Below are 57,671 nucleotides of genomic sequence, written 5' to 3'. Positions count from 1 at the left end.
TATGTGACTTAGTACCGCGTTTTAAAATATAACTTGTGTCAAAGCCTTCAGGTAATTTCACTTGCCGACCCCAAGTTAGATTGTCATTCCAGCCAACACTTTTAAGATAATTTGCTATTGATGCAAATGCGTCTTCTTGGGTTGTCCAGATGTCTTTTCGACCATCTTGATTGTAATCTACAGCATAAGAGGTAAAAGAGGTTGGCATGAATTGAGTTTGACCCATCGCACCTGCCCAAGAACCTTTGAAGTTGTTTAGATCAATATGGCCATCTCTTAAAATATCTAATGCAGCCCATAATTGACGTTTGTATAAGGCTTCTCTTCGACCGTCAAAAGCAAGCGTCACAAGTGCGCTAATTACAGGGTAGCCACCTTGAATACGACCAAAGTTACTTTCTAGACCCCAAAGCGCGACAATAAAACGAGCTTGTACACCATATTCTTTTGCAACTTTTTCTAGCGTGCTCTGGTGTTCTTTATATAGCTTACGCGCTCGTTGGATTTTCCATTCTGGAACACGTTTAGGTAAATATGTCTCGAGTGTTTCAACAATTTCTGGCTGTGTTTTGTCTGCCTTTATCACTTTCTCTTTGAAAGTAGCGGTAGCAAAAGCGTCATCAACTAATTGTTGAGAATAGCCTTTATCAATCGCCTCTTGCTTTAAATTATTGAGATATTCATCAAACTTAGCCTGAGTATTGGCAAAGACTGAGGTAGACAGGCAAACTGAGGCTACTAATAAGGAAATTTTTTTTATCACGTGTCTGTTACTCCATTTTGCTTTCTAAATTCATCTAACAAACTTTCAGTGTGTGGTGGAAGCTGCAAGTAAAACCCATCATCTGTTAACTTTTGCTTAACTGTGTCTAGATCCGCAATTCCTAGTTTTTCTCTTCTAGCAAGATCCACAATCATGACATAGATTGGTGTACCGAAAGTTTCCATTAAAGGTGCAGGTACGCTGGAAAAATCATCTCTTTTAGAAACAAACAGGTAGGTATCCGCTTTTTTTGGACTTTTGTATATGGCAGTGAGCATTATAAGCCTATAAATTCTTGCTAATCATTGGCGGTCACTATACCATGCTATTAGTAAGTTGTGGAAAGTTTTACTACCCGCTAAAGTCAAGCAAATAAGGCGCTAGCGGCGGTTGTAACAGAAATTTGAGTGCATATGTCAAAACAAACATTCGAACTAAAAGGAAATCTATTTACACTCTCTGTGCTACAGTTGTTTTCTTTAGATTTAACAAAATTACGACAAGAGCTAGATAGCAAAATATCGCAGGCACCAAAGTTCTTTTTGGGTGCTCCAATTGTGGTTAATTTAGCTGAAGTTCAGGAACAAAATGTAGAATTCAAAGAGTTAAAGCAGACACTAATTGATTTACAGCTCAATCCGGTAGGTGTATGTAACGGTACTCAAAGTCAACACGACTTAGCTAAAGAGGCGGGGTTTTCTGTACTAAACTATTCAAGGGATGTGCAACCGAGTACCCCTTCACAATCTCAAGCGGCTGAAGTAGTAGAAAAACAAGTGTATCTGCCAGCGCAAATTGTGAACGGAACGGTACGCAGTGGTCAGCAGATTTATGCAAAAGACCGTGACTTGATCGTACTAGGTGCGGTAAGCCATGGAGCGGAAGTTATCGCAGATGGTAACGTACATATATACGGTACTTTGCGTGGTCGAGCAATCGCTGGTGCACAGGGCCAACCAGACACCAGTATATTTTGTCAGCGCTTAGAAGCTGAGCTAGTGTCGATTAATGGGAGTTATTGGATCAGTGATTCGTTACAAGGCGAACACTGGGGTCAAGCTGCTCAAATAACACAACAAGACGAATCATTAAAAATTACAGCTTTGGTCAAAGGATAAATCAGATGGCAAAAATTATTGTCGTAACTTCGGGTAAAGGCGGTGTTGGTAAGACAACGTCGAGTGCAGCAATTGGTACAGGCTTAGCGCTAAAGGGTTATAAAACAGCCATAGTCGATTTTGATATTGGTCTAAGAAACCTTGACTTAATTATGGGTTGTGAACGCCGTGTAGTCTATGACTTTGTTAATGTCATTAATGGTGAAGCAAACCTCAACCAAGCACTCATCAAAGATAAACGGGTTGAAAAACTATATATTCTTCCGGCCTCTCAAACCCGTGATAAAGATGCGTTGACACGTGAAGGTGTTGAGCGAGTTTTAAATGAAATGAAAGAAGACTTTGATTTCATTATTTGTGACTCACCTGCAGGTATTGAAGCAGGGGCAATGATGGCACTTTACTTTGCAGATGAAGCTGTTGTCACGACGAACCCGGAAGTATCTTCTGTACGAGATTCCGACAGAATTTTAGGTATCTTACAAAGTAAATCTCGCCGAGCTGAGCTAGGTTTAGAGCCAGTAAAAGAACATTTGCTACTAACTCGATATAATCCAGAGCGTGTTGATAGCGGTGAAATGCTCTCAGTTGATGATGTAAAAGAAATCTTAGCGATTGATTTGCTTGGCGTTATCCCTGAGTCAAAGTCTGTATTGAATGCTTCAAACTCAGGGCAACCTGTGATCCTTGACCAAGAATCAGACGCAGGCCAAGCTTATAGCGATGCAATCAGCCGTTTGTTAGGTGAAATCGTCGATTTTCGTTTTTTACAGGTCGAGAAGAAAGGTATCTTCAAACGGATCTTTGGAGGGTAATGTGTCTTTACTAGATTATTTTCGTTCAGAAAAGAAAAACAGTGCGTCGTTGGCAAAAGAGCGACTGCAAATAATTGTCGCACATGAGCGTTCCAAACGAGGAACGCCTGACTACCTGCCGCAGCTAAAGCAGGATATTTTGGATGTTATCCGAAAATACGTGAAGGTAGACTCAGATGCGGTAAATGTTCAGTTTGAGCAAAATGAAGACGATTTAGCTGTGCTTGAATTAAATGTCACACTACCTGACGATGAAAAGTAATACCAATTAGCTTAATTAAGTGCTCTATTTTGAGGCGAGAAAATATAGTCGATAACCAGGCAAAAATTTTGTTATTTAGTTGTTCTAAATGAGAAATTTTAAACGCCGTTAGCGTCATATTTGCTTCGCCAAATTAAACAGGTACTAAGTGAAATTGGTATAAATATAAAAAAGGGCTTTTATAGCCCTTTTTTATTACCACCAGTTCTTTAGTCTGTCTTCAAGTAGCTCAGCACGCCAGCCTAGTGCTAGATCAGGTTTCATAAGTAGCTTTTTTTCTTCCTCAGATTTTTTCCACGACCAGCTAATCACTTGATTGATTTGCTTTTTAGAGGCGAAAACATCGGCTGGGATCTGGTTTTCTTTTGCGACCTCAGTGATGATAAGCTTTATTTCTTTACATGCAGCTTTATAACCTTTGAAATCAATGAGCCGCTTTACGCGTTGTGGACAATCTTGCTCGACAATTTGCTTGCCCTTTTCAATGCAAGCAAGAATTTCCTTACCCGATCGATTTACTTCCATAGGCTCAACCCCAGGCACATTACGCAAACTACCGAGTGTACTTGGACGGCGTTTGGCTATCTCAACCATATTATGTTCTTTTAGTACAAAATTAAGCGCCAAGTTTTTTTTCTCAGCTTTTGCACGTCGCCAAGCTGCCAGCTCCTTTAAAATTGCGAGATCTCTTGGCTTTAATTGCCATACATTTTTAATATCTAAATAAAGTAGTGGATCGGGTTGGCGGAAGCTACGTTTTTGTGCAAGCAGCTCACTTTCTTTCAATACTATGTTAAATAGCTGTTTTTCTTCGATTTGGCTAAGGATTTGCTGAAAGCATGGTAGTAAATGAAAAACATCTGATGCAGCGTAATCTAATTGCTTTTGCGTTAATGGACGGCGCAGCCAATCTGTCCTTGATTCACTCTTATCAATATCAACATTACTTAACTGCTTCACCATATTGGCAAAGCCGATACAGCTGCCCTCTCCTAGTAACTGTAGCGCAAACTGAGTATCAAAAATTGGTGATGGTATAAAACCTGCGAATTTCAAAAATACCTCAATATCCTCTGAAGGAGAGTGAAGCACTTTTAAGATATCTGTATTGGCAAATAAAGCCCAAAGCGATTGAAAGTCCATTTCAACTAATGGATCTATCAGAGCAAGATGATTTCCATCGAATATTTGTAGTAACGCGATTTCGGGATATAAAGTGCGACGACGCATAAACTCGGTATCAACAGCAAGTATTTTGGCGGTTGAAATTTTAGCTACAAACTCATCTAGCGCTTGCTGGCTTTCAATGACTTGATACTGCACTTTTACTCCCATGCAATTATGTGGCTAACTGGTGCAAATCGTTAGCGATAAAAAAGCCGGCTGGTGCCGGCTATCTTTGTTATTCTTTTAACGCTCTACGCAGTATTTTACCTACATTGGTTTTCGGTAGTTCATCTCTAAACTCCACCAACTTTGGTACCTTGTAGTTCGTTAGATTATCTCGGCAATGCGCAATTATATCTTTTTCTGTTAAAGAAGGGTCTTTTTTAACGATAAAAACTTTTACTTGCTCGCCACTTACTTCATGTGGCACGCCGACAGCTGCAACTTCAAGCACACCTTCGTGCATCGCAACAACTTCTTCAATTTCATTAGGAAATACGTTAAAGCCAGATACTAAAATCATATCTTTTTTACGATCTACAATATAGAAGAAACCATCGTCATCGTAGGTCGCAATATCGCCAGTTGCAAACCAGCCATCTTTTAAACACTCAGCTGTCGCATCTGGTCGGTTATAGTAACCAGCCATTACTTGTGGCCCTTTTACGCACAACTCACCCGGTTCACCTTTAGGGGTTTCATTACCATTTTCGTCGATTATCTTAATGTCAGTACTTGGCGCTGGTAAACCTATTGAGCCGTTATACGCATCTAAATCGTGCGGACATATAGTAACTAATGGTGCACATTCGGTTAATCCGTAGCCTTCCATCAGTTTCGATTTGGTTACTTTCTGCCAACGCTCTGCTACAGGTCGTTGTACGGCCATGCCACCACCCAAGGACATTTTCAAGGTCGAAAAGTCGAGCTCAGCAAATCCTGGTGTGTTCAATAAACCATTAAATAGCGTATTTACGCCGGTAATTGCTGTAAATGGATATTTTGCAAGTTCTTTAACAAAAGCAGGCATATCACGAGGGTTGGTGATCAAAATATTATGACCACCGTACTTCATAAACGTCAAGCAGTTCGCCGTTAACGCAAAAATATGATAAAGCGGTAAAGCCGTGATAACGACCTCTTTGCCTTTGTCTAACACTTTATCCAGACAGCCGGAGACTTGTTCTAGGTTAGCAACCATGTTGCCATGCGTTAACATCGCTCCTTTTGAAACTCCAGTTGTTCCACCTGTGTATTGTAAAAAAGCAAGGTCGCTAAGCGAAATATCTGGTTTGTTGTATTTTGCAGGATCTGCTGCAATTACATGCTTGAAAGGGATTGTGTTCGCCAAGCTAAAATCTGGAACCATTTTTTTGAAGTGCTTCACAACAAAGTTTACTAGGTGCTTTTTCAATCCGCCCAGCATATCGCCAATTTCAGTTAGCACAACATGTTTAACCTGCGTTTTAGGCAAGGCTTGCTCTAGAGTGTGAGCAAAGTTGGCAAGAATAAAAATGGCTTTTGATTCAGAGTCATTCAGTTGATGCTCAAGCTCTCGGACTGTGTATAGCGGGTTGACGTTAACAACTGTACAACCAGCACGCAGCACACCCAAAATAGTAATAGGGGTTTGCAGTAAATTCGGCATCATTACAGCAACTTTGTCGCCGCGACCAAGTTTTAATTCATTTTGTATATAACTAGCAACTGCTTTTGTTTTTTCATCAACTTGCTGATAAGTCAGTGTTTTACCCATATTCGAATAGGCTGGGTACTGTGCATAATCGGCAAAACTTTTTTCAAATAATTCAAGCAATGAGTTGTAATGCTCTGGGTCGATAGTTTCAGGCATACCCTCTGGGTAGCGCTTAAGCCAGATTTTTTCCACTCTTAGCTCCTGTGTTCTCGTTATTTTTATATTCACCCTAAACCATAAACGATGTAAGGCACTTTAACAATTGAGCAAATACTCTAAAACCGCCATATTCCCACAATATTTGAGGATTTACAATCAAGATGCTGTTGAAACGTGGCCTTTAACGCTCATAATGGTATTTCTTTCCTTCATTAGTTTATTCTTTGAACTCCCTTTTGTTATCAATAGCCAAGTATTGTGCTGCCGGTATCTACCGCTTTAAGAAACTGACACTGACCTTTGATGTTGTGCAATTAGCTTACAGCATATTTCGGGGTTTTCCATATGGCAATGATGACCCCCTGCAACTTTTTCTATTGTTAGCGAATCAAAACATGATTTAAATAGTTGGTACTGTTTATCAATCATTGCAAAACCCTGCTCAGCCAAAATTAGTAAAGTAGGTACAATAGTCCCCTCAAGCGCTGACTTTGCTTGCGCCACTGAAAAGCGAAAACCGGAGTGTTGCTTCAGTCTAGGATCAAGAGTGAGTTGGACGCCCTGATTATGTTGTTTGGTGTTTCTATTCATGAGTAAAGTCGCAGTGTCTATGGATACATCGCTGACCTTACATCGTAGCTGTGCCAAAGTATTTATATCAGGATACACTCTGGGTGTAGATTGTTTTAACTTATCTCGGGAATTAAAAGCGTTGATGAGTTGTTTCTTCGTTTCAGGTTCAGGCGTATTCACTATGCCAATACCTTCAATAAGGGCAAGTGACAGGCACCGCTCTGGATAACAAGCGGCAAATAGATTCGCTATCATCGCTCCCATTGAGTGTCCGACGAAATGACACTGGGCTAGCTGTGTAAGATCTAAAAAATTTTTTAGATCATAAACGTAGTCTATAAAGTAATAGAAAGCGTCCTCGCTTTTCCAGTCTGAGCGGCCATGCCCCGGCAAGTCAAGCGCAATGTGAGTATACAACTCTTCAGAAAACGGTTGAAATGGTAAAAAGCTGTTACTGTTATCCTGCCATCCATGGAGGTAAATGATAGTTTGCTTGCCACTGCCCCATGTTTGGTAGGCAAATGGCCCGATTTTTTGTTCTTTTATCGCATATAAAGACATCAAAGAATTCTTTTTGTGTTCATCGTTGCATCATTGATTTATTATCTTACCGTGACATATTTGAACTTACTACTTTGATTTGTAGAAAATTTTGCTCAATACAATTGGTTATTAATTTAGTAATAGTAAAGTTTAGATAAAACATTTTCTTTATGAATGTACACGGGAATAACAATGAATTTTAAGACTCGCCTTTTAGCATCAGTGATAGGCATGCTTGTTGCTGCTCCAACTGTTGCTGCTCCAAAAAACATCATTTACATGATAGGTGATGGTATGGGACCAACATACACAACCGCATATCGATATTTTAAAGATGATGCTGCAACAAAAGTTGTTGAACCAACCGTTTTTGACTCCATTTTAGTCGGCATGGCGCATACCTACCCTGATGACGACACGATTGTAACTGACAGCGCCGCTGGTGCAACGGCATTGAGCACAGGAACAAAAAGCTACAACGGCGCTATTGCGGTAGATACTCACAAAGCGCATTTAGAAACCATGCTGGAAGTTGCTAAGAAGAAAGGTAAAACAACCGCACTAGTTGCAACATCGCAAATTAATCATGCAACCCCAGCAAGCTTTGCTTCTCATAACGAATCTCGTCGCAACTACGACGAGATCGCCAATGACTATGTAGATAACAAGATAGCAGGTAAATTACCTGTCGATCTTATGCTCGGTGGTGGTACCAAATACTTTATTCGCGAAGACAGAAATTTGGTTAACGAGTTCAAAGAAGCGGGTTATCAATACGTAGACGATTTATCCAAACTTGACACGTTAAATAAAGTCCCAGCAATTGGTTTATTTGCCGAGGTCGGTTTACCGTTTGCTATTGATGAAGAGCCACAGCGCTTAACGAAAATGACCCAAACGGCACTATCGTTATTGGAAAACCAAAATGACAAAGGATTTTTCTTAATGATAGAAGGCAGTCAGATTGACTGGTGTGGGCATGCAAATGACATCGCTTGTGCGATGCGTGAAATGGATGATTTTGCAGAGTCAATCAAACTTGCAAAAGCGTTTGTTGACAGCAACCCTGATACTATTCTTGTCGTGACAGCTGATCACTCCACAGGCGGCTTAACTCTTGGTGCAAATGGTCAATATCGCTGGGAGCGTGATGTGATAGCCAACGTAAAGGGCTCTGCTGGTGAGATAGCCAAAGCACTTGTGGATGCAAAAGATGTAAAGGCTACATGGACAGCTCTGACGGGGCTTGAGTATGATAGTGCGACTGAACTGAAAGTAAAAGAAGCATTGTTACAAGGGCCAAAAGCGTTGAGTACGGTCGTTAAAGAATCAATTAGCGATGCGTCGTTCACTGGTTGGACAACGAGCGGTCATACTGCAATCGATGTGCCTGTTTTTGCTCACGGTATGGGCAAAGAAAGGTTTATTGGTTCGCAAAATAACACTGCGATCGCCGATAAATTAATTGAGTTTATTAAAAAGTAACGAAATCTCTGTCGGTTGCGGAGTGACGGACAAGGTTTTCTCGCCTCAAAATAGACCACTTAATTAAAATAATTGGTATAAGCTTAAAAACAAATAAGGTCAGCATATGCTGACCTTATTTACTTCAAACGCTTTAGAGGTATTACGCGTAAACCGACACCCCAATCATATTTTTAATCTCATCTCGCCTTGCTTCCGTGGCGATTGCTTTGTATTCACTAATGGCTTGCCCAGTGCGAAAATTCGGACGATCATAAATAGTAGAGCGTTGCTGCGCTTGAAATTGCTCAACGAGTGCGATGCCCTTTTCGCTGGTTTTGATTTGGGCGGTGTTGAGCTTGGCAGTATTTCCCTCTTCAATAGCAGGACTCACCGCCTTTTTAGGCTGTGGTTTTACTTGGTAAGTACCAGCTTGTTGTACTATTGAATTTAATTTCACGGCTTAACTCTTAAATACACTGTGCTTGTTTAAAAATACGCCTTTATTCTCGGCCTGGCAACTTTTTCCATGTCACCGTGTCTCGAACATATTGTGGTTGTGCCTCGGCAGCATCAACTGATAATCCTTTAGTGAAGGCATCATCTGCTATAAATAGCATGTAATAGGCGTCTGGTAGTGTAATGCTATCGAGCTCCTCACAGGCAAGCTGCGAAGCAAGCTCAGGAAATGCTTGCCATCCTGTTCCAACACCTACCGCACCGCTTACACTAAAGTCTATGTTTTCGGGTTTTATTACAGTTTCTTCTGATGTCGCTTGGATAACTCTACCGTTTAGGCCATTGTACTGGCAAAGGTAAATCTCCCCCATACGCGCATCTATTGCTGAGACTACGCTATCTTTACCGGTTTCCATCCATACCTGTTGTGCCATGGCGTGTAAGGTAGAAACACCAACTAATTTTAACCCTGATGAGTATGCCAGTCCTTGTGCCACTGCGGTACTTATTCTCACTCCGGTAAAACTTCCAGGGCCGCGGCCAAACACAATACCATTAAGCTCGTTAAGGGTTATGTCGGCTTCGCGTAAAATCCTCTCCACCAGCGGCAATATTTTTTGGCTGTGCTGCTGTGGGCAAACCTCAAAATGGCGAATAAACTTGCCTTCGTAATGCAGGGCGATACTGAGTGCTTCAGTGGAGGCGTCTATGGCCAATAGGTTATTTTTCATTTTTGTCTATATTCTCTAAAAATCGAATTGCCTTGCTCAAGTCTCTAGTTCGAGACATGTTAGGCAAACTACTTAAAAACGTCTGGCCGTATTTTCTCGTAACTAAGCGATTATCGCAAATAATCAGTACACCTTTATCGTTGGCATCTCTAATTAAACGCCCAACTCCCTGTTTTAAAGCGATAACAGCTTGAGGTAATTGTATTGCATCAAAAGGCTCTAAGCCACGCATCTCAGCGTCTCTCATTCGAGCTTGCAATAATGGATCATCTGGTGATGCGAAAGGTAATTTGTCAATCATAACGCAACTTAGGGTATCACCACGTACATCAACGCCCTCCCAAAAGGAAGCTGTGCCCAGCAGTACCGCATTACCATGGCGAATAAACTGTTCTAATATGATGCGCTTGGAAGCTTGTCCTTGCATAAATATCGGGTATTGCAATGCGGTATTTAGCCCTTCATAGACTAAGTGCATAGCTCGATAACTAGTAAAGAGTAGAAATGTGCGCCCTTTTGCTGCGTTGATCACTTGCTTGGCAAGCTTTACCAGGGCATGTGGCATTAAATCATCACGGGTTTCTGGGAGATAGCGCGGCAGACAAAGTAATGCTTGGTGCTTGTAGTTAAAAGGACTTTCCACAATAAACTGTGAAGTCGGACTTAGCCCTAAGCTACGACTAAAATGCTCTAATGAATTATCAACAGATAAAGTTGCTGAAGTGAAGACAAAACTTGCCTCTGTAGTCTTTATAATGTCGGCAAATTTGCTTGAGACATCAAGAGGTGTCACGTGGATAGATAAAAACCGCCTTGTGGTTTCAAACCAATAACTAAACCCGGTTTGGCTAGTGTCAAATGCACGTTCAAACTGATTTTTAAAGGTCATCACCTTTTCAAAGGGTTGTTCTATCTTGTCACTTCTATCAAGGCATAGCTTTAGCACTTTATAGAGAAAGTCTAAATTACCAATCACTCGGTGCATTGCATCGCAAATTGGTTTGTTTGCCAGCGCCTCGCGCCAGTCACCTCGAGCAGCATCGGAGCCAAAAACCAAGCGTAAATCTGCGACACTGGTTTCGAGTTTATTGAGTGTTTTACCAAGTTGTAACATATCGGGAATGTCTGAGCGGTAAATAACTCTGATATCATTGATTAGTGCCTGCAGTGCTTTGGTGCTGATGGTTTCACCAAAATAGTCACTGGCGATCTCTGGTAATTGGTGAGCTTCATCGAAAATATAACAATCAGCGGTTGGCATCAGCTCGGCAAAGCCGGAGTCTTTGACAGCCATATCAGCAAAAAATAGATGGTGGTTAATGACCACAACATCAGCATCGGCGGCTTTTAGTCTGGCTTTTCGGATATAGCAATCTTCGTAGTCAGGGCACTCTTTACCTAAGCAATTGTCTGACGTTGAAGTGACGTAAGGTAAAACTTTTGCGTCTTCTTCGATACCGACACAATCTGCCAAGTCGCCGCTTTGTGTTTCAGAAGCAAATTTTGCCACCATAGCAAGCTGGTGCATGACATCTGGATCATCGGTTGGTACATGGCTTACATGCTGTGCTAAGCGATATGGACAGAGATAGTTACTTCTACCTTTCAACAAAGTCACATTTTTACCACTGGTGAGTACCTTTTTTAGTGTGGGTACATCACGATGAAATAATTGCTCTTGCAACGCTTTGGAACCGGTAGAGACGATGACTTTACCTTTGCTCTCAAAAGCCGGTATCAAATATGCGAATGTTTTACCAGTGCCGGTACCAGCTTCCGCGACGCATTGGCCGCCACTTTGTAAGGTTTCTTCCACTGCTACGGCCATATCAATTTGTGGCTGCCTTGGTTGATAGCCTGGAAAATGTTGAGCTAGTGGGCCCGCAGAAGAAAAAATAGATGATACAGCCAAAGTAATGCAAATATACAAACAGACAGGTCGCGAAATTGTATGTGGCTATGCACCAAATCGCAACCGCTGTTTAGCAATAATCGAAGCTCGAACTCAGGTTAATGAACCGGCTGCGTTTTAATTTTAATAATACCTATCACTGTTATGAGGACATAAATAAGGTATAAGCCTATTTTACTAGACCATGTAGATTCTGGTGAAGGTATGACAACACGTAAATAATCGTTTAAAAACAGCATGCCGACCCCAACAATGATGGCAGTAAATTTAAAGTGGCGGTAGCTGGCTGAAGAAATGGTAAATAAAGACACAAGCAAAAGTGTTAGGCTTATATAAAACGCCAAAACAGCCATACTACCTGGCACAATACTGGGAGCTAGCGTCAGTACAGATAAGGTAACAACGCCCCAACCTGCAAAGGTTTTTACTGATTTATGCGCCATGTGGTTTCTCCTTAAAAAAATGGCGGTTTGCTTCGGTACATCTACTATAACTTAATAGAATTATCAGTGTTCTGTATTTCGTAAAATAAGCGGATTAAGCTATACGGCTGACTCATTGAAGGTTTGCTTAATTTTTATCTGCGACTAAAAAGGTTACGCCCAAGTATCTAAATTTTCGCCTTTGTGCTCCTCGTGCGATTTTTCTTCTTCGTCTTTCTCATCATCGTCTTCTTTAATTTTTTCATGTTCAGCCGCTTGATGCCTAAGCTCGACATCGGCATTTTGATCTTTTTTAACTTTTTCAATTTTATAGTGCTGTACACCAGCAACATGAAATGCTGATTTATGTGCGACATCGAGTCTCACAATTGGACCTAAAAAAGGTTTAAAAGCGTCCATACATCCCTCCTCTAACCTACTGGTGAACTTACTTATTATCGGCCGTTATATGCTATTCTTTAATTTGCATTAAAAAATGGTTGCCAAAGAGAACATTATTATGTTTATCTATAAATGAACTTTTTAAACAGCAGATTTATTACAAAGGTAACATCATGCTAAACATACTGACAGCACTTCATCACCATCATCATCACACGGGATAACCTGTCAGTTATTTCGCTGGTGGGTTATTCCTTAAAGGAACCTCCGGCGAGACATAAAGTATAGTCAAAGTTTATTTCGCCCCGAGGTTCCGCCTCGGGGTTTTTCGTTTATAGAATTAGGAAATAAATAATGAGCAACAGTAACCGTTTAAGAATTGCAATCCAAAAATCAGGCCGCCTTTCAAAAGATTGCCAAGCTTTACTCAAGCAACTTGGCGTAAAGCTAAACCTGCGTGAACAGCGCTTAATTGCACACTCGACTAACATGCCTATTGACGTACTGAGAGTACGTGATGACGATATTCCTGGTTTAGTGATGGACGGGGTTTGTGACCTCGGTATTGTAGGTGAAAATGTTCTAGAAGAAGCGCAAGCTGAGCGCCTTCGTAACGAGCAGTGTGCTGAGGTAAACAAGCTGGCTAAGTTAGACTTTGGGTTTTGTCGTTTAGCGTTAGCTTGGCCGCAAGAACTTGGGCAACAAGATAAAGATTGGTTTAACGGTAAGCGTATTGCAACCACCTACCCTGAAATATTAAAACAATACCTTAAACGTGAAAATATCGACGCGAGTGTCGTTATGTTAACAGGCTCTGTAGAGGTGGCACCGCGCGCAGGACTTGCTGACGCTATCTGCGATTTAGTATCAACCGGTGCAACCCTTGAAGCCAATGGACTGATGCAAGGCGATACCATCTTAGAATCTAACGCCTGTCTTATCCAAAATGCTGCGCTTACTGATCAAAGCAAACTTGCACTTATCGATAAACTCATGCCGCGCCTAAAGGGGGTAAAACAGGCAAAAGAAAGCAAATACATCATGATGCATGCACCAAAGAATAAGCTAGATGAAGTTTGCGCACTGTTACCTGGTACGGGTCAACCTACTTTGCTTGCACTAGCCGGAAGCGACGAATATGTTGCACTTCACATGGTTAGCTCTGAGACGCTATTTTGGGAGACCATGGAAGAGTTAAAGGCGCTTGGTGCAAACTCTATTCTAGTTATGCCAATAGAAAAGATGATGGAGTAATAGCATGTTTGATTGGCAGTCAGCTACGAGTGTTCAGCGAGCCGAATGCTTGAGTCGCCCAGCGGTGAAAGTAGGTGATAAAGTAAAGGCGGCGGTTGAGAGTATCATCGATAATGTTGCGAAAAATGGTGATAAAGCACTGCTTGGCTACGCAGAGCAGTTTGATGCTCGTATCAGCCCAAGAATAAGAGTATCAGATTCAGAAATCATACAAAGTGAGTTTGCTTTAGAACCTGATCTGAAAAACGCCATTGATCAGGCATACAGCAACATCAAAAGGTTTCACCAGTTGCAAACTCCTCAAAGTAAGCAGATTGAGACTCAACCGGGTGTTATTTGTGAACTTAGATTTCAAGCGATCGAAGCGGTTGGGTTATATGTGCCAGGTGGAAGCGCGCCGCTGCCTTCTTCCGTATTAATGCAAGGTGTTTGTGCGCAGCTAAGCGGCGCGAAAACAATTGTATTAGCAACCCCAGTCAAAGGTGATAGTCAGATAAACCCTGCGATTTTATACGCGGCTAAACTCTGTGGCGTTACTGATATTATTGAATGTGGTGGTGCAGGTGCAATTGCCGCGATGGCCTTAGGCACAGATAGTGTGCCCAAAGTGAACAAGATATTTGGCCCAGGTAATAGTTTTGTCACCATGGCAAAACAGCTGCTTTGTCAATCAGTACCTGGATTGGCAATTGATATGCCTGCGGGTCCGTCCGAGGTGTTAGTGATTGCTGATAAGGGCGCGAACCCTGAATTTATTGCCGCAGATCTGCTTTCTCAAGCAGAACATGGTGAAGACTCTCAAGTTATTTTGTTAGCGACCGAGGCTCAGTTAATTAAGGACACCGAAGTTGCGATCGAACGCCAATTAAGAGTCCTTAGTCGCGCTGATATCGCCAGAGCCGCACTTAACAATAGCACGCTGATTTTAGTCGAGAGTGTTGAGCAAGCGTTTGAAATATCGGCAGAGTATGGGCCTGAACACCTTATCTTACAGATTAGGGAGGCTGAGCGCTTCTTACCACTTGTGAAAAATGCAGGTTCAGTGTTTGTTGGAGACTATACGCCAGAATCTGCGGGTGATTATGCGTCTGGTACCAATCACGTATTGCCAACCTACGGTTATTCAAAAACCTACTCAAGTTTAAATTTGATGGATTTTTACAAGGCTTACACTGTACAAACCATCACTAAGGAAGGTCTGCGTGGTTTGAGTTCCGCCATTCTACCTTTAGCTCAAGCTGAAGGGTTAGACGCACACGCAAATGCCGTTAAAGTAAGGCTGGAGAATAATAATGACTAATATTGCACTACCCGAAAATATAGAAAAGTTGAAAGCCTACAGCTCTGCAAAAAGTGAAAAACTGACAGGGAACACATGGCTAAACGCCAACGAAAGTCCTTACACTCGTTTACTTGAAATGCGTTTTGATAACTTAAATCGTTACCCTGATCCACAACCAGAAGCTGTGATCGAGGGTTATGCACGCTACGCACAAGTTGAACAAAGTAATGTATTGATGACTCGTGGTGCCGATGAAGGGATCGAGCTTTTGGTAAGAACTTACTGTGAGCCAAGTAAAGACAGTATTGCGATTTTTACGCCAACATACGGTATGTACAAAGTCACGGCGAATACACATAACATCGCCATTAACGAATTAAGTCAAGAGCAGCTTGCCAATGAGGACACGGACGCACTACTCCCCGCAATTGGTGAAGCTAAACTCGTATTTGTGTGTAATCCAAATAACCCTACAGGAGCATTACAACCAATACGCAAAGTCGCGGCTCTTGCTGATAAGCTTAAAGGCCGTGCGATTGTCGTCGTTGATGAAGCGTATATTGAGTTTTGTGAAGACAAGAGTTGCGTAGAGCTTATCAAAACATTTCCTAATGTCGTTGTACTACGCACGTTATCTAAGGCGTTCGCACTAGCAGGGCTTCGTGTGGGTTTTATGTTAGCAAGTGAATCGCTATTAGCGCCGATCAGAAAAGTTATCGCACCCTACCCTGTTTCAACGGTAGTAGCGCAAATTGCAGCAACTGCACTAACGTCTGATGCGCTAACACAGATGCGCCGTCAAGTCTCTATTTTGAACCTAGCAAAAAAGAAGCTTATACAATGGCTACAAAACAGCGAGTTCGTAAACGCAATACTATGCGGCGAAGGCAACTTTGTTACTTTGCAGCTAACCGACAAGCAATTTGTACAACAAGCGATGCGCCAAGGCTTAATAATGCGCCCATTTGTGCTATTTGGCGAGGACAATTGGTTGCGGATCTCCATCGGCAACGAACAAGAACTAAAACAAGTAGAAACCTGGCTGAAACAATGCCAAGTCACTGAGGAAGTATCATGAGCGCCCCATATTTATTCATAGACCGTGACGGCACCATTATTGAAGAGCCAATGATTGACAAACAAGTCGACAGCCTTGAAAAGCTGGCATTGTTGCCGAATGTGATCCCAGCGCTGCTATCGCTGCAAGCTTTTGGCTACAAACTGGTGATGGTGTCGAATCAAGACGGCCTTGGGACTGAGAGCTTCCCCACAGCAGATTTTGATGCGCCTCAAGATAAAATGATGCAAATTCTAACTAGTCAAGGGATCCGTTTTGAAGAGGTGTTAATATGCCCTCACTTTGATGAGGATAACTGCCAATGTCGTAAACCTAAAACTGGGTTACTCACGGAGTTAATGCGCTCTGGTAAAGTGGATTTGAGCAAGTCATTTGTTATTGGTGATAGACAAACCGATATTCAGCTAGCTGAAAATCTGTGTATCGAAGGTATTCTCTATGAAAATAACTGGCCTGCGATTGTAACGCAATTAACCACATTAAATCGCAGTGCACAAATTGTCAGAAATACCAAAGAAACTCAGATCTCGGTAGCGATAAATTTAGATCAACAAGCCAATGGCGAGATTTCAACGGGTCTTGGATTCTTTGATCATATGTTAGATCAAATAAGAACTCACGCTAATCTGGGCCTATATATTCAAGCCAAAGGGGATTTGCACATAGATGAGCACCACTTAGTCGAAGATATAGGTATTGCCCTTGGTCAAGCATTCAGAACTGCGCTTGGCACCAAGTCACAAATCGCTCGCTATGGCTTTGCATTGCCTATGGATGAGTGTAAGGCAGAGTGCCAACTGGATTTGTCTGGACGCGCTTCTTTTGTACTGAATGCCAACTTCACCAGAGATAAAGTCGGTGATTTGGATGTTCAAATGGTTGAACACTTTTTCAAGTCTTTTGCAGATAATGCGGCGGTAAGCTTAATCTTGAGTGTAAGTGAAGGCAACGCACACCATCAGGTTGAGGGCTTATTTAAGGCATTCTCACGGGCTATACGTATGGCAATTGCAACGGATGCGTCGCAGCAAACGGCAAGTTCGAAGGGGTGTTTATGATTGCAATTATTAATACCGGTTGTGCCAACATTAACTCAGTGCGCTTTGCATTTGAGCGCCTTGGTGTCACACCAGAAGTGATCACCACACCGGAGAAATTATCTGGGTTTGAACGCGCTATTCTACCCGGTGTAGGCCACGCCAATGTGGCAATGAAGCGGTTAAATGAACAAGGCTGGACGGAGGCAATAGCTGACTATCAGAGGCCTTTGATGGGTATTTGCTTAGGGATGCAGCTGCTTTGTGAATCGACTGAAGAAGGCAACGTAGCTTGCCTAGGTCGCATTCCGGGTAAGGTTGAGTTATTGGAGACCAATGATTTAACAGCGCCGCATATGGGTTGGAATAATCTTCGTGTGGTGAAGTCTCACGCGCTCACTGCAGGACTCAGCGAACAAGACCAAGTGTACTTTGTGCACAGTTTTGCGCATACCATCAATCAATCGACATTGGTTTCGGGTGAGTACGGTCAAGCGTTTTCTGCGATTGTTGCAAACGACAATTATGCCGGCATGCAGTTTCACCCAGAGCGCAGCGGCAGAGTCGGTGCACAGCTTTTACAAAACTTTATTAATTGGCAAATTTAAAAGGACGAACAATGATTATTCCCGCTTTAGATGTATTAGAGAACAATATTGTTCGTTTGTATCAAGGCAAATATGAAACCGCGCAGTTTTACCCATTTGATTTAGCAGAACGTTTGCTTGAGTATCAAAATGCTGGCGCAACCAAGCTACATTTAGTGGATCTGGAAGGGGCGCGAGATCCGAACAAAAAGCAATGGCGCACCATCCAAGCCGCGACTCGAGCGTTGTCTGTTCCGTTTCAAATAGGGGGCGGTATTCGCAGTATTGATGATGTAAAGCAGTGGCTTGAAGCTGGTGCCGCTCAGGTCGTAATCGGTTCGATGGCGGTAGAAAAGCAGCAAGAAGTTGCTACTTGGATAAAAGAGTTTGGTGCAGATAGATTTGTTATTGCACTGGATGTTAATAGAACTGAAAGTGGTTGGTCTCCTGCTACTCACGGCTGGCTTAACGATGCAAAAACTGACTTGTTTGCGTTATTAGATTTTTATGTTGAGCAAGGGGTAGTAGATTTTTTATGTACGGATATCAGTAAAGACGGCACTATGGCAGGCCCTTCTTTTTCTTTATATGACGATATTACCAAGCACAATAGCATAATTAAAGTTCAGGCTTCTGGAGGCGTAAGCTCACTGGATGATATTGCCCGTCTTGCCAAACAACAAGTGGGTGGAGTGATACTCGGGAAATCACTGCTTGAGGGTGTATTTAGCGTTGAGGAGGCACTGGCATGTTATCAAAACGCATAATTCCTTGTTTAGATGTAAAAGACGGCCAAGTTGTTAAGGGCGTAAAATTTCAAGGTCATGAAGTCGTTGGGGATATTCTTGAACTTGCGGAGCGTTATAGCGCCGCAGGTGCTGATGAATTGGTGTTTTACGAAATCAGCGCCAGTGTGGAAAAGCGTTTATTAGACGTAAATTGGGTCGCTGAGATTGCCAGGCATATCGATATTCCATTTTGTGTTGCTGGTGGAATTAAGTCGGTGGCGGACGCCGCTCGGGTGCTTGAGCAAGGAGCAGATAAAATTTCTATTAACAGCCCAGCGATTGCGCGTCCTGAGCTTATTAAAGAGTTGCATGACGAATTTGGCAAACAATGTGTAGTCGTTGGTATAGACAGTTTCTATGATAAGCAAACCCAAGAGTATTTAGTGTACCAGTTAACAGGCGATCCGAACGCCGCAAGTCGGACTCGATACAAAACCCAAGAATGGGTGAAACAAGTACAAGTGCTCGGAGCGGGAGAAATTGTGCTCAACTGTATGAACCAAGACGGTGTGCGTAATGGTTATGATATAGAGCAACTCAGCGCAATCAGAGAACTGTGCAAAGTGCCGCTTATCGCCTCTGGCGGTGCAGGCAGCATGCAGGACTTTGTTGATGTGTTTACACAAACGAATGTTGATGGAGCTTTGGCGGCAAGTGTATTTCACAAAGGTGTAATCGAAATTCCTAAGCTCAAGCAGTTTTTAATAAATAATGATGTGGCAGCACGACAATGATAATTAATAAACAAAACATGGCAGAAGTGGATTTCGAAAAATCCGAACTTATACCAGCAATAGTGCAAGATGCGTTGACAGGTGTAGTATTAATGCAGGGCTTTATGAATAGAGATGCCCTTGAGGTTACATTAGACAAACGGCTTGTTACTTTTTATTCGCGCTCCAAATCACGCCTGTGGACAAAAGGTGAAACGTCAAACAATGTTTTAGAGTTGGTAGAAGTACACACAGATTGTGATAAAGACAGTTTACTGATCTACGCCACTGCGCAAGGTCCAACTTGCCATTTAGGTAGCGAAAGCTGCTTCGCAGACACCATGCCACAGCTTGCATTTTTAGGAAAGCTTGAGCGTGTAATTGCACAAAGAAAAAATGCCTCACCGGAGAGCAGTTACACCGCCTCTTTATTTGCAAAAGATTTGAGCCGCAGCTGCCAAAAAGTTGGAGAAGAAGGAGTTGAGGTTGCGCTGGCTGCGATGAAAAATGACAATGAAGAGTTGCTCAATGAGTCCGCAGACTTACTGTATCATCTTATTGTCTTATTACAGAGACAAGGGCTTACGCTCAGTGATGTGGTCAATACGCTCAAAGATAGGCATAAGTAATTTGCCCTTTGGGTAAGTAATCCTTACGCCTATCTTTTCGTTGGCTTGTTCCAGACATCGTGCAGTAACAAGCCAACCTACCACAATCGGGATAAATCTGTAATTAGATCAACACCTGTTCATATAAATAAGGTAAACTTCTCATAGTCTTATAACTATGCAGTGGCAAAATATTAGTCTAACTTTAACGGTGCGATTGCGAACAGTATGGAACGGTTTATGAAAACAAGATTACTTGGTCTAATGCTGGCAGGGTTGACAGCTGCTGGATGTTCAACATTGACCCCTGAGCAACAAGAGAAGCTCGATGATATGTCTAATTGCGAGAAACTTAATGCACTTTTAAGTGCGTCATCCAATGGGTTTTCTGTGCTTAAAGGTGCTGAAGTCGGCGCAAAGTTTATCAACTCCTGGCAGGCCAAGGCACATCTAGTTGGCAATAAATGCCAAATCATAGAAAGCGCTTCTGGAAAATCAAAATATACCTGTTCTGAGCAGTTCAAGGAATATGAAAACGCGGTAAAAATCCATAACTATGCGCAGAGTCTCGCAAAGCAATGTTTAGATGGCTCTTGGGTTGGTGATAGCCAAAAGAGTGGCCAGCTAATGCGTACGCAAATTATGTCACCGAACTCTACTAGCAAAATTGCAATTGAACTAGGCAAAGGCCTCGACAAAGTCACGCCATGGATCGTTACGTTTAATGTGACTGAAAAATAAGATGTAAAATACGGAGAAGCGTTGTGCTTCTTCTACCGTCTCCCCTAGTATTCCTCTTTTGCAATCCACTTCACTTTGTCTGTTTGAGCGTTAATAAATTTTTCATTGTTGCTTTACTCGATTCTAATGTCATTTCGCGTTGCGTCTTTTATATGAAAATAGTGAATAGTAATTGTGGTGTAACGAGATAAAAATTTAGAAAAAATAAGCAGTATATATTTTGAGCGGAGTTGGGATCTGCAACAGTCTATATTTAATTGATGCTTATTATGCATTTCTTTGGTTTTTATGTGTTAATAAAAAGCTTGTTTATTAAAAAAAAGTAGCATTTAATTTGGCTGCTATTTTTTTATTAGCACTAAATTAACTACTATTTTTTAAAGGAATTAAGATGAACACATTGATAAAGTTTTCTGCTCTATCCCTCTCTGTTGCGATGCTTTGTAACCCTGCTTCGGCTAATGAACAAGCTAAGCCATTTGAGTATACAGTAAATGGCAGTGTATATGAGATCCCCGCTTCTCAAGCTAAGAATCTAGATGAGATAATTGTGCTAATAGAAACTAATAACGATGTTTCAGGTTATGACGTTACTGAGACTAAGTTAGCAAAAACTGAGCGCACAGAAATTGCCAGTGATTTTTCAGCGCTAGCTGGTGGTAACTTACGTGTTTATAGTGAACTCAATACGGGGTATTTAAATGATTTTGACCAAGCATTTACTTACACTTGTCCAAGTAATATGTTTATTAAATCAATTTCAAGCTACCATCAAGATAAACAAGAAGACAGACGTTTTAGCTTAGTCTGTGCAAAATTTACAACGGATAGCGGTAGTCGCATTTATCGTAAAACGACAAAGTGGAGCGGTTACGTAAATTCATATGATCAAGCGTTTAACTTTGTTTGTCCTAATGGTCAATTCTTTGTCGGAATGTCAAGCCGTCACGATAATGGCACCGAAGACCGTTTGTTTAACTTTAATTGCGCATCTATGGCAACCTCTAGTACAGGCGCTGCACTATTCGCTGAATCATGTATTACAACACAATACACAGGTTACGACCAACCTTGGACATTAGGTGGTAATGGTGCAATCATCGGTATGTCAAGTCGCCATGATAACAGAAYGGAAGACCGTCAGACTGCAGTGAGTTATTGCTCAGCTGCGAGTGATTGGTAATACTGCCCTATAGAGTAGGGTTGATACCCTACTCTATGTAAGAGTTTCGTCATTTCACTGTCATACAAAAGCCGCACACTCAAAATGTAATTAGTTAGCGGATTTAAGACTTATCATGACCAAACCGAATATTTTTCTCATCAATTTAGATTCTTGCACTGATAGACTCAAGGAATCTACTCTCCAGTTTGATCAGTTCTCACTACCCTTTGAAAGGATAAGCGCTGTAAAAGGTGCAGAGTTGAGCGAAGACGTTTTAAATACGAGCTATTGTAAGTTAAAAAACGCTAAGCAATACTTCCGGCCTTTAACGTTAGGAGAGATAGGCTGTTATTTAAGTCATATAAAAGTACTAAGCAAAATTGTTGAGTTAGAACTGCCCTATGCTTTTATTTTTGAAGATGATTTCCAACTACACGACGACTTAGCACAGATTGACCAACTGATCGCTTCATTGCCATTTGATTGGGATATGATCAAGCTATTCCAGTCTCAGAAGAACAAACGCACTCCGATTGCAAGTTTTCCTCTAAATAAATCGTTATCGTTATTTATGCAAAATAAGGTACCTGCCGGAACCGTTGCCCAGCTTGTAAGTCTCAAAGGAGCAAAGAAAATATTATCCAAATCAATTCCTTTCGGCAGACCGATTGATATTGATTATCAACATTTTTGGGAAAAAGATCTAAGTGTATTCGTAATGAGCCCTTGTCCTGTTAGCCATGGTGAAAAGTTTGCGAGTACCATAGATAGAGCTCCAAGTGTTACAGGATCAAAGCGGTATTTTTGGCGCAAACAATTGCTTCAGATAAATAAGTTTATACAAAACAAGTTTTATCGCGGGCTGGTTCTTAAACGCTATCAACAACACTTCTAGTTATATGATTCGAAAGCCGTTGTACGCCTTTTGAACAATGGGTTTTATACTTGTACGTAATAGAGAAAAATTCGTGTTAAAAGTGTAATTTATGGGAAGACTTCTGATTGAGATGTGCTAGTATCTTAGATTATTGCAATAAGTTTAACTTTTTGCTTAAACCGTTAATAATAACAACGTTGAGGGAGCACAGACGTGTCTATAGAAATCAACTTTGAACTCTCTGATTCAGATCTTGAACACTTCCGTGGAATGATGAAAGCCGCTATTGAAAAAAGTGGTGATGTAAGCGATGCTGAAATTATATCAAAAGCACGCGATTTAGTCGCAACGATGGAAAAATCCAACCTTCCTGAGTTTGTGAGCACTCGTCTTATTTCATTACAGACGTTAATTGACGCTGTATTAGACGAAGAATGGCAAATGCCTGATGACGAAAAACGTGAGATTATGGCGTCGCTAGCTTATTTCAGCGAGCCTGAAGACATGGTGCCAGATCATATTCCGGTATTAGGTTATGTTGACGATGCAATTATGATTGAGCTGGTGCTGCAAGAATTATCTCTAGATTTAAAAGCGTATCGTGAGTTTTGTGGATTCCGTGCAACGGAGGAAGCAAGACGTGGCGATGCTGCAAAGGTTGACCGTGAAAGTTGGTTAGCTGGTACTCGCTCCCAGATCCGCTCTTCTATGCGTAGAGGTCGTTCAAAGAATCGCTCTCGATTCTTCTCTCGCATCATGTAGTAAAAGCCTAGTATTTTTTACTGAGGTAGAAATTATAAAGGGCTGATAWCTATCAGCCCTTTTTGTTGTTAGCTATTTTTTCTCATTAGGGTGTGCGACGCCCATCCAAGCTTTGTATAGCATGGCTTGTTTTGCTGATGGTGTTTCAGTGAATGTGATTTTTTTAGGCTTGTCGTAACCACGGTTTAGTGTCAACTCTGTAGTCATTAATTTATCCCTACGAATAAAATCAACTTTCACCGTTTGTTCAGGTACAAAATGCGCTAAGCTTGCCGATAAACTATCCCTCACGTGGTGCTTATCAAAGGCAACGATTAGATCTCCAGCAGTAAGTCCGGCTTGCCAAGCGTTACCATCTCTAGCCACATGAAGCAGCTTCAGAAGTTCACCTTGTTGTTTTGCTTTTCCTTCAAGTTTAGCTATCACACTTGCTGATTTGGGATGCTTATATTCTAATCCCACTTTGTCGAATAACGCATTAAAGTCTATGTTCGCTGGTTTATCCACATGGTTGACCCACCAAGTGTGATAATCTCGTCCAGTCAATTGTTTTAAAATGCGTTTGACGTCTTCACTTGTAAAGCTATTAGGTAATTTATGTTGTTTATATAGCTGGCTGTGTACGTCACGGTAACTTATTGTTCCATTTGATTTCTCAATTAGGTCGATGTCCAGCGCCATCGAGACTAATGCCCCCTCTGAATAGATGTTGGTGCTATAGTTAACACCATGATCGCCACCTTGATTTATCCATTTATCAAAGCTGCTTGCGGCAACAGATTGCACCTGACGCCCCGGGGTGTCAAGATGACGGTTAACGCGCTTGGTCAGCATGTTGAGATATTCATCATTGGTGGTTATTCCTGCGCTAAGTAGCAAATAGTCTTCAAAATAGCTTGTCGAACCTTCAGCCAACCACAACAGATCAGTATAATTTGGAGCAACATAATCATACGGAACCATACCAGCAGGACGGTAATTTTTAACATTCCAAGTGTGAATAAATTCGTGCGCTGCGGTTGAAATAAAGCCGATATAATCATCACGGTTTTTAAAGCTATCTCTGTGCCTTTGTATAATGGTCGAATTTAGGTGCTCCGTGGCACCACGAGCGCCACTCGTTGCATGAACCATAAATACGTAGCGCTCATAAGGGTAGTCATGCCATATGAGAGTGCCGGTTTTGACCAGTTTTTTCAGATCTGTCAGCATCAGATCAACGTCGTAATTCCCCTCCCCCCAAATTACCAATTCGTACTGACGACCATCTACTTGGAACTTATGTAGTTGGTTAATACCGGTTTCAATCGGAGAATCAAGTAAAATGTCATAATTATCAGCTTTAAAGCTGTGTTTGGAATCGGCAAAGTCCATACCTGAGACTGAACGCCACTCCATTGGTACGTCTAAGTCGATCTTTATGGGTTCTGCTCTAAAAGACTCGCTGAACATAAGGAACCCGGAGGCATCAATAAACGCATGGGTGTCATCAATATGTCTCGCCCGAAGACCGAGTTCATTTGCATATACTTGGTATTGTACTTTCAGTTCTGTCGGCTCAGATAGATGTACTCGCCACGTGTTTTTATCCATCTTCTCCCACTTTAGAGCCTTTCCATCGTGTCCTTCTGCGGCGAAGAAACGAATGCCGTTTGCCAAATTCAATATCTCATAACGCCCGGTGCGCCAGTCCGGAAGCTGTACATCTATACTAGTTTGTGTTGAATGCGGGAATGTCACTTCGACATCAGCTAAGTGATGCTGCGGCTGCGTGATGGTGACTTGATAGTTGACGTCGGCGTGAGCGTGTAGTGCGGTAATACAAGCAAGTGCTATTAGGCTTTTTTTCATCGTATTAAATGTCAGTTATGAATACGATTAATCTATCAAATCAAGACCTTCTAGGCGAAGTAATATCGACGAGTGAACAGCAAAGTCGGACATGTTACAGCCATAAATTTATGCGCATATTGGCTAAATTTGTTGTAGACTAAGTATCTAAGAGATCAAATCATAACTGGAAATCTGTGACTGATAACGCCGTAATGCTCGAGCAAAAGTTAAAACAAGCCATTGAAGCAAGAAAGACGCTTGAGGACGCAAGAAAACAACAAGTAGAGCTATTAACTCAGTTTGCTGCAAAGCTTTCTCTTGCCTGTAAGGGGCAGGATGTTTCTCTGGACAATCAGCTAGCTAAGTTTCGTATCGCACTCAATAAAGGTGTTGACTTTGAGCAGCTTGCTCCCTTTATTGACGGTATATCGGAACCATTAAAAGCGCAGGAAGCCATAAACTCTACGAACCAAAAGGCGTTACAAGCTTCAATCCGCCACAGTGGTAAACTCTTGCAAAAGCTCAAAGGTGTACCAAATGAGTCACGCCGAAAACTGAGACACTTATTAGACGTTGAATTACAGGACATCAGTTCTACGAACGCATATCTTCCAGCACTAGAGACCTTAGTCTCAATCTATCAAACTGTGTTGCAGGCAAAAACAGAAGTCAATGATGTTGCCGCAGGGAGCAGTCAGCCTCAACTCGCGGCAGAATTGCAAGCGCTAATCAACGAACTTATTTTTGAAGACGATGCTGTCGACAAAGTAAAAGAGATCAGAGAGGGAGTCGCTCAGGATGACACCTTAGACAACCTATACAGCGCAGCAACCGAAATAATTAGAATTATTGCTCAGACCATTGCTCGAGAGCGGCAATCTGCGCAGGGCTTTTTAGTTTCATTAAATCAGACTTTAGAAGAGTTGCATCGTTCTATTGTTGAAACAACAGCTCGGTCTAAATCAGCATCACAAGAATTAAAGTCTTTGAACAGTAAGATTGAGCTAAAAATTCAAAATCTCAATGAGCAAACTCAAAATGCAAGTTCTATTACTGCACTAAAGGCGCTAGTTGATAATGAGCTCAAGTTATTAAGCGCAGATTTAATAGCTAGAGAAAAGCTGGAAAAAAATGAGCGAGATGCACTTCTTGATTCATTCGATGCGATTAATAATCGTATTAATATGCTCGAAGCGAAAGTGTCGAGTTATCAAAAGCGGCTGAGTGAGCAAAAATTTAAAAGTTTACTCGATAGCCTTACTAAGTTGCCGAACCGCGCTGCATTTGATGAGCGTTTGACCCATGAAATGCACTTGTTTGAAGTCAATGACACCGAAGTTACGCTCGTTGTGATTGATGTTGATCATTTTAAATCTATCAATGACAAATATGGACATAGTGCTGGCGATAAAACCTTGCAAGTGATAGCCAGAGCCTTGAAAAAGTCGATCCGTAAAAGCGATTTTATTGCTCGTTATGGCGGTGAGGAATTTGTCTTATTGATGCCTGGAATGCCAGTTAGCCAGGCACAAAAGCCGCTAGAAAAGGTAAGGCAAGTTGTAAAATCTATTCCGTTTAAATTCAAAGAAAAGCAAGTTGAAATTACAATTTCTCTCGGTGCAACACAGTTTAAAAAAGGAGACACGACTTTGAGTGCCTTCGATAGAGCTGATGCTGCACTATATGACGCGAAAAATAGTGGCCGTGATAGATTGTGCTTCAAATAACACAAATCTTTGGGCTGTTGAAAGGAAATGGTGGTGCGATTAAATATGGATAATTTGTAAGAAGTTAGCACTACCCTATTCGCACAACAAAAAGGAGTAAGCCTATGCAAATAGAGCTAAACCCAACAGGGGTTCTTAACTTATTATCAAAATTAGAAGTTGACTTGCTACAGCAGTCGACCACCAGTGAAAGATATAGGCTTTTTAGAAACTGTGCATTAGCTGTACTTAACGTTGGCAGTCATACTGACTCTAGCTCTGAAATTTATGATAAATATGAAGATTTTGATATTCAACTGCTTGCTCGAGAACGTGGTATCAAAATTGCGCTGAATAACCCTCCAGAGTCAGCTTTTGTTGATGGCAAGATTATTACTGGTATTCATGAACATATCTTTTCAGTAATCAGGGACATTCTGTTCATCTGTCAAAAATATCATGGTGAAAATAAAACCCCGGTTGAAATCACACACATGGTGTTCGATATGCTCAGAAACGCAGATGCGTTAGAGGTGAACAAAGATCCTAATATGATTGTGTGCTGGGGAGGCCATTCTATCAATGAAGTTGAGTATAAATACACCAAAGAGGTCGGCTACCAGTTGGGGCTTCGCGGGTTAAATATTTGTACCGGTTGTGGGCCTGGTGCGATGAAAGGACCAATGAAAGGTGCAACGATTGGTCATGCTAAACAGCGTGTCTCAAGTAATCGTTATCTTGGCCTAACAGAGCCGAGCATCATTGCAGCAGAGCCACCTAACCCGATAGTGAATGAATTAGTTATTTTGCCGGATATCGAGAAACGCCTTGAAGCTTTTGTCCGCGTTGCACATGGCATTATCATTTTTCCTGGTGGTGCTGGAACCGCAGAGGAGCTACTGTACCTGCTTGGGATCTTACTGCACCCTGATAATGAGAAGCAGTGTCTTCCGGTTATATTAACAGGTCCAAAAGAGTCAGCTGCCTACTTTGAGGAACTTAGTGCGTTTGTTGAAAAAACCTTGGGTAAGGAAGCATTGTCTAAGTTTGAGATCATTGTAGATGATCCTGAGCTAGTGGCTAAAAAGCTTAAAGCATCGATGGTAACCGTTCGCGAATATCGTAAATCACAAGGTGATGCGTACTATTTCAACTGGACGCTTAAAATTGAGAATGACTTTCAGCATCCTTTTGCGCCAACACATGAAAATATGTCCGCGCTAGACCTGCATCTAGCACAGCCAAAACAGCAGCTTGCCGCTAATTTGAGGCGCGCATTTTCAGGCATTGTTGCGGGTAATGTGAAAGATGAAGGGATAACTGCAATTAAGCAACATGGACCTTATGAGTTAACTGGAGATAAGTCTCTTATGGCTGATATGGATAAACTGCTGGGGGCGTTTGTTGTTCAAGGGCGAATGAAATTGCCGGGAAGCAAGTATATACCTTGTTATAAAATTAAAGCTTAAATTGAATGAAAAATTTGTTGTTAATTGATGCGCTTAACTTGATTAGGCGCATTTATGCTGTTAACGAACCAAAGCACAGCGAACATCAACAGGCGCACATTACAGCCTGTTGTCAGAGGGTAGAGCAAGCCGCAAGAAGCTTGCTTAAGAAATCAGCTGCGACCCATGCCGTGGCTGTATTTGATGGCGACAAAAGCTGGCGCTATCACTTTTACTCAAAATATAAAGAAAACCGACAGCCCATGCCCGAGTCGCTAAGCAGCAATCTCGACAGATTCGCCACTGCATTTACTAATGTCGGTGTTAAGTGTTTTAATCCGGTACATGATGAAGCCGACGACATTATCGCTACATTAGCAACGAAGGCGGCAAAAGCAAATGTCTCCGCGGTTATTGTTTCCACAGATAAAGGCTTTCTCCCCTTAATTAGTGAGGAAATTGCTATTTATGATTACTTTAAAAAGTCAACAATCTCTCTTGAAGACATTAAAAGCCGATTCTCAGTTACACAAAACAAGCTTGAAATCTTCTGGGCGTTGAGTGGTGACAAAACCAATAATATTCCTGGAGTGACTGGGGTTGGTGTGAAAACAGCGCAGGAGCTATTAGCAAAGCACAGTCGTCTTGATGATATGCTTATAGATGATGAGATAAAGCCCGCTGTTAAAGCCAAGCTTGAAGCAGGTGTTGAAAACTATATTACTAGTCTGGCATTGGTCACGTTAAGAAAAGATATCGAGATAGGGTTTAGTCTTAAAGATATTAGAGTTGGATAGTAATATAAATGGAAATATAAATTGTGCAGCTAGGTGGCGTAAAGGAGCCATTTTGACCAAAGTCCAGCGTGCAAAATATTGCTACATCACCGTGTCGTTTTGCATTCTTTCTCAAGCGTTAGGTATTTCTTAAGACCTTTGATATATTAGCTAAAGATTAAGATGTTTTTCTTTATAAATTATTGTTTTTAAAGAAAACCTTGCATTTATTATTGTTTAACCTGAAATTTGGATAAAGAATATTCTAACTCATTGTTGCTAAAGCACAGTTTTGTTTTTTCACTTGTCTAGTGAGAGAGTTTTTGCGAAACATCGCTTCCGCGTCCCGCTCTCGCTAAGGCTCCTACATGTTGTAGGTAAGAAGAATTTAAGCGCCAATGGCTGGCTATTGGAAATGAATTCAACGCAGTTAGCGTGAAAACTGGCTGCTAGAAAGGCATAAATTATCCGAACATCATGTTGTTTAGTTAGTCTGTATTGAGCAGATTATCTGTTAAGACGAAACGGCATGTTAATATCTTAATCTCTGTACGTAGCGTATGTTGGTGATTATACATTTTTGTTGAGCAGTTAGATGATTAGAAAGATTTTACAGTACATATTTCTAGGCCTTGCGGTATACGTTTCTGTGGTCTTTCTTGTTATTAACTACTACAAAGATGATCCTCAGGCAATGATATGGCAAGACAGAGAGGCTTTTAATAATCGTTTTATCGGGAATTTAAGTCTAGAACAACCCGTGAATATTGATGTTGTGTTGGATACACTCGGTAGTCCTGATTTAACCTATGTGAAGAAAAGAGCAGATAACACCGTCGTGCAAATTGTTTTTTATCGGACTCAGCTGGTTAAACCTGATGGTATCACCACCGAAGATGAATGTACCGGTTTACTGTTTGAAAATGGTGTTTTGACGCTTTGGGGCCCAGGTGCCAGAGTGACCTTTGATAAAGTGTAGAGTTAATGGAATCTAGGATCGTAACAAGTAAAACGCTATTTGCTTTGACACAAGGAACGCATAAAGTATTACGGCTTTACTACCAAAAGGAGCGTTGGTCGTCGATATACCCTACTCTGGTAAAGCTGGCACAACTATATATGGACTGCTATGAACATTCACCGAGTAGCATGCACGCTCAGCTTGGATTATATTCTCAAAACTTAGGCTACAACACTAACCTTGTAATTAATCAAAATGTGCTAATTTGTATGGCTTGTCACAGTTTGCGCTATTCAAGAGCAATCACTGAGGAACTATTACTTGCCAGTTTTGCCGACTATTTATGTGTGGCGCGAGAGAGTGATCAATTAGCTTGTGGGAAACCATTGAATCCCCAGCAAGATAAGCTCTGGAAAGTTAGGCACCACGTGGCAGTCCAGATCCTCAGTGATGGGAAAACACCAGACCTACAGTGTCTTCGTGTCTTATCGCGACTTTCAAGCTATGACAGCAAGCTCATCTCAAAAGCGCCACAGCGTTTTAATGATCATGCTTCTTTGATAGTGGCATTAGCGCATCGACTAGCTAGTTTAATCACGCCAACAAAGCAACAGCCAGCCTTTCCACTCGATAAGGCGATAAAGCTACTTTATGCTCGGCTTTCCTATCACTACGCGCTTAAAGTACTATCCGCAATGTCCGACGCAATGGTAAAACATCCAGCAGGATTATTATGTGACATAAACAAAGAGCTAGGACTTTTAGTCGTTCAATGTAACAAAGAGAAAGTCATCGCTATTATTGATAATGGACAAGCTAAAAAGCTTGCCAAAGCCAGCCGAGCGTTTGATTTTCGCTGTGGGGTTACGTTTAGCTCAGATGCTAAACTGCTATACAATGTTTGGGACAGAGCACCAGCACCAGAGCCCACCTCTTTTGGTGTTGATAACACGCATTTGCTAGAGGCGGTAAAGGCTCTTTCTTTTAGTCAATTTCAAAGCATTCGGTCATTAGAAAAGCTGGTATGTGAATTCGAGTCAGTTTCTCTAGCGTTACAAGTTGCGGCAAAACAGTATAATCGAGAAAATCTAAAAGCCGCTTCGGTACGACATTCACTGGCGATGGTGGGTCTAGATGCTGCCGGTTTATTAGCACAGCGAGTATTGTTAGAACAAATCATTGCCCGTCACAAAACGCCTTTCACCGATGATGTACTTCATAAGTATGGAGTGATAAGTCAAGTTATCGCTTTGTACGTAGGTGATAGTTATGGTGAAGAATTTGAGCGGTTACTCTCTCCTTTTGCCGCAGTCATTGCATTTTTGGTGCTGAAGCAAGGCGTAGAGATCCAACATACCACTGCATTACATACCCGAGATTTCTCAGAAGCGCAGATATCAGTGGCCAATTTGTTTGGCGTTAGAGCGTTGGCACAAGACAAATTTGTTGAATTTAATCATTATTATTTTGATAAAAGCATCCTACATAAGGCGATGCTAGACAGTGAAACACTCAAGAAATCCCAAGCAAATACGCAATGCAAGCTTTTTACTTTTATCAAACTAGTAGTGTTAAGTGTTATCTCTCCTAATTTTGTTCCTACGGCGTGGCAAAAACAATTGATTGATCAAATACTGTCCGATAGCCACTTTGCAAATGCACAGAATTTTAATGCAGCACTACTTGAGGTTGGTTTTTACTCAGCTATTGAGTGATATTTATTCTATAAATAATATCAATAACAAGCATAAATCTTATGTATGTGGTTTTTACATTCCATACTGGAATAAGACCTAATTAATTGCTATAAAACGCGGCTTAAACAAGCGAACGTACACCGTTGTTAATTTCTACTAGACTTAGTCTGTAATTCTTTTCAGGTGTATCACAACTTTTGATAAAGGAAAAAACATGGCACAGCAAACCATCACAGTTATCCGTGGCGACGGCATTGGCCCTAGCATCATCGATTCAGCTATCGAGATCTTAAAAGCCGTAGGTTGCGACTATGAATACGAATACGTAGACGCAGGTTTGGCTGCTTTAGAAAAAACAGGTGAATTACTTCCTGCTGCAACGTTAGAGGCAATCGAGCGTAATAAAATTACGCTAAAGGGTCCACTTACAACACCTGTTGGCGAAGGTTTTACTTCTATCAACGTAACATTACGTAAGCAGTTTGGTCTTTACGCAAACGTTCGCCCAGTTAAATCTTTTGAAGGGACTAAAGCGCGTTACGATGATATTGACATCATTACTGTTCGTGAAAATACACAAGGCATGTACTCTGGTCTTGGCCAAGTAGTATCAGAAGACGGTAGCGAAGCAGAAGCAATGTCTAAAATCACGCGCGAAGGCGCTGAAAAGATAGTGACTTTTGCTTATGAGTTAGCAAAGCGTGAAGGTCGTAAAAAAGTAACTGCAGTTCACAAAGCGAATATCCTAAAGTCTACATCAGGTCTTTTCCTTAAAGTGGCTCGTGAAGTTGGTGAGCGTTACCCTGAAATTGAGTCAGCAGAAATGATTGTTGACGCAACATGTATGAAGTTGGTGATGACACCAGAAGAGTTTGATGTAATTGTGACGACAAACCTATTTGGTGACATTTTATCTGACCTTTGTGCGGGTCTTGTTGGTGGCCTTGGTATGGCTCCTGGTGCGAATATTGGTAGCGATGCCGCTATTTTTGAAGCAGTACATGGTAGCGCACCAGATATCGCAGGTAAAAACTTAGCTAACCCAACTTCAGTTATTTTGGCGTCAATTCAAATGCTTGAATATCTTGGTGAAGCAGAAAAAGCGGAAAAAATCCGCAGTGCAGTTGCTGATGTGATTAAGAGCGGCGATCGTACTACTCGTGACTTAGGCGGTAGCCACGGTACAACTGACTTTACTCAAGCTGTTATTGAGCGTCTGTAGTATAAATTAGCTTATATAGCCGAAGTTTAGAAATCTATAGCAGACTTCGGATTATTTAAGCGCTGCCATTGATAGGGAGAATAGCTCCCTATCAATAATCTATGTTAGCTATAATGCTACCTTAACTTTGCTTTCTTTTTAGTCCCATTACTATCGTAATTAGTAAGAGCAACCATCCCATAGCACCACCAGATGAACTTTCATTAGTGTTGTCTATCGTGTCAGGTTGTGTTGTTGGTGCTGTGACTACGACGTCAACGTTTGCATTGACGCTTTGGCCTAAACCATCCGATAACGTTAACAACACACTATACGTCCCTGCTTGGTCATAACTATGCGTTGTTGATAACCCCACGCCTTGCATACCATCACCAAATTGCCACTGTGCTTGGTAGTTGCCGTCCCCCCCACTAGCGCTAGCGTTAAAGTTTGCTTGTAAATTAGAGATTGTTGCTGTTGCATCTACTTGTAAAGGCACAATAACATCTACACTTTTTGTACTACTAACAGTGGCTCCATCGGCATCTGTTACATTGAGTGTGACAGTGTAGTTGCCACTGAACTCAAAGCTGTGTTCAATCGGATTTACAGCTGCGGTTTGATTATCTCCAAAATTCCATTGAAGTTGATAAGGAGGCTTTCCGCCATTGATGTCAGCATTAAAGAGGATCCTCTCTCCATTAGCTGTAGCGGCAATTTGGTTGATACTAAGTGGTAATACGACGACATTACCAACGTTAGCGATTGTATTTAATGAAGAGCTTGAACCGTCAATCTTTGTTCTTGTGAATAAAACAGAGTAGCTCCCGGTATTTTGATAGCTATGGGTTGGCGAGAGCTCATTACTTGTTTGGCCATCGCCAAAGTTCCAACTAAAAGTATCTGACTCATTTAGCGCAAGCCCTTTTACACTAAAAGTTACGGTGTTCTGTGATTGTGCTTGCGCAATTTGAGGGTCGTTAGTATAAACCAGACTTACTTCTGCGCTACTGGCGTCCTCTGATATCGATTTTAGCAGTACTTGAACTCCAAATGCTGGTAAAACAACACCAGACTCTTTCTGTTGGGTAAACGAGTAATCTTGAGTATCATTAAATATGCTGATAGCTGCGAGATTTTGATCGCCAAGCCCAGGCTTTTGTTCATCTAACCTAAGCGTTGCATCTTTAACTTGTATGACACTGGTGGCAAGTGAAGCACCGTCGCTTTTGTATATTGGGTTTTGATCCTGATCAACCACTAACATATCACCAGAGCCTGGATGTAATGATGTGGAGTTGTCGCTTTCGTTATTATTGCTATACCATAACAATACCCCAGAGTTGTAACCGGTTAACGAAAGTCCCGAATCAATTCCCCTAAATGAGCGCAGGTGAGCGTAGTATGCGTTACTTTGTTTTGCTCTATATCTCGATATTTTTCGAAAGCCACTGTATTGCAGCTCGTTTGTTGACTCTGCTGTGTTGAGGTATACCTGTGCACCGTCCGCGATAACTTGGATGTTGTCTATCAATACACCTTTGAGGGTTTCAAATGCGTCAGTCCGGTATAATAACCCAATAGTGACGGTTTGGCCTTTATATGGCGAGAGATCGAAAGATAAAGTGATGGGGTTTGACCCAAATGCAGATGATTCACCATCCATGTAATTAGTGATCCCTGCATAATTTGGATGCGTTGCTTTGGTCGTGTTACCTGAGATTGGTTGTCCGTTTATAGTAACTTGGAAAACATCATAATTTAGTTCAATGCTATAGTTTGCCAACATGGTTAACGAAATGTCAGCCGCATTTGGTAATGTAAGGGCGAAGCTGGCACTATTATTCAACTTATCACCTTGACCTGAATAGTAGTGATAATTGCCATCAAGTGGTGCAATAAATGGCTCTAACTCAGCAGGTAAAGTGATCTTAATTTGGTTTGTGGTGCTTTCATTTACACCAATATCCGTCAGTGATATTGTTTGCTCAGTATTTATATCATCAAGTGTATATTCTGATTGCGCAATCCAATTACCTGCGTAATTTTGTTGTAAAAACTCCAAACTTTTGGGGGAAAACTGGGTTGGCTGTGAACCACTTAATTGCCCTAAGTAGCTACCTGAAGACATGACCGACCATAGTGCGACAGGCTCGCCGATGTCGTTGGAGTTTAAGTCATATTCGTCTGGTAATCCTAAATCATGACCAAACTCATGAACAACTACACCGATGGCTGCGTCTATTGGATTGATTGTGTAGTTATAAATCTTATAGTTTGTGTTAGGGATTGATTTAGGTTGATTGTTTTCATCGAAGACGAAAAAACGGTGAGACCAAATTGCATCACCATCTAGTACCCCTCCGCCCGCTTCTTGACCAATGCTTGAGTGGAATAACATCACATGGTCTACTATCCCGTCAGGTTCCAATCTGTTGCCGTCACCATCAATATCATTGAGATCGGTTTTGTCGTATTCAGATAAATCAATATTAAATTCAGATACTGCTTTTGTTACAGCTTCAAAGACAAGTTCTTCGGGTCTTAAATCGCGAGTATTGCCCTCTTGCCTACCATAATAGGCGGCATTCTGCTCTGCGCTGACCCAACCAAAAGCATTACCCACTATCTTAAAGCTACCTCCTGATACCGCTTGATAGTATTGTGTAGCAGATTGCAGAGCTTCACCATTGGGGCCTGAGTAGCCATTGTTTGAATATAAAAGCCCTTGGTAGTGCGACACGGGGTAACTTGCATAGTACATGTCTGTGTCGTTCGGATTTAGTCGGTTTTGATTATAAGGTAAGTCAGGGAAGTCAACCAAAATAGCGAGCACTTTAGCTTCATTGAGCACCTGTGTCGTCGCAGTTATATTATATCGCTTGCTAAGTTTGCTTACGCCTCCCAAGGCACTTTTTATAGCATAGGGAGTCTTTATATCTTGAGTGATAGGCTTGCCTTTGATGTACTCGGATAAAACCACGCCACGCTCATAGTCACTAAGTGCTCGTCCAAGTTTCTTTTCCTGCCAGTAAATCACTTGATCTCGATACAAAACTTGCGCAGGTGCGGCTGTGGATACCAGTAGCATTGCGCACAGCATACCTAAATTGAAAATATTCATTCCAATACTCCAAAGCGAGTTAGAGTGTTAAGTTTAGCAGTTGTACGAATTTGTTCAGAGAAAGAGCGATATAAATAAAAAATTCAAATGAAGATAAATTTTAAATTGAAATGTAATATTTCAACAATTGAAAGGTAGAAAGGTAGAATTTATATCTAATCATGTGTAGGCTGAAGTTAATTTATTAATTAAGGCTTATTCAATGACACACTTTTTTCAAGTAATCGTTCTCGTGGTGGTACTGGTCTCTTCTTAGAGTTCAGCGGGGAGCTATTAATTGAAAGAAATATACAAGCCCCGCAATCAGCGGGGCTTTTTTTGTTTAAAAGAATTAGTATCAGGTAGCACAATCGACGAGGAATGAGGTAATGGCAGAGCAATATAACGGCTCAGAGTTGGTAGTTAAAGCGTTGAGCGCATTAAAGGTTAAATACATATTTGGTTACCCTGGCGGTTCAGTATTGGATCTTTACGATGCACTTTTTCAGCAATCTGAAATTGAACATATACTAGTGAGACATGAGCAGGCTGCTACACATATGGCAGATGGCTATGCAAGAGCCACAGGTGAAGTTGGCGTAGTGTTAGCCACTAGTGGTCCTGGGGCAACAAACTGCATTACCGGTATTGCCACAGCTTATATGGACTCAATCCCAATGGTGGTATTGTCAGGACAAGTTCCATCAAATCTCATTGGCGACGATGCCTTTCAGGAAACAGACATTGTTGGTTGTTCACGCCCTATCGTTAAACATAGCTTCAACTGTCGGGATGCCATTGATATTCCAGAAGTGTTGGCAAAAGCATTCTATTTAGCGAGTTCAGGAAGACCCGGGCCAGTAGTTGTTGAACTTCCAAAGGACATTTTGAATCCTGCTTTGAGTTTTGATTTTGTTATGCCTCAAGATATTGATATGCGCACATATAATCCGAGTGTAAAGGGGCATTCCAAACAGATCCGAAAAGCCGTAGAAGCAATCATAGARGCAAAACGCCTAGTTATATATTCTGGTGGCGGTATTATACTTTCTAATACTTCTGAAAAACTGACCGAGCTGGTTGAAAAACTCAATGCACCAATCACAAATACGTTAATGGGTCTTGGCGGAATAAGCGGCGAACACCCAAATTTTATTGGTATGTTGGGTATGCATGGTAGTTTAGAAGCAAATAAAGCGATGGCAAACGCAGACGTTATTTTGGCACTTGGTGCGCGATTTGACGATAGAGTGACCAATAACGTCAAAAAATTCTGCCCCAATGCAAAGATTGTCCATGTAGATGTTGATCCAACGTCTATTTCTAAGACTATTGCGGCACATATACCAGTTGTAGGCTGCTTGGACACAGTTATGGATCAACTTTTAAGGGGTATTGAAAAATGCGAAAAACGAATAGATAGAGCTGCTCAAGAAGACTGGTGGCAATGTATCACCAACTGGCGCTCGCAAAATTGTTTGGCTTTCACTCCTGGTGTAGACAAAATAAAACCGCAAACCGTTATCGAAAAACTTTATCAATTAACGCACGGAGAGGCTTATGTTTGCTCTGATGTAGGTCAGCACCAAATGTTTGCAGCTCAGTACTATCCTTTTAAAGCACCACGGCAATGGATTAACTCAGGGGGCTTGGGCACAATGGGGTTCGGACTACCTGCTGCAATGGGCGTTAAAATGGCATTTCCGAACAGTGAAGTGTTGTGCGTGACCGGAGACGGTTCCATCCAAATGAATATTCAAGAGCTATCTACCTGCTTGCAGTATGGTCTGGCAGTTAAAGTCATTTCGCTCAACAATCGATCGCTTGGCATGGTGCGTCAGTGGCAAGACATGATGTATGAAGGGCGTCATGCAAGCTCATATATGGAATCGCTTCCAGATTTTGTCGCGCTCGCCGAGAGTTATGGGCATATTGGCATTAGAGTAGACACACCTGAGCAGCTTGATTCTGCGCTAGAAAAAGCAATGTCAATTAAAGATAGGCTCGTATTTTTAGATATTTTGGTCGATGAGTCTGAGCATGTATATCCGATGCAAATCAAGCAAGGTGCAATAGACGAGATGTGGTTAAAAAAAGGAGTAAAAGCATAATGAGAAGAATACTATCGATTTTATTAGAGAACGAGCCTGGCGCGCTTTCTCGTATTGTGGGATTGTTTTCTCAGCGTGCATACAACATAGATAGCTTGACTGTAGGCACCACCGCAGATAAAACGTTGTCACGTATTACTATCACTACTCAAGGTGATGACCGTATTGTTGAGCAAATTACAAAACAAGTTAATAAACTGGTGGATGTGCTCAAGGTGATTGACCTAACGGATATGCAGCATATCGAAAGAGAGTTATTATTAGTAAAAGTATACGCCAGAGATGAGGTAACTCGGGCTGCTATCAACCGCGTTGCTGAGGTTTTTCAAGCCAGTATTATAGACATGGGCAAGCAGAGTTACTTATTGCAGATGGTAAGCTCTGCTGAGCGTCTTGAATCCTTCCTAGATTTACTGCGCCACGAAAGCGATATTATCGAATTGGTACGTTCAGGTGCTGTTGGTATTGGTCGCGGTGATAAGGCACTGAAAGGCTAGTCATATTCAAGTGACGTAGGCTGGTGTATATGAAAACTCGACGCCTGCGTTCGTTTACTCAGCGCAGGTTACTGGCTATAATCGCCGCTTTGTACGCTTTAGATGAAACACATGGAACTTGACCGCTTCTGGGAGCTAGTTACCGCCCCTAATAATACACAAGATTGTGACTATTTAAAAACACGTTTATCAGCGCTTAGCTGCGAGGAACTTGCGCAGTTTGATGGTATATATACAAAAGAACTCAGGGCTTTGTGGCATTGGGATAATTGGAAAGTTGCCTATGTAATTGCTGGCTGTAATAGCGAATACGATTTTTTAGATTTTTGTAACTGGATCATTAGTCGCGGGTCTGAAGCGATAAGTATTCTTATTACAGAGCCTGATGAGCTTGCTAATAAATTTGCTATTGCAACTAAGGATGACTTACCTTACCCATTTATCGATGAGTTAGATCTCGTGGCTGGACTACTATATGAAGAGAAAAGCCAAGAAGAACTGCCTTATCATAGTGTGGTGAACTTTCCCCCGCAGGGCAAAAAGTTTAAGAATAAGCCCAAATTACTTAAAGCCGAACTTCCTCAGCTGTTTAACCGATATTGGCTCGGTTAAACAGCTAAGAAACCGTGTTTGATTAATTTTTATCGATTTTAAATACATCCATTGTTCGTTGTAATGTGTCACTATTGAGCTTCATGTCTTTAAAGAGTGTGTTTAATGCTTTTGAGGTATCTAATTCATGATTAGCAGCTTCAAGCACGGCAGCCGTATTTTGCGAAATATCATTTGCCACTTCAGACTGCTGTGAAGCTGCTGTTGCAACGGACATGGTAAGTTTTTCAACATGAGAACTATGCTCATTTACTCGCAGAGATACTTGTCGGGTCTCTTCCACTTCGGTCATGGTATTTTGTGTAAGGCGAGTATTGTCTCTGATTGACTGTACGACGTTTTGACTAATTTCAAACAAGCTGATCAGTAATGTTGATATTTGCTCTGATGATTGCTTACTGTTGTTAGCAAGCCCCCTAACCTCATCTGCAACCACTGCAAATCCTCTTCCGTGTTCTCCAGCTCTAGCAGCTTCAATTGCGGCGTTTAATGCAAGCAAATTGGTTTGCTCCGCGACACTACGAATAGAGTYAAGAATGGTATTAATTTCAGACACTTGCTTTTCCATGCTTGCAGCCATTACATCAACATCATTCATGCTGTTTGATAAAGTTTGCATCGTTTCTAAATTCTTTTGGTTGTCCGCTAATAATTGCGCAGACTCACTATTTAATTGGTCGCTGGCATCGAGTGTTTCCTGAGCTAACTTAGCAATCTCTTGGCTAGTAGTCGCCATCTCTTCAATTGCTACAGCAATGCTAGAGGCCATTTCCTGCGTTTTTTGCGCGTCCTCGTTAACATTCGATGCCGCTGTGTGCATTTTTTCTCCAAGGTGTGTGCCAACCTCAACGGACTTTGCCAATCCAACCATAAGATCTTTGAACGCAAAAATGGTGTTATAAATGGACTCTGAAATCTGACCTAGCTCATCTCGGGTGTTCAATCGCATGTCCAAAGTGAGATCGCCCTCTTCCGCAACACGTTTAAGTATTGTGGTTAACTTCGAAAGTTCTGAGCGAAGTGAACGGATTAAATGCAAATTAACGAGCGCAATGACGGTGAGTACAACAATGAACAGGCTGAAAATTATGATGCTTTCAAACGCAATATCAGCTTTATTTTGTTGGCTATCGTGAATCGTTTCGGCCCATACGTTGTCTAGTTTACTTTTTAGCTGAGTAATTCTCTGTGTTGCACTGCTAAACCACTGAGCGCTGGAAGGTAAAGTTTGAAAATCAAGCGGTTGTTGATTTTCAAGTTGATCTAGTATTCTGTTGAACTCAATCGCAGCTGGATCTGTTAAAAAATCTTGAATATTGTCTAGCTGGGTTCCTTCGAGTGCCGTTTCAAGTTGATGTAATGACATTTTTAACTGCGTACGAAAATAGCCGATGTCGCCCTTAACTGTGTTTGACATCGCCTTTTTTGCTAAAACACCATTTACTTTCCCCCTTATTTGCCCAAGCCTTTCTTTACTTTGAGCAATCAAAAATGCAATGGATAAATCTGAAGACAATGTTCTATCCGAAACATAAGACTGGATCCGGCCAGCTGTGTTAAGTGCTACTTGATTCAATTTGCTGTAGTAGTCAAACGCATTTGTCCCATTTTGACGATCTATTTCCGAGCGTATTTGTCGTTTGTTCTTTTCTACTTCGAAGATATATGGAAGCCATTTGTGAACACTCTTATCATTTTTCAGCAATGTGTTACTCACCGACTTTAGTGTCTCGATTGATTGGTCAGCAATGACCCGTTGCTCATCAACTTTTTTCTTATTTTGAGCGCTCGGATTACCAAGGTAACCTGCGCTAAGGCCCCGCTCAACGGCATGCTGATGAGCTACCTTTTCCATAGCATCTAATAGGGTGACATATTTAATATCTCTTTCGGCATTGGCATACTGAGTAAAATTGTTAAATACATTTTTCCCGACTAAAAGCACAAGCAAACTGAGTAGAGATACAGAGCTTATCAAGGTGAGCTGCATAATTGAGAATCTGTTTAACATACCCTTTCATTTCTCCGTGTTGTGAGCGCAGATTACTGTTTATTCAGGGTAACTATAGACCATCATTACAAGGGTGAGACATTTTGTGACCAACATCGTAAAGGAATTATTGCTTCAGGGCGCGATTTAGGTAAGGAATGCAGTTTAAAGCTGTGCTGTGGATAATCACTAAGAATGGTAAGTGGGGACGGATAACGATATAAAAGTTGTGCAGGCAGTAACTAGCGTCTTGATACTTACTCAAGTTGAGTAAGTATCAAGACAAAGCAGTAATAATCTGGTTAACGCGTTTTTCAGTGACGAAAACGTTATCCGGTAATAATTCTCAACATTCTGCGTAGTGGCTCAGCTGCGCCCCACAGCAATTGGTCACCTACGGTGAATGCGCTGATATATTTTTCACCCATGCTTAGCTTTCTTATTCTTCCTATTGGAATATCTAGCGTACCGGTAACATTTACAGGTGTCAGTTCTTTGGCTGTGATATCGCGTTCGTTTGGAATTACCCTAACCCACTCATTATGTTCAGCCAAGATAGCTTCAATTTCATCGACGGTGCGATTTTCTCGCAGTTTAATCGTCAGTGCTTGTGAGTGACAGCGCATCGCGCCTATCCGAACGCACAAGCCATCGATAGGAATTGGTTGCTTAGATGAGCCTAGGATCTTGTTTGCCTCAACTTGTGCTTTCCACTCTTCCTTACTTTGACCAGACTCCATTGGAACGTCTATCCAAGGAATTAAGCTACCAGCAAGCGGTACTCCAAATTGATCTTTTGGTAATGAGTCGTCTTTGATTTTATCCGCAACAATCTTATCAATTTCCAAAATGGCAGAGCTTGGGTCGTCAAGCTGCGTCTTAACGCTACTGTGTATCTCTCCCATTTGCGTGATTAATTCACGCATGTTCCTCGCGCCAGCTCCGGATGCGGCTTGGTAGGTCATCGGGCTTACCCATTCAATGAGATCTTGCTCAAACAGTCCACCTAACGCTAATAGCATAAGTGACACTGTACAGTTACCGCCAACAAAGGTTTTAACACCTTGTTCTAACCCCTGTTGGATAACATCTTTGTTAACTGGATCAAGTACAATGATACTGTCTTGTTCCATTCTCAGCGCTGACGCTGCATCTATCCAATACCCATCCCAGCCTTGCTCACGCAATGTGTAGTAAACTGATTTGGTATAGTCCCCTCCCTGACAGGAGATGATTACATCCATCTGCGCGAGTGCGTCTAGATCACTTGCATCTTTGAGGGGCTTTGGATCGCCAGCCCCATTGACCACTGGTCCCAGTTGACCTGCTTGAGAGGTAGTAAAAAAGTGCGCTTCTATGTTGTCGAAGTCATTTTCTTGCTGCATACGCTCCATAAGCACGGAGCCAACCATTCCACGCCAGCCGACGAGTCCTACTTTTTTCATGTTATATGCCTTTATAATGTTTATACGGTTTATTGCGTGAGTCGTATGTCTAGATGGCTACCATAGCAAAAGAATTTAAGTTGGACTAGCTACAAATGGTGAATATTTGAGAATAAAAAACCCCGCAAAGCGGGGTTTGGATACAACATGTAAAGGTTGTCCTAATTAAACGCATCAGCGTTAATGAGAACTCGGTACAAAATAAGTTATAGTTTTGTTTTTAAAGCGCTTAAGTAATTTTACTAATTATCTGTTACAACTATATTAACAGCATAGTAACTTACTGAAGTATTTGGATATATTTATAGTATATAGACCAACTATACACAAAGTTACAGAATCAAGTCTATGAAATAACGATGAAGAATAGAAAAAATTTAGAAATCTTGATAAAGATCAAAAAAAGCCAAGGAAAAACCTTGGCTAGATTGGTAAGTTTAGTTTTCTTCTAGAATTCGTAGCTATAACTCAAGCTAATTGAAGTTCCAACGTCTTTTTGTCGAACGACAACATCAGACTGAGTGACTTCTTGGTCTTCGTTCAATAGGTTCTTCACCTTAAACTTAACCTTTGAGTTAAAGTCGGGATACCAAGTGTAAACAAGGTCTAGTGAATGGAATGGTTGCTCATACGCATCATCACGACCACCAATACCTGAAGCCAAAATACGCTCGCCAAACACATTGTATACCAATGAACCACTATGCTGGCCATCTGCAGAGTCATAGTTTAGCTGCATATTGACTACGTACTCTGAGTGCCCAGTCATACGTTTGGTTGGGTTGGTCAAGTTTCCTGCTCGCGCCGGATCAATGGATACTTCTGAGTCACTTAAAGTGATGTTACCTGAAGTGAAAAAGCCACTGGCGACACCTGATAAGTCATATAGCCACTCCGCTTCGATACCATATACTTCGCCTTCCTCACCGTTTACGAAGGTGGCGGTGTAATCTTCATCACCGACGCGTAGGATGGTCTCGATTGGTGCGGTAATATCTTTATAGAATGCCGCCACAGAAAAGTTGTCGCCATTATCCATATAATATTCAAAACGGGCATCATAGTTCTTTAAATCACTACTTTTAAGACCTGCAACACCAAAAGTACGGATGTCAGTTAATGGATCATAGTAAGCAACAGGTACAAGCTCACGTAAATCAGGACGAACGGTAGTCTCACCATAACCAAAACGTATCTGATAGTTACCATCCGACAGGTAAGTAAGTGATAAAGCATTAAAGAAATTATCTTCGTTTACTGTTCCTGCCAGAATACGCTCTTCGTCGTAAATGGTTTCCATGGTGACTCTATCGAAGATTAAACTTGATGTCGCAAGTGACACCTGCTTAAAGTCTTCATAACGAATACCACCACTGATCCGCCAAGTGTTATCAAAGAAAATATCAAATTCGCCGTAACCTGCATCTATTTTTTGAGCTGCAATATAATCGTCAGCAGCAGGTGCTTGAGGTTCGTTAAACGTTAATAAGAAGGTGTTGTTGTCTATAAACTCACTATCTAGGTAACTAGTAATCGAGTTAATTTCTGAGCTGTCAAAATTAACCGGAATAGAAATCCCGCTTTTGTTATTTACAACGAAATTGCTGGTGTTATAAACACGAGCACGATCCATAAAGTCATATCCACCTTTAAGGGTTATCTCTATACCGTCAAAGGTTAATGGTAAAGTTACGTTTCCGCTGTACGATTTGACATTGTCTTCCATGTCAGTAAACGCGTAAGTTACGCGGTTATCATCACCAGTTACAATAGAATTTTTATAGCTTCCATCATCGTTGTAGTTATCGATAAATTTAAAATCGATATCTGTTGGAATATCTGTCTGTGCTTTTGATTCGGTGTATTGCCAGTCTACACCTAGTCCCCAGTAGTCCAAGAAGGTGTGTTGGCCGACCACTTGATCAATGTCTAACGTGCGTTCTTCGTAATTAAACTGGTGGGAGCGCTGCGCTGCACCAGTCCCTGCAATGGTTCTTACAGTACTACCATTTGGGCTTTGTAAAACCGAGAGGTCAGATTCACGCTCATTATCTTCTAAATATATCTTAGAATATGAAATGTTATGCTGATCGAGGCGATAACCCAGATTAAGTACACCATTCATACGCTCAGTCTCAGTCGTCACTTCAGACGCCTTGAGGGTGACATAACAAGAGTTTGTAGTATCTTCTGCGGTTTCAAGTTTTGAAGTACAGTTTTCGGATAGGCTATCGTCAATTACACCGGTAGTTCGGTCGCTATAATTCCAGTCATTATCGTAAGAGCCGGCTAGCATAAAGCCTACGGTGCCACCAAACCAATCTTCTTGGAAGCTATTACCAATGTTTGCTTTTACATCAAAGTTGGGATCAAGTGACTCATTTTTCACTTCAATATCGCGAGGAAGAGACGTAACAAAGCCTTTTATGATGTCTATTGCTTGGTCTGCGCGAGTGAGTCCGTCTTGATCCTTAAAGCCGTTTTTGTCTACGACTTCTCCGATGTCAAAGTTACCACGATACCTTACTACAGCATCTTGCAGTACTTGTGGTATTCCCTCAGCGGTTCCACTAAAGGTGTAGCCCTTATCGGAATTAATATTTTGTCCAATTCCCAATTCTATTCCAGCTGTGAACTCCGACGGAACCGACTTGGTACGAATATCTATGTTACCGCCACCAAATGCAGCTGGCATTGAAGGTGAATACGCTTTTTGCACCGCTAGGCTTTCAATAATGCTAGCGGGAAATATATCCAACGGAATAACGTTTCTAGTTAGATCCGGGCTTGGTACAGCGGCACCATTTAATCGTGCACTAGAATAACGCTCGCCTAGACCACGAACATAAATAAATTTGCCGTCAACGAGTGTCAGACCTGTCACACGACGAAGTGCTGATGCCGCATCACTGTCGCCGGTACGAGAAAGCTGTTCTGCACCTAAAATATCTGCAACGAACGCTTGGTTTTTACGCTCTTCGATTACTGCTGCAGCACTGCCTTGCAAACGAGTACCTACAGCAACAACTTCCTCAATTGCCTGTTCTTCTTCCGCCACACTAGGTAGAGAAGTTGCAACAGTAACTGCCGCACTTATGGCTAAAGCAACTTTTTTAAATTTCATTTGAGTATCCATATGCAATCCTGCCAAAAATCATAAAAAAGGCGCAATGACTGCGCCTTAATTGTAATAACTAAGGTCATTACTGATAATTAGTCTGCGTTTGAAGCCTCAATTGCTTTCTTAGCCCATTGATACCATTCAGATGAAGTGTCTGTATCTGATACTGCACCAATGTAATCGACTGTTGTGAAGAAAGCGTCATTTAATCCACTTAGGTTATTCGCATCCACGGTGATTGCTGTTGAGCTCGAATTTGTTGAGAAACCATCAGCAGCCAACACATCTTGCGCACCATTAAGAATTTGATTTACACCACCATTTACAAACCAATCTTCCTTACCTTCACCTGCAGGAAGTGGATCGGAGCCGTTTTTAAAGTTTGCTGCACAAGCAAGTACCGAGCTGTCATAATTTAGCGTATCAGCTTCAGCATTTGCAGCTGCGTCACCATCTTTAAACTCTAAACATTCAGTCCCGTTCGATGCTTCTGCTTTAACAATTAGTGCGTTGTAATACATGCCACGGATAGCGTCGTCAAACTTCATGCCTTGAGACTCGTCATCATCTCGAATAGAGTTACCATCTGTAGTAATTACAGTTACATTTGCAAAGTTTAGTGTTGAAGCTGGTGCCTGGCTATAATCGGCACCTGATGCCTTCTCACCGTCAGTTTCAAAGCCGTTGTTACCCATGAAACCTACCGTACCAGCTGGTAGAAGTACTGGATTACCGTCGTCATCTGCATAAGTAACATCACGTTTAGTTTCGATAGTACCGTGCTTCACTAAGATAAACTGACCTTTACCTTGCCAACCAGCGTCTACGTCTACCGCGTCGTCTTGCGTATCAGTTATGACGATGTTTTTGATGCTCGCAGCACCACCGAAGAATTCGATACCATCGTCAAAGCCTTGGTGAATATGCAAAAATTCAAAGCTAGAACCTGAGCCTACAGCGTTTAGCGTTAGCGAGTTCAAGTCGTCTCCAGGGCCACCATCACGAGGGCCTGAACCTGCATACCAAATGTGGGCATATTTGATTTGACCACTACTATCTGCATTATTGTTACCACCGTAGTAGCTGGTTACACCTTCAGAGTCAGCGTTACATAAATTAGCGTTGCGCTCTGCATCTGTACATTCGTTAGTAATACCAAAACCATTTACCATGATCCCACCCCAGTCAGCGAACTGTGGACCAATTCCTGCCAGGTCAAACGCTTCAAATTCAGCGGCTGAAGTAAAGCGAATAGGATCCGCAGCTGTGCCAACGGCGTTAATTTTTGCACCACGAGCAATACGCACGACAGATTCACCTGATGTGAATGCCATTACCGCGCCCGGCTTTATTTCAAGTGTTGGACCAGTTTCTGAAATAGTACAGCTTGTTGCGGTATTACAATCTTTACCAATTAGTAGTGCACCTTTAAATACATGTGCACCACCATTTTCAAGTTTTGCAAATGAAATATCAGATTCTATTTCTAACGATTTAGATGCAAAGTCGGTACCGTATACACAGTGAGGTGCTTGGAATTGACCTTGAACTTCAGTACTGCCCACAGTACGTGCTGTACATGGGTTTTCTGCTACCGGAGGAGGTGTTTCGCCGCCATTGTTGCTGGTGTTATTTGAATTATTAACGCTGTTATCGTTTACCGTAGGCGTAACTTCGATGTCACCACCACAACCAGTTAATGCCATAGCAGCGACGATTGCAGAGACTCTGAAGAGGTTTTTTAGTTCCATTGCTAACTCCAAGTAGTAGACTTTAAAAAATTATTTTTTTACTGTTTTTAAATGATGTGACTAAATTAATGGTGTTTTATTACATGAAGATTACACCAATTGCTTGTAATTAAATCTTCATAAATAAAAATGGAACTTTATAAATAAAAAAACCGCCCGAAGGCGGCTTTGGTGTTGCGATTATAAAATATTATAATAATGATTGTTTTAATGTCTCAGCATTAACTTTTTCTCTTTTAACATATTTAATCCATTGCTTGGCTAAATTTGCTGATTTTTTATGCTTTTCAGCTTGTTCAAATGCTAATATGGATGCGTCAAAATTTTGCAGATTAAATTGTGCCATACCAAGTGCAACGTAAGCATTTGATTCAAAGTTTAGCTCGCCCTTATTTAGTGCCATACGTGCGTAATCAGCCGCTTCTTCATATTTTTCAAGGTTCAGATAGATCTCAGCAAGCCGTTGATCTAAATTGCCATGTTCAACTTTCTCAGTGGCAGCAATAAAATATGGAAGCGATTTTTTATCTTCCCTAGCTTGTACGAATGCTTCGGCGATAAAGGTAAGATTTTTGGCATTATCCTCAACAACCTTTGCTTTTATTCCTTGATCTAATATTTCAGCGGCTTTATAAGGCAGTGAGTTCATTAAATATACCTGTGCAAGCTGCATATAGTCAGATTTTGATTTAATGAAACCTCGTTGCTTCGCAGTTTCAAATGTAGCCAGCTGTTTTTTATCTGCACCTACTTCCCCATACATTCCACCCAATTGGATCCAATATTGAGGTTTATCATAAAGGTTAACCATTTTTTCTAGCACCTTAACAACGTTTTTAGGCTGTCCAAGTGAATAATAAATAGCACGTTGTAAAACTAGCCAGTTCTCTTTTGGTAAATCACCCTCTGACTCAACAATATTAATAGCCGAGTTAATATTTTCAATTGCATCATTATACATTTTTAGCTGATATTGCGCTTGTGCTTTTAAAATATAAAAGTTGCTTTTAGGGGCTTGAGGTGTTGCTGCGCTCCACTCGTCAAGAAACGTTAGAGTCAGATTGAAGTCATTGTTGGCCATTGCCAATTGAGCCAAACTAAATGTGGTCGAAAGGCGTAATGACTCAGGAATAGCTTCTTGCTTAATGACTGCTTGGAATGACTCAATCGCTTTATCGAGCTGGTTTTCGTTGTAGTAAATAAAACCATAAAAGTTGTGCATCATAGCAACTTCATAACTATTCATACTGGATGCACGCTCTTTGACTGAATCAAGAGCTGCTAAGCCTTCAGTTACTTGACCGTCGTCTGCGAGTTTTTGCGCACGAGCTAGTTGGCTATACACTTTTTCGCGTAATGCAGGCACTCGCTTGGTTTTCGTTTCTGAGTCTGCATAAGCCGTTGCCAAATTAACATTTGGTAAGACTGAAATGAGACTTGGCATTATTAACCCGGTGCTAAATAATGCACTTAATAAAGTAATTTTTTTAAACATTTTCATAATCGCAATCCTTAATGACGGTTAGCCATTAATTTGAAATGAAATCTTATTTTGAACACCCGCAACTTCAACTGGTTCACCGTTAACTACGCGAGGTTTGTATTTAAATTTCAATGCCGCATCAAGCGCTGCTTGGTCGAAGATTGATTCCGGTTCAGCGCTTACTACAACAGGGTTTCTCACAGTGCCTTGTTTAGTTACAATGAACTCAACAATCACATACCCCTCAATTCCGCGTGATAACGCACGTCTTGGATATACCGGCGCAACTTTCACGATTGGCAGATATTCACCATCACTGGACTCAAGCGCCAAACCACCTGCCAAATCTACGTCAGCATCGACGTTAGCAGTAAAGTCAAAGCTTCCTGCGTTGGTATCCAGATTGTTACTCTGTGTTTGTGGTGCTTCCATTGGCGGTGGAGGCTCTTTTGGCGTTGGCGGCTTTTGTGGTTTGCGCTCTTTCTTCTCGACAGTTTCTTCTTTTTTAAGGCGAACAAAGTCTAACACTTGTCCTTTTACAGGATCGGTCATTGCGCCTTCCCCTCCTTGGATAAGCGCTTGCATACCCAAGAAGAGAAAGAAGGTAACTATGCCCGCAATTACTAAAGCAATTAAGTAACGCATGGTATATTCCTATGACTCCTGTGCCGCAATTGAAACATCAAATGCGCCAGCTGCGCGTGATGCATCCATTACTTTAATTAGCGTGTCAGTCGTTGCCTTTTTATCAGCTTGAATAACCACGCTACCCTGTGGATTTTCCGCTTTGAGGCGTTCAATATTTGCTTGGACTGCTCGTATATCTACTTGGCGTTTGTTGATCCAAATTTCACCAGTATCTGAAATTGCAACTAAGATATTAGCTCTTTGCTTTTTCACCGCAGTAGCGGCTTCAGGTCGATTTACATCTATACCTGCTTCTTTGACGAAAGAAGCTGTAACAATGAAGAAGATAAGCATGATAAATACGACGTCCAGCATAGGCGTCATGTTGATTTCTTCTGCTTCTTCTTCTTGGAATACTTTTGCAAGTGGTGCTCTCATCATTCTTTCCTCACACTGCCAACTAATGGTCTAGTAGCAGTTTGTCTTCTAACAATTCAACTTCACGTTTGGCTTTACGTTGTAAATAGGTGGATGCAAATACACCTGAAAGTGCGCCAACCATGCCCGCCATTGTTGGGATAGTCGCTTTTGATACCCCAGATGCCATCGAGCGCGCACTCCCTGAGCCTGTAATAGCCATCACATCAAACACTTCAATCATGCCGGTTACCGTACCAAGAAGTCCTAATAACGGACAAAGCGCAACCATGACATTAATGTAAGGTAAGTTGGCATTGAGTTTGATCCCTACGCGAGAGATAGTGGCTTGCCTTATCTGCTCTGCGTTCCAACTGTTACGCTCATCGCGAGAGTTCCAAGCTTGTAGGACATCGTTTTTGTAGCTTCTGTACTTTCCGAACACAAACATAAAACGTTCTAGAATAAGTAGCCACATAGCGAAGGTTACGAAGCCGATGACCAGGAGAACCTGGCCACCCGTGTCAAGGAATTCACGTAAAGCGTTAATTGCATCAAGCAATACAACCACGATTACGCTCCTTTCTCACTACGCTCAGCAATGATCCCTGCACTTTGCTCTTGCAGAATAAGCAGCAAGTTACGAGAACGAGTATTTAATAAGGTATAAAGGAATACCGTTGGGATAGCGACAACCAGACCAAGTACGGTGGTTACGAGTGCCTGAGAAATACCACCAGCCATGAGTTTAGGGTCGCCCGTACCAAACAGGGTAATTGCTTGGAAGGTGTTAATCATACCTGTCACTGTACCTAGTAGACCAAGTAGCGGCGCGACGACGGAAATAATTTTGATTAATGTCAGGTTACGTGTGATCTTTGGCATTTCACGAAGGATTGCTTCGCTAAGCTTTAGCTCTAGCGTGTCATAAGCAACATCTGGGTATTGCTCTTTTACTTTCATCACGCGTCCTAACGGGTTGTCGTCACGGGCAACGCTATCTTTTAGTTGACGATTGATTTTTGAGCCCATTAACATTAAGGATATAAAACGCTCAATTGCAATAAGAAGTGCTAACAAACCAACACCTAAAATAACGTAACCTACCGCGCCACCTTGGTGTACTTGTTCTTCTGTATTTGGCGCTTGTACTAGTAGACCGAGAATTGAACCGCCTGTTGGGTCAAGGGCAAAATCGACAGAACCGGTCTTCGCATCTTGTAATTCACCCGCTGTTGAGGTGAAGCGAGAGGCTGGCTGACGAGTCAGTTCTGAAATGGTTTGTGTATCATTGTTGTAAGTTAGGTATTTCCCGTCAGCGATTAAGTTAAACGCACCAACACGAAGTACTTCTCTATTCTGTTTTGCACCACCGGCTACAATCACTTCGGTATTAAAGCGCGATACTTTACCTTGTTCAGTCATTTCACGCTGCATTTCAAACCAGACTTTTTCTATGTCTTCGATTGATGCAAGGCGCGACGTTGAACCCATTTTTTTAGCAAGCTCAGTCATGTAGTCATCACGACCTTTAATTTCCGCTGATACCACAGATGTTGCGAACTTGTTCGAACTATCACCAGCAACTTGCTGAAGTACACCAAATAGCTCTTTTAGCGTTCCCATACGCTTACTAAGGGTGTCACTTAGATTCGCCAGTTTAATCTCGTTTTCTTCAAAATTAGTTTCTAGACGCTCTGATTTTGCGAGCGCTTGGTTGCGCTCTGCAGTTAATGTGTTCAACATTTGGATCTGGTTGTTTTGCTGTGCTTTGAAGTCAGCTTCACGTTGCTTGTTTTGCGCTGTTTGTGCCGTTTGACCCTGCTCTAAGGTTTTTAGCAGTGAATCCAAATCTAATGCCTGCTCAGCATGCGCAGATGCGGTCAACGCAAGTGTTGTTGCGAAAATAGCGTGTTTAGTGAATTGTTGTAAGAATTTCATGATAGCCTCACCTATTACTCAGCAGCTTGAACTGGAAGCGTTAGCATGTCTGGTGCTAATTGTTTACGTGCGATGCGAATGCCTTTATTAATTTGGCTAATGTTGGTATCTGGGAGTGTTTCAAAAGCTTGGCTGTCTTTGTTCCAGAAACCCGCTTGGCTACCATCTTTAGTGACGTAAAGTAGTTCAAGTCGACCAATTCTCAGAAACTCTACCTCACGCTCCTGTCCATTCACGTCTAATAGCGCGGTATATGCTTCGATTGTTCGGCCGTAATCTACTTCAACTTGATAAGCTTCTAATACGCGACGAAACTTTTCACTRGATGAAATATCTGCACGATCCATCAGGTTATTAAGTTGAGTGATACGTTCAGCACGCTCTTTGGGAAGGAATGGTACGTCTAATTCGACGAACTGTTGCAAGCCTGTGATCATGCGCATCATTAATGGCGTGATCTGGCGCTCAATCACCGAAACTTGATCCATCGACGTATTAATCGCTGACATTTCTTCAAGTTGGTTTGTTATTTGTTTTTCTAACTGAGCGTTATAAACAGATAAGCCATCAATCTCTTTGTTCAGAGTTTTAAATTTTTGCAGTCGAGATTGCATGTCATCTGCAATATTATCGATCTTTTCCTGTGACTTTAATGCGGATCCATTAATTGCCATGCTTTTATTCATGGCTTGGTCTAATTCTGTTGCGCCGGCAGAGGCCGTCGCTAGCATACCTGCTATAAGCAAGTGGTTAACGCACTTCATCGCATACACCTTATAAATTATTGCTAGTTACTTAAAAACTGCGGGCAGTCTAAATAGTGAAAATGACAACCATGTTGCGCAACTAATACATAATTATTACAGATGTCATGATTTCGACGCTTTAGGTGTAAGCTTCTGATTTTTATTTTCTTTATGTTGTTAATGGAATGTTTATTGCTGTGTTTGTAATAAAAACATCATAAAAAAGCCGCTTATGTTAAGCGGCTTTTCATCTTAGGGTAAACTTGTTTAAACCTTAAATTTGAGCACCATTTGTTCTAATTCATCAAACTGTGCTTTCAATGATTTACACTCGTCGAGTGTTGCGGTGAGGTTGTTACTACCTTGAATACTTAAGTCGCTTATGTGATGAATATCGCTATCAAGTGATTGGATCACGGTATTTTGTTCATTGGTAGCGCTAGCAACCGCATGATTGACACCATCAATAGCATCAATCGAGTTGCTTACTTCTTGCATTTTCGTACCAGAAGCGTTCGCCCTTTCGGCACTTCGAGCGGAGTCTTCGAGGCTTGCTTTCATTACTGCAACTGCGGATGATGAGCCTTGTTGTAACTGCGCGATGGTGCTTTCAATTTCTTGTGTTGATTCTTGGGTACGCTGCGCTAATTGTCTTACTTCGTCAGCAACTACAGCAAAACCACGCCCTGCCTCTCCAGCCCTCGCAGCTTCAATAGCAGCATTAAGAGCAAGTAAATTCGTTTGCTCACTTACGCCTTTTATGACTTCTAGTACTTGACCTATGCTACCTGATAGCTTGTCTAACCCATCTAAGGTTGCTTGGGCTTGTGACATTTTTTGCGTCAGTGCGGCTATTTCTTCGATATTTTCAGTAAGCGAATGTTGGCTTTCAACTGAGAGCTTGTTGGCATTACTCGCAAGTTCAGATGCGTGAGTGGCGCTGCTTGAGATCTCTTGTGCGCTTGAAGAAAGCTGGTTTATAGCTGTGGCAACACTGTCAGTTCGTTTAGATTGATCAGTATACATAGATAACGTGTCTTGTGTTTGTGCTACCAGACTATTTACTACATTTTCAAGTGTCACAGTCGTATTTTTAACTTGTGTGATTGAAGCATGGATCTTATCGATAAATTGGTTGAAATAATCAGATAGCTCGCCAAACTCATCTTGATTTTCTATCACCAGCCTGCGAGTAAGGTCGCCTTCACCTTGAGCGATATCTTTGATGGCAGCGTTTAGGTTATACATAGGGCGCATAAGGTACTTGAGCAATAGTTGCAGCATCACAACAATAGCAATTACACCAAGTAGCATATAGATAGCTGCCATATTTCTAAAAGAGGACACTGATGAATAAGCAATTTCTTTGTTGATAACAACACCAAGGTACCAGTCAACGTTTTTAATGCCATTCATCTTTACAAATGACACTATCTTTTCTGTACCGTCTATTTCAAGCTCCGTAAACTCCCTACTCAACGGTAAATTCTGGCCGAACAAGTCGGACATCGGCTTGTCATTCAGCTCGGCATTGGGGTGACTAAGTATCTTTCCGCTTTTATCAAGTAAAAAGCCGTAGCCGAATCCTAAAAAGTCAATTTCATTGATAATTTTTGTGATAGTTGACATATCAATATCACCGCCAGCGACTCCAGCAAAGCGGCCTTGAAATTTAACCGGTACCACGGCTGAAATCGTAAATTCATTTGTYGTTACATCAATATAAGGGGCAGTAAAAGCGGTGTCTTGTTTTTGTTCTGCGACCTTATACCAAGGGCGGCTGGTGGCATCAAAATCAGCGGGAAGTTGAATGCTTGGATCGTCCAACACAAACGTACCATCAGGTGTTCCGATAAACACGTTTTTAAAGTTCCCAGCGACATCAGCAGTTTTTAATCTTCTTCTTATTTGTTCTATTGAGTCATCAGCTTTATGCCCTTGGGCGATGGACACCACGATTTCAAGCCTGTTATTGAGCCAATTAGCGATATTCTGCGAAACAGAACTGGAGATCTCTTGCAAAACCAGAGTGAGTCGAGTTTGCGTTTGATCTCGCATGACCAAAAAATTGTTGATAGTAAACAAGCCAAGTACAATTACGAGTACAAGAGAGGCTGCTACGGTTACTTTGGTGGTGAACTTTAGCGCTTTAAACATGATGATCCTGTTGAACTTGTTCTTTTAGTAATTAGGCGTATGCGCAGCTAATTAGTTGTTTATTATGGTATTGGAAAGTTAATTCCGATAGCACCATTTTTATCAAAAATCCTAAGACTTGTCTTCGTTTATCGGCAGTAAATTCGCTAAGTTTAGATTTAAGAACAGATATCTAGCCTATTCATAAAACGATTATAATTTTTTGGAACGTTCCTACAGGTTGCCGAGAATTGCGGCTATGAATACGTATTCAGTCACTATGATGATTGGAGGGGAAAATAAAAAGGTGAGCATAGCGCTGCTCACCTTTACCTTTAACCTAATTGTTAAGGGGTCTTAAAAAATTTAGGCGAGGTTATATTAATTTAGTCTTGCCTGCCATTTCTGAGAGAGCTTGATAACATTTAGACCATACCATGCGATGTAGACATAAAATATCAAAGGTACGATAAAGCTAATTTGAATGTGGAAATTATCAGCGACAACGCCCTGTAATAAAGGCACAATTGCGCCCCCTACTATCGCTAGACACAGCCAACCAGAACCTTTACTGGTCAATGAGCCAAGCCCTTCGATGGCCATAGAAAAAATCGTTGGGAACATAATTGAGTTAAATAGACCAATCGCTAATACAGCAATCATTGCGATATTGCCTTGTGTACTCATTGTCAGTGCAAGCAACAAAATAATGACCACCGCATTAAAGGCTACGGCTTTAGATGGGGCAACTGTTTTTAATACCGCTGAACCAATAAAACGTCCAACCATTGCACCGCCCCAGTAATAACCAATGAGCTTAGCTGCTGCATGTTCCTTTAACCCTGCTATTTCAGGCTGTGCGAAATAATTTACTAAAAAGCTACCTATCGCAACTTCAGCACCTACATAACTAAAAATAGCAAACACGCCCATGACAAGATGTGGCGCTTGGATAAGTTTGTGGTTTTTTGCTTTACAATCTACGGCTTCAGTGTGCTCTGCAATAATTGGCAGCTTTAGGAATGCAAATACGATGGCAATGCTTAGTAACGCTGCGGCCAAAATTAAATAAGGGATCTTCACAGAATCTGCGTTTGCAGCGGCTTCCACTGTTAATGTTCCTGCGGTTCCAAATAATAAAAAGCCACCAACAATGGGTCCAACAGTTGTACCTAACGCATTAAGTGCTTGTGCAAGATTTAATCTACTTGATGCTGTCTTAGGATCGCCTAAAGCTGCCACATAGGGGTTTGCAGACACTTGCAAAATAGTGATCCCTGATGCAAGTACAAATAATGCAGATAGGAAAATCCAATATTCATGGACCACCACTGCGGGGTAGAACATCATGCACCCGAGCGATGCGACGATTAACCCTGTCATCACTCCATTTTTATATCCGAACCGTTTTACCAAATGCCCTGCTGGTAACGAGATTATAAAATAGGCACTAAAAAAACAAAATTGAATAAGCATGGCTTCAGTATAACTAAGGTCAAAAACTCCCTTCAATCTAGGAATAAGCACATCATTTAATACGGTGATAAATCCCCATAAGAAGAATAGTGTTGTCATTGCAATAAGCGGAAGTCGATAATTGTTATTCTCGGCGTTCGCGCTTGTGACGAAGGTTTGCTTTGTATTTAATTCGCTCACAAGTGATACTCCAGTTTATTTTCACTTTGATTCTACACAGTGTTACAAGAAAGTCACAAGTGATTTGTTGGAACGTTCCTATTATTATCTGCCTTTTAAATCTAGCTTACTGGGTCATAGAAGAGAGGTGGCTCATAACCTAAGCGATCGTATTGTGCCGTGGTATGTTTTTATCTACTGCTATAACTTACGTGAGCACGTTGGTTTGTTATGGGGAAAGCCTTCAAATTTTTCTTCATCATGGCGAGCTGCTCCAAGTGCACCTAACGCCGCGCTCTGCGGAAAATCTGGAGCGCAGCGGAAAATTTGTCCGACAGTAGCGCCTTGTTAAGCATTTCCTTGTGAACCCAAGACTGTTATTCGTAATAAAACTCTTATTTTCAATATGTCTTTAGTGACTAACTGAGCTGAAGTTATATCTGTCATAGGTTCGTAATTCTACCCAAGGACCAATCTATCGCGCAGATTGTTTAATTCAGATATCGCATTTTCAATTTGTTGCCGCTGTTCAATATTCGCTTCTGATGTGCTCTGTAAGTCTTGCAATGCTTCAGAAACATGCCGAATTTCAGTCGTATAGAAAGATGTTGATAACTCATCCATACGTTTAACAAACTCAATTTTCAACTCAAGAAATATTTCCCGATAATTCTTCCTAATATCGCGTCTAGCAGCTACTAGGTCTGCAGCGCGTTTCTCTTGTTGAATGTCGTCATTAATTTGTACGATTACGCCGATTAACGCCATAACCGGCCCGATAAACTTCGCAGCCGAGCCAATTTTTTCAGCAATATTAATAGCTTGATAAAGACACAAAAATAACAGACACCCATTACTATTAATATCCAAACAGAGGACGTCAAGTAAAAACGTATGAATGCACTTGCATCACTTTGGTCAAAAGCGTATATCGATAGGTTATTTTTTAGCACTCGAGCGTATCTCTACACTAAAACCAGGTTGTCGCGCACGACAACGCGCTGTAAATACTACACTAAAACCAGGTTGTCGCGCACGACAACGCGCTGTAAATAC

General features: G+C 41.5%; 50 protein-coding genes (1 of these 50 running past the window's edge). 25 read left to right on the top strand and 25 right to left on the bottom strand.

Annotated features, from left to right (window positions below; all coding sequences use genetic code 11):
• Together EAG18_RS13665 and EAG18_RS13660 are read right to left on the bottom strand one after the other, a co-directional pair.
• On the bottom strand, nucleotides 1-763 hold the 5' portion of the coding sequence (locus tag EAG18_RS13665) for a lytic murein transglycosylase (RefSeq protein ID WP_125252938.1). 254 nt of this gene lie to the left of the window's left edge; only the first 763 of its 1,017 coding nucleotides appear in the window; it begins with the start codon at nucleotides 761-763; its stop codon lies off the left edge, out of view.
• Complete coding sequence (locus EAG18_RS13660; protein ID WP_125252937.1) at nucleotides 760-1,041, bottom strand: YcgL domain-containing protein; 282 nt, start codon at nucleotides 1,039-1,041, stop codon at nucleotides 760-762. Before EAG18_RS13660 ends, EAG18_RS13665 begins: the two co-directional genes overlap by 4 nt.
• A 135-nt stretch (nucleotides 1,042-1,176) precedes the next feature.
• On the opposite strand from EAG18_RS13660, the gene minC reads away from it, so the two are divergent.
• The 3 genes from minC to minE are packed head-to-tail and all read left to right on the top strand — an operon-like array spanning nucleotide 1,177 to nucleotide 2,958.
• On the top strand, nucleotides 1,177-1,881 hold the full coding sequence (gene minC, locus EAG18_RS13655) for a septum site-determining protein MinC (RefSeq protein ID WP_125252936.1): 705 nt from the start codon (nucleotides 1,177-1,179) through the stop codon (nucleotides 1,879-1,881).
• Nucleotides 1,882-1,886: 5 nt separating this feature from the next.
• A complete protein-coding gene (gene minD, locus EAG18_RS13650) occupies nucleotides 1,887-2,696 on the top strand; it encodes a septum site-determining protein MinD (RefSeq protein WP_125252935.1) in 810 nt (269 codons plus the stop codon).
• A gap of 1 nt (nucleotide 2,697) precedes the next feature.
• A complete protein-coding gene (gene minE / locus EAG18_RS13645) occupies nucleotides 2,698-2,958 on the top strand; it encodes a cell division topological specificity factor MinE (protein ID WP_010372964.1) in 261 nt (86 codons plus the stop codon).
• A 195-nt stretch (nucleotides 2,959-3,153) separates the two neighbouring features.
• Here the strand turns inward: minE and rnd are convergent, their stop codons facing one another.
• The 3 genes from rnd to EAG18_RS13630 all read right to left on the bottom strand — a co-directional run bounded on the left by rnd (nucleotide 3,154) and on the right by EAG18_RS13630 (nucleotide 7,114).
• Nucleotides 3,154-4,281: a ribonuclease D gene (gene rnd, locus EAG18_RS13640; protein WP_125252934.1), complete on the bottom strand. Its 1,128-nt coding sequence runs from the start codon at nucleotides 4,279-4,281 to the stop codon at nucleotides 3,154-3,156.
• Nucleotides 4,282-4,360: 79 nt separating this feature from the next.
• Nucleotides 4,361-6,013, bottom strand: a complete 1,653-nt coding sequence (fadD, locus tag EAG18_RS13635; protein ID WP_125252933.1) for a long-chain-fatty-acid--CoA ligase FadD — start codon at nucleotides 6,011-6,013, stop codon at nucleotides 4,361-4,363.
• Between the two features lie 246 nt (nucleotides 6,014-6,259).
• Nucleotides 6,260-7,114, bottom strand: a complete 855-nt coding sequence (locus EAG18_RS13630; protein WP_125252932.1) for an alpha/beta hydrolase — start codon at nucleotides 7,112-7,114, stop codon at nucleotides 6,260-6,262.
• A 174-nt stretch (nucleotides 7,115-7,288) separates the two neighbouring features.
• On the opposite strand from EAG18_RS13630, the gene EAG18_RS13625 reads away from it, so the two are divergent.
• Nucleotides 7,289-8,581, top strand: coding sequence for an alkaline phosphatase (locus tag EAG18_RS13625; RefSeq protein ID WP_125252931.1), 1,293 nt, complete (start codon nucleotides 7,289-7,291; stop codon nucleotides 8,579-8,581).
• 142 nt (nucleotides 8,582-8,723) lie between these two features.
• Here the strand turns inward: EAG18_RS13625 and EAG18_RS13620 are convergent, their stop codons facing one another.
• From EAG18_RS13620 to EAG18_RS13600, 5 genes are all read right to left on the bottom strand, one after another.
• The gene (locus EAG18_RS13620) at nucleotides 8,724-9,020 is read right to left on the bottom strand and encodes a hypothetical protein (protein WP_125252930.1); all 297 of its coding nucleotides are present in this window, start codon (nucleotides 9,018-9,020) and stop codon (nucleotides 8,724-8,726) included.
• A gap of 43 nt (nucleotides 9,021-9,063) precedes the next feature.
• Entirely contained in the window at nucleotides 9,064-9,750 is a 687-nt protein-coding gene (gene tsaB / locus EAG18_RS13615; protein WP_125252929.1) for a tRNA (adenosine(37)-N6)-threonylcarbamoyltransferase complex dimerization subunit type 1 TsaB, read from the bottom strand.
• On the bottom strand, nucleotides 9,740-11,578 hold the full coding sequence (locus tag EAG18_RS13610) for an ATP-dependent DNA helicase (protein ID WP_125252928.1): 1,839 nt from the start codon (nucleotides 11,576-11,578) through the stop codon (nucleotides 9,740-9,742). The genes tsaB and EAG18_RS13610 overlap by 11 nt, the downstream gene beginning before the upstream one ends.
• Before the next feature lie 182 nt (nucleotides 11,579-11,760).
• Nucleotides 11,761-12,105, bottom strand: coding sequence for a hypothetical protein (locus EAG18_RS13605; RefSeq protein WP_125252927.1), 345 nt, complete (start codon nucleotides 12,103-12,105; stop codon nucleotides 11,761-11,763).
• A gap of 153 nt (nucleotides 12,106-12,258) precedes the next feature.
• Nucleotides 12,259-12,504, bottom strand: coding sequence for a hypothetical protein (locus EAG18_RS13600; RefSeq protein WP_125252926.1), 246 nt, complete (start codon nucleotides 12,502-12,504; stop codon nucleotides 12,259-12,261).
• A 336-nt stretch (nucleotides 12,505-12,840) separates the two neighbouring features.
• Here EAG18_RS13600 and hisG point away from each other — a divergent pair, with 336 nt between their 5' ends.
• From hisG to EAG18_RS13540, 12 genes are all read left to right on the top strand, one after another.
• Nucleotides 12,841-13,740: an ATP phosphoribosyltransferase gene (gene hisG, locus EAG18_RS13595; protein WP_125252925.1), complete on the top strand. Its 900-nt coding sequence runs from the start codon at nucleotides 12,841-12,843 to the stop codon at nucleotides 13,738-13,740.
• Between the two features lie 4 nt (nucleotides 13,741-13,744).
• Complete coding sequence (gene hisD, locus EAG18_RS13590; protein ID WP_125252924.1) at nucleotides 13,745-15,040, top strand: histidinol dehydrogenase; 1,296 nt, start codon at nucleotides 13,745-13,747, stop codon at nucleotides 15,038-15,040.
• Nucleotides 15,033-16,100, top strand: a complete 1,068-nt coding sequence (gene hisC / locus EAG18_RS13585) for a histidinol-phosphate transaminase (RefSeq protein WP_125252923.1) — start codon at nucleotides 15,033-15,035, stop codon at nucleotides 16,098-16,100. Before hisD ends, hisC begins: the two co-directional genes overlap by 8 nt.
• Entirely contained in the window at nucleotides 16,097-17,158 is a 1,062-nt protein-coding gene (gene hisB / locus EAG18_RS13580; protein ID WP_125252922.1) for a bifunctional histidinol-phosphatase/imidazoleglycerol-phosphate dehydratase HisB, read from the top strand. The genes hisC and hisB overlap by 4 nt, the downstream gene beginning before the upstream one ends.
• Nucleotides 17,155-17,745, top strand: a complete 591-nt coding sequence (gene hisH / locus EAG18_RS13575; RefSeq protein ID WP_125252921.1) for an imidazole glycerol phosphate synthase subunit HisH — start codon at nucleotides 17,155-17,157, stop codon at nucleotides 17,743-17,745. Before hisB ends, hisH begins: the two co-directional genes overlap by 4 nt.
• 11 nt (nucleotides 17,746-17,756) lie before the next feature.
• Nucleotides 17,757-18,491: a 1-(5-phosphoribosyl)-5-[(5-phosphoribosylamino)methylideneamino] imidazole-4-carboxamide isomerase gene (locus EAG18_RS13570; RefSeq protein ID WP_125252920.1), complete on the top strand. Its 735-nt coding sequence runs from the start codon at nucleotides 17,757-17,759 to the stop codon at nucleotides 18,489-18,491.
• Nucleotides 18,473-19,246, top strand: a complete 774-nt coding sequence (hisF, locus tag EAG18_RS13565) for an imidazole glycerol phosphate synthase subunit HisF (protein WP_125252919.1) — start codon at nucleotides 18,473-18,475, stop codon at nucleotides 19,244-19,246. The genes EAG18_RS13570 and hisF overlap by 19 nt, the downstream gene beginning before the upstream one ends.
• Nucleotides 19,243-19,854: a bifunctional phosphoribosyl-AMP cyclohydrolase/phosphoribosyl-ATP diphosphatase HisIE gene (gene hisIE, locus EAG18_RS13560; RefSeq protein ID WP_125252918.1), complete on the top strand. Its 612-nt coding sequence runs from the start codon at nucleotides 19,243-19,245 to the stop codon at nucleotides 19,852-19,854. Before hisF ends, hisIE begins: the two co-directional genes overlap by 4 nt.
• Nucleotides 19,855-20,073: 219 nt before the next feature.
• The gene (locus EAG18_RS13555) at nucleotides 20,074-20,574 is read left to right on the top strand and encodes a hypothetical protein (RefSeq protein ID WP_125252917.1); all 501 of its coding nucleotides are present in this window, start codon (nucleotides 20,074-20,076) and stop codon (nucleotides 20,572-20,574) included.
• Between the two features lie 391 nt (nucleotides 20,575-20,965).
• Nucleotides 20,966-21,757, top strand: a complete 792-nt coding sequence (locus EAG18_RS13550) for a dermatopontin-like protein (protein ID WP_125252916.1) — start codon at nucleotides 20,966-20,968, stop codon at nucleotides 21,755-21,757.
• A gap of 115 nt (nucleotides 21,758-21,872) precedes the next feature.
• Nucleotides 21,873-22,634 carry a glycosyltransferase family 25 protein gene (locus EAG18_RS13545; protein ID WP_125252915.1) on the top strand — a complete coding sequence of 254 codons (762 nt, stop codon included), beginning with the start codon at nucleotides 21,873-21,875 and terminating at the stop codon, nucleotides 22,632-22,634.
• A gap of 195 nt (nucleotides 22,635-22,829) precedes the next feature.
• On the top strand, nucleotides 22,830-23,378 hold the full coding sequence (locus EAG18_RS13540) for a YkvA family protein (protein WP_125252914.1): 549 nt from the start codon (nucleotides 22,830-22,832) through the stop codon (nucleotides 23,376-23,378).
• Between the two features lie 72 nt (nucleotides 23,379-23,450).
• Here the strand turns inward: EAG18_RS13540 and EAG18_RS13535 are convergent, their stop codons facing one another.
• The gene (locus tag EAG18_RS13535) at nucleotides 23,451-25,229 is read right to left on the bottom strand and encodes a PDZ domain-containing protein (protein WP_125252913.1); all 1,779 of its coding nucleotides are present in this window, start codon (nucleotides 25,227-25,229) and stop codon (nucleotides 23,451-23,453) included.
• A 176-nt stretch (nucleotides 25,230-25,405) separates the two neighbouring features.
• Here EAG18_RS13535 and EAG18_RS13530 point away from each other — a divergent pair, with 176 nt between their 5' ends.
• The 6 genes from EAG18_RS13530 to EAG18_RS13505 all read left to right on the top strand — a co-directional run bounded on the left by EAG18_RS13530 (nucleotide 25,406) and on the right by EAG18_RS13505 (nucleotide 33,021).
• Nucleotides 25,406-26,938 (top strand): GGDEF domain-containing protein, encoded by a 1,533-nt coding sequence (locus EAG18_RS13530; RefSeq protein WP_125252912.1) that lies wholly within the window; start codon nucleotides 25,406-25,408, stop codon nucleotides 26,936-26,938.
• Between the two features lie 104 nt (nucleotides 26,939-27,042).
• The gene (gene ppnN, locus EAG18_RS13525) at nucleotides 27,043-28,386 is read left to right on the top strand and encodes a nucleotide 5'-monophosphate nucleosidase PpnN (protein WP_125252911.1); all 1,344 of its coding nucleotides are present in this window, start codon (nucleotides 27,043-27,045) and stop codon (nucleotides 28,384-28,386) included.
• Between the two features lie 5 nt (nucleotides 28,387-28,391).
• Nucleotides 28,392-29,162, top strand: coding sequence for a flap endonuclease Xni (gene xni, locus EAG18_RS13520; protein ID WP_125252910.1), 771 nt, complete (start codon nucleotides 28,392-28,394; stop codon nucleotides 29,160-29,162).
• Between the two features lie 574 nt (nucleotides 29,163-29,736).
• Nucleotides 29,737-30,120 carry a DUF3192 domain-containing protein gene (locus tag EAG18_RS13515; protein ID WP_125252909.1) on the top strand — a complete coding sequence of 128 codons (384 nt, stop codon included), beginning with the start codon at nucleotides 29,737-29,739 and terminating at the stop codon, nucleotides 30,118-30,120.
• Nucleotides 30,121-30,125: 5 nt separating this feature from the next.
• Nucleotides 30,126-31,817: a hypothetical protein gene (locus tag EAG18_RS13510; protein WP_125252908.1), complete on the top strand. Its 1,692-nt coding sequence runs from the start codon at nucleotides 30,126-30,128 to the stop codon at nucleotides 31,815-31,817.
• A 196-nt stretch (nucleotides 31,818-32,013) separates the two neighbouring features.
• On the top strand, nucleotides 32,014-33,021 hold the full coding sequence (locus tag EAG18_RS13505) for an isocitrate dehydrogenase (protein WP_125252907.1): 1,008 nt from the start codon (nucleotides 32,014-32,016) through the stop codon (nucleotides 33,019-33,021).
• Nucleotides 33,022-33,142: 121 nt separating this feature from the next.
• Here the strand turns inward: EAG18_RS13505 and EAG18_RS13500 are convergent, their stop codons facing one another.
• Nucleotides 33,143-36,124, bottom strand: a complete 2,982-nt coding sequence (locus tag EAG18_RS13500; protein ID WP_125252906.1) for an immune inhibitor A domain-containing protein — start codon at nucleotides 36,122-36,124, stop codon at nucleotides 33,143-33,145.
• A 368-nt stretch (nucleotides 36,125-36,492) separates the two neighbouring features.
• Between EAG18_RS13500 and EAG18_RS13495 the strand changes: the two genes are divergently transcribed.
• The 3 genes from EAG18_RS13495 to EAG18_RS13485 all read left to right on the top strand — a co-directional run bounded on the left by EAG18_RS13495 (nucleotide 36,493) and on the right by EAG18_RS13485 (nucleotide 39,323).
• Complete coding sequence (locus EAG18_RS13495; RefSeq protein WP_125252905.1) at nucleotides 36,493-38,214, top strand: acetolactate synthase 3 large subunit; 1,722 nt, start codon at nucleotides 36,493-36,495, stop codon at nucleotides 38,212-38,214.
• Nucleotides 38,214-38,711 (top strand): acetolactate synthase small subunit, encoded by a 498-nt coding sequence (gene ilvN / locus EAG18_RS13490; RefSeq protein ID WP_125252904.1) that lies wholly within the window; start codon nucleotides 38,214-38,216, stop codon nucleotides 38,709-38,711. The genes EAG18_RS13495 and ilvN overlap by 1 nt, the downstream gene beginning before the upstream one ends.
• A gap of 111 nt (nucleotides 38,712-38,822) precedes the next feature.
• On the top strand, nucleotides 38,823-39,323 hold the full coding sequence (locus EAG18_RS13485) for a DUF4240 domain-containing protein (protein WP_125252903.1): 501 nt from the start codon (nucleotides 38,823-38,825) through the stop codon (nucleotides 39,321-39,323).
• A 22-nt stretch (nucleotides 39,324-39,345) separates the two neighbouring features.
• Here EAG18_RS13485 and EAG18_RS13480 read toward each other — a convergent pair whose 3' ends face one another.
• The 13 genes from EAG18_RS13480 to EAG18_RS13420 all read right to left on the bottom strand — a co-directional run bounded on the left by EAG18_RS13480 (nucleotide 39,346) and on the right by EAG18_RS13420 (nucleotide 57,452).
• Nucleotides 39,346-41,334: a methyl-accepting chemotaxis protein gene (locus EAG18_RS13480; RefSeq protein WP_125252902.1), complete on the bottom strand. Its 1,989-nt coding sequence runs from the start codon at nucleotides 41,332-41,334 to the stop codon at nucleotides 39,346-39,348.
• Between the two features lie 308 nt (nucleotides 41,335-41,642).
• Nucleotides 41,643-42,758: an aspartate-semialdehyde dehydrogenase gene (gene asd / locus EAG18_RS13475; protein ID WP_125252901.1), complete on the bottom strand. Its 1,116-nt coding sequence runs from the start codon at nucleotides 42,756-42,758 to the stop codon at nucleotides 41,643-41,645.
• A 448-nt stretch (nucleotides 42,759-43,206) separates the two neighbouring features.
• Complete coding sequence (locus tag EAG18_RS13470; protein ID WP_125252900.1) at nucleotides 43,207-45,894, bottom strand: TonB-dependent receptor; 2,688 nt, start codon at nucleotides 45,892-45,894, stop codon at nucleotides 43,207-43,209.
• Nucleotides 45,895-45,971: 77 nt separating this feature from the next.
• A complete protein-coding gene (locus tag EAG18_RS13465; protein ID WP_125252899.1) occupies nucleotides 45,972-47,630 on the bottom strand; it encodes a hypothetical protein in 1,659 nt (552 codons plus the stop codon).
• Nucleotides 47,631-47,820: 190 nt separating this feature from the next.
• Complete coding sequence (locus EAG18_RS13460) at nucleotides 47,821-49,131, bottom strand: hypothetical protein (RefSeq protein ID WP_125252898.1); 1,311 nt, start codon at nucleotides 49,129-49,131, stop codon at nucleotides 47,821-47,823.
• A 21-nt stretch (nucleotides 49,132-49,152) separates the two neighbouring features.
• Nucleotides 49,153-49,758 (bottom strand): energy transducer TonB, encoded by a 606-nt coding sequence (locus tag EAG18_RS13455; protein WP_125252897.1) that lies wholly within the window; start codon nucleotides 49,756-49,758, stop codon nucleotides 49,153-49,155.
• A gap of 9 nt (nucleotides 49,759-49,767) precedes the next feature.
• Nucleotides 49,768-50,178 (bottom strand): biopolymer transporter ExbD, encoded by a 411-nt coding sequence (locus tag EAG18_RS13450; RefSeq protein WP_010378708.1) that lies wholly within the window; start codon nucleotides 50,176-50,178, stop codon nucleotides 49,768-49,770.
• A 22-nt stretch (nucleotides 50,179-50,200) separates the two neighbouring features.
• A complete protein-coding gene (locus EAG18_RS13445; protein WP_125252896.1) occupies nucleotides 50,201-50,728 on the bottom strand; it encodes a MotA/TolQ/ExbB proton channel family protein in 528 nt (175 codons plus the stop codon).
• A 2-nt stretch (nucleotides 50,729-50,730) separates the two neighbouring features.
• On the bottom strand, nucleotides 50,731-52,098 hold the full coding sequence (locus EAG18_RS13440; protein ID WP_125252895.1) for a MotA/TolQ/ExbB proton channel family protein: 1,368 nt from the start codon (nucleotides 52,096-52,098) through the stop codon (nucleotides 50,731-50,733).
• 14 nt (nucleotides 52,099-52,112) lie between these two features.
• Complete coding sequence (locus EAG18_RS13435; protein ID WP_125252894.1) at nucleotides 52,113-52,862, bottom strand: DUF3450 domain-containing protein; 750 nt, start codon at nucleotides 52,860-52,862, stop codon at nucleotides 52,113-52,115.
• Nucleotides 52,863-53,111: 249 nt separating this feature from the next.
• A complete protein-coding gene (locus EAG18_RS13430) occupies nucleotides 53,112-55,001 on the bottom strand; it encodes a methyl-accepting chemotaxis protein (RefSeq protein WP_125252893.1) in 1,890 nt (629 codons plus the stop codon).
• Between the two features lie 360 nt (nucleotides 55,002-55,361).
• The gene (locus EAG18_RS13425) at nucleotides 55,362-56,636 is read right to left on the bottom strand and encodes a sugar MFS transporter (protein WP_125252892.1); all 1,275 of its coding nucleotides are present in this window, start codon (nucleotides 56,634-56,636) and stop codon (nucleotides 55,362-55,364) included.
• A 438-nt stretch (nucleotides 56,637-57,074) separates the two neighbouring features.
• Entirely contained in the window at nucleotides 57,075-57,452 is a 378-nt protein-coding gene (locus EAG18_RS13420; protein ID WP_125252891.1) for a hypothetical protein, read from the bottom strand.
• Nucleotides 57,453-57,671 lie beyond the last annotated feature (219 nt).

Origin of the sequence: Pseudoalteromonas sp. J010, assembly GCF_003934235.1 — a bacterium.
GTDB lineage: Bacteria > Pseudomonadota > Gammaproteobacteria > Enterobacterales > Alteromonadaceae > Pseudoalteromonas > Pseudoalteromonas peptidolytica.
Note: the sequence above shows the minus strand (reverse complement) of the source record. Positions and strands in the feature narration are given on the sequence as shown.

Coding starts and splice junctions, on each gene's coding strand:
- EAG18_RS13660 (WP_125252937.1), bottom strand. CDS start 1,041: ATGCTCACTGCCATATACAAAAGTCCAAAAAAAGCGGATACCTACCTG.
- minC (WP_125252936.1), top strand. CDS start 1,177: ATGTCAAAACAAACATTCGAACTAAAAGGAAATCTATTTACACTCTCT.
- minD (WP_125252935.1), top strand. CDS start 1,887: ATGGCAAAAATTATTGTCGTAACTTCGGGTAAAGGCGGTGTTGGTAAG.
- EAG18_RS13630 (WP_125252932.1), bottom strand. CDS start 7,114: ATGTCTTTATATGCGATAAAAGAACAAAAAATCGGGCCATTTGCCTAC.
- EAG18_RS13625 (WP_125252931.1), top strand. CDS start 7,289: ATGAATTTTAAGACTCGCCTTTTAGCATCAGTGATAGGCATGCTTGTT.
- tsaB (WP_125252929.1), bottom strand. CDS start 9,750: ATGAAAAATAACCTATTGGCCATAGACGCCTCCACTGAAGCACTCAGT.
- EAG18_RS13610 (WP_125252928.1), bottom strand. CDS start 11,578: ATGGCCGTAGCAGTGGAAGAAACCTTACAAAGTGGCGGCCAATGCGTC.
- EAG18_RS13605 (WP_125252927.1), bottom strand. CDS start 12,105: ATGGCGCATAAATCAGTAAAAACCTTTGCAGGTTGGGGCGTTGTTACC.
- EAG18_RS13600 (WP_125252926.1), bottom strand. CDS start 12,504: ATGGACGCTTTTAAACCTTTTTTAGGTCCAATTGTGAGACTCGATGTC.
- hisG (WP_125252925.1), top strand. CDS start 12,841: ATGAGCAACAGTAACCGTTTAAGAATTGCAATCCAAAAATCAGGCCGC.
- hisD (WP_125252924.1), top strand. CDS start 13,745: ATGTTTGATTGGCAGTCAGCTACGAGTGTTCAGCGAGCCGAATGCTTG.
- hisC (WP_125252923.1), top strand. CDS start 15,033: ATGACTAATATTGCACTACCCGAAAATATAGAAAAGTTGAAAGCCTAC.
- hisB (WP_125252922.1), top strand. CDS start 16,097: ATGAGCGCCCCATATTTATTCATAGACCGTGACGGCACCATTATTGAA.
- hisH (WP_125252921.1), top strand. CDS start 17,155: ATGATTGCAATTATTAATACCGGTTGTGCCAACATTAACTCAGTGCGC.
- EAG18_RS13570 (WP_125252920.1), top strand. CDS start 17,757: ATGATTATTCCCGCTTTAGATGTATTAGAGAACAATATTGTTCGTTTG.
- hisF (WP_125252919.1), top strand. CDS start 18,473: ATGTTATCAAAACGCATAATTCCTTGTTTAGATGTAAAAGACGGCCAA.
- hisIE (WP_125252918.1), top strand. CDS start 19,243: ATGATAATTAATAAACAAAACATGGCAGAAGTGGATTTCGAAAAATCC.
- EAG18_RS13555 (WP_125252917.1), top strand. CDS start 20,074: ATGAAAACAAGATTACTTGGTCTAATGCTGGCAGGGTTGACAGCTGCT.
- EAG18_RS13545 (WP_125252915.1), top strand. CDS start 21,873: ATGACCAAACCGAATATTTTTCTCATCAATTTAGATTCTTGCACTGAT.
- EAG18_RS13535 (WP_125252913.1), bottom strand. CDS start 25,229: ATGAAAAAAAGCCTAATAGCACTTGCTTGTATTACCGCACTACACGCT.
- ppnN (WP_125252911.1), top strand. CDS start 27,043: ATGCAAATAGAGCTAAACCCAACAGGGGTTCTTAACTTATTATCAAAA.
- xni (WP_125252910.1), top strand. CDS start 28,392: ATGAAAAATTTGTTGTTAATTGATGCGCTTAACTTGATTAGGCGCATT.
- EAG18_RS13515 (WP_125252909.1), top strand. CDS start 29,737: ATGATTAGAAAGATTTTACAGTACATATTTCTAGGCCTTGCGGTATAC.
- EAG18_RS13510 (WP_125252908.1), top strand. CDS start 30,126: ATGGAATCTAGGATCGTAACAAGTAAAACGCTATTTGCTTTGACACAA.
- EAG18_RS13505 (WP_125252907.1), top strand. CDS start 32,014: ATGGCACAGCAAACCATCACAGTTATCCGTGGCGACGGCATTGGCCCT.
- EAG18_RS13500 (WP_125252906.1), bottom strand. CDS start 36,124: ATGAATATTTTCAATTTAGGTATGCTGTGCGCAATGCTACTGGTATCC.
- ilvN (WP_125252904.1), top strand. CDS start 38,214: ATGAGAAGAATACTATCGATTTTATTAGAGAACGAGCCTGGCGCGCTT.
- EAG18_RS13485 (WP_125252903.1), top strand. CDS start 38,823: ATGGAACTTGACCGCTTCTGGGAGCTAGTTACCGCCCCTAATAATACA.
- asd (WP_125252901.1), bottom strand. CDS start 42,758: ATGAAAAAAGTAGGACTCGTCGGCTGGCGTGGAATGGTTGGCTCCGTG.
- EAG18_RS13470 (WP_125252900.1), bottom strand. CDS start 45,894: ATGGATACTCAAATGAAATTTAAAAAAGTTGCTTTAGCCATAAGTGCG.
- EAG18_RS13465 (WP_125252899.1), bottom strand. CDS start 47,630: ATGGAACTAAAAAACCTCTTCAGAGTCTCTGCAATCGTCGCTGCTATG.
- EAG18_RS13460 (WP_125252898.1), bottom strand. CDS start 49,131: ATGAAAATGTTTAAAAAAATTACTTTATTAAGTGCATTATTTAGCACC.
- EAG18_RS13455 (WP_125252897.1), bottom strand. CDS start 49,758: ATGCGTTACTTAATTGCTTTAGTAATTGCGGGCATAGTTACCTTCTTT.
- EAG18_RS13450 (WP_010378708.1), bottom strand. CDS start 50,178: ATGAGAGCACCACTTGCAAAAGTATTCCAAGAAGAAGAAGCAGAAGAA.
- EAG18_RS13440 (WP_125252895.1), bottom strand. CDS start 52,098: ATGAAATTCTTACAACAATTCACTAAACACGCTATTTTCGCAACAACA.